The sequence below is a fragment of the Pectobacterium jejuense genome (genome assembly GCF_026800125.1).
GTDB classification, from domain to species: Bacteria; Pseudomonadota; Gammaproteobacteria; order Enterobacterales; family Enterobacteriaceae; genus Pectobacterium; species Pectobacterium jejuense.
In genome coordinates, this window is record NZ_JAPQKX010000002.1 from 403,700 (window position 1) to 461,370 (window position 57,671).

At 52.5% G+C, this 57,671-nt stretch carries 58 protein-coding genes and 1 pseudogene (1 of these 59 cut by a window edge); 37 read left to right on the forward strand and 22 right to left on the reverse strand.

Annotated elements, in window-relative coordinates; all coding sequences use genetic code 11:
• Nucleotides 1–69 precede the first annotated feature (69 nt).
• From NXT09_RS05280 to NXT09_RS05320, 9 genes are all read left to right on the forward strand, one after another.
• Nucleotides 70–1,410, forward strand: a complete 1,341-nt coding sequence (locus NXT09_RS05280) for a DNA cytosine methyltransferase (RefSeq protein WP_441844281.1) — start codon at nt 70–72, stop codon at nt 1,408–1,410.
• Between the two features lie 233 nt (nt 1,411–1,643).
• Complete coding sequence (locus NXT09_RS05285; RefSeq protein ID WP_039503349.1) at nt 1,644–2,441, forward strand: hypothetical protein; 798 nt, start codon at nt 1,644–1,646, stop codon at nt 2,439–2,441.
• Between the two features lie 148 nt (nt 2,442–2,589).
• Complete coding sequence (locus NXT09_RS05290; protein ID WP_039503351.1) at nt 2,590–2,955, forward strand: DUF3085 domain-containing protein; 366 nt, start codon at nt 2,590–2,592, stop codon at nt 2,953–2,955.
• Between the two features lie 470 nt (nt 2,956–3,425).
• Nucleotides 3,426–4,346: a DUF3577 domain-containing protein gene (locus NXT09_RS05295; RefSeq protein WP_039503352.1), complete on the forward strand. Its 921-nt coding sequence runs from the start codon at nt 3,426–3,428 to the stop codon at nt 4,344–4,346.
• An 82-nt stretch (nt 4,347–4,428) separates the two neighbouring features.
• The gene (locus NXT09_RS05300; RefSeq protein WP_039503354.1) at nt 4,429–5,103 is read left to right on the forward strand and encodes a DUF3275 family protein; all 675 of its coding nucleotides are present in this window, start codon (nt 4,429–4,431) and stop codon (nt 5,101–5,103) included.
• A gap of 93 nt (nt 5,104–5,196) precedes the next feature.
• Nucleotides 5,197–5,844, forward strand: a complete 648-nt coding sequence (locus NXT09_RS05305; protein WP_039503356.1) for a hypothetical protein — start codon at nt 5,197–5,199, stop codon at nt 5,842–5,844.
• Nucleotides 5,845–5,914: 70 nt separating this feature from the next.
• Nucleotides 5,915–7,024 (forward strand): DUF6094 domain-containing protein, encoded by a 1,110-nt coding sequence (locus NXT09_RS05310; protein ID WP_039503358.1) that lies wholly within the window; start codon nt 5,915–5,917, stop codon nt 7,022–7,024.
• A 139-nt stretch (nt 7,025–7,163) separates the two neighbouring features.
• The gene (locus tag NXT09_RS05315) at nt 7,164–7,475 is read left to right on the forward strand and encodes a hypothetical protein (protein ID WP_039503359.1); all 312 of its coding nucleotides are present in this window, start codon (nt 7,164–7,166) and stop codon (nt 7,473–7,475) included.
• Nucleotides 7,476–7,571: 96 nt separating this feature from the next.
• Entirely contained in the window at nt 7,572–9,851 is a 2,280-nt protein-coding gene (locus tag NXT09_RS05320) for a DEAD/DEAH box helicase family protein (RefSeq protein WP_039505878.1), read from the forward strand.
• 83 nt (nt 9,852–9,934) lie between these two features.
• Here NXT09_RS05320 and NXT09_RS05325 read toward each other — a convergent pair whose 3' ends face one another.
• Together NXT09_RS05325 and NXT09_RS05330 are read right to left on the reverse strand one after the other, a co-directional pair.
• The gene (locus NXT09_RS05325) at nt 9,935–11,755 is read right to left on the reverse strand and encodes an ATP-dependent helicase (protein ID WP_005966958.1); all 1,821 of its coding nucleotides are present in this window, start codon (nt 11,753–11,755) and stop codon (nt 9,935–9,937) included.
• A complete protein-coding gene (locus NXT09_RS05330) occupies nt 11,742–13,532 on the reverse strand; it encodes an ATP-dependent nuclease (protein WP_039503361.1) in 1,791 nt (596 codons plus the stop codon). The genes NXT09_RS05325 and NXT09_RS05330 overlap by 14 nt, the downstream gene beginning before the upstream one ends.
• A gap of 197 nt (nt 13,533–13,729) precedes the next feature.
• Here NXT09_RS05330 and pilL2 point away from each other — a divergent pair, with 197 nt between their 5' ends.
• Genes pilL2 through NXT09_RS05365 form a run of 7 tightly spaced genes read left to right on the forward strand, consistent with a single transcriptional unit; the run spans nt 13,730 to nt 19,692 of the window.
• Nucleotides 13,730–14,299 carry a PFGI-1 class ICE element type IV pilus protein PilL2 gene (gene pilL2 / locus NXT09_RS05335; protein ID WP_039498883.1) on the forward strand — a complete coding sequence of 190 codons (570 nt, stop codon included), beginning with the start codon at nt 13,730–13,732 and terminating at the stop codon, nt 14,297–14,299.
• Complete coding sequence (locus tag NXT09_RS05340; RefSeq protein ID WP_039498892.1) at nt 14,296–14,946, forward strand: hypothetical protein; 651 nt, start codon at nt 14,296–14,298, stop codon at nt 14,944–14,946. The genes pilL2 and NXT09_RS05340 overlap by 4 nt, the downstream gene beginning before the upstream one ends.
• Before the next feature lie 11 nt (nt 14,947–14,957).
• On the forward strand, nt 14,958–15,674 hold the full coding sequence (locus tag NXT09_RS05345) for a TIGR03759 family integrating conjugative element protein (RefSeq protein ID WP_039498894.1): 717 nt from the start codon (nt 14,958–14,960) through the stop codon (nt 15,672–15,674).
• Complete coding sequence (locus tag NXT09_RS05350; protein WP_039325579.1) at nt 15,656–16,246, forward strand: transglycosylase SLT domain-containing protein; 591 nt, start codon at nt 15,656–15,658, stop codon at nt 16,244–16,246. The genes NXT09_RS05345 and NXT09_RS05350 overlap by 19 nt, the downstream gene beginning before the upstream one ends.
• A complete protein-coding gene (locus tag NXT09_RS05355) occupies nt 16,243–16,782 on the forward strand; it encodes an integrating conjugative element protein (protein WP_039498896.1) in 540 nt (179 codons plus the stop codon). Before NXT09_RS05350 ends, NXT09_RS05355 begins: the two co-directional genes overlap by 4 nt.
• A 4-nt stretch (nt 16,783–16,786) precedes the next feature.
• The gene (gene traD, locus NXT09_RS05360; protein ID WP_039498897.1) at nt 16,787–18,946 is read left to right on the forward strand and encodes a type IV conjugative transfer system coupling protein TraD; all 2,160 of its coding nucleotides are present in this window, start codon (nt 16,787–16,789) and stop codon (nt 18,944–18,946) included.
• A complete protein-coding gene (locus NXT09_RS05365; protein ID WP_039498898.1) occupies nt 18,943–19,692 on the forward strand; it encodes a TIGR03747 family integrating conjugative element membrane protein in 750 nt (249 codons plus the stop codon). Before traD ends, NXT09_RS05365 begins: the two co-directional genes overlap by 4 nt.
• 126 nt (nt 19,693–19,818) lie before the next feature.
• Here the strand turns inward: NXT09_RS05365 and NXT09_RS05370 are convergent, their stop codons facing one another.
• Together NXT09_RS05370 and NXT09_RS05375 are read right to left on the reverse strand one after the other, a co-directional pair.
• Nucleotides 19,819–20,745, reverse strand: a complete 927-nt coding sequence (locus NXT09_RS05370) for an AEC family transporter (RefSeq protein ID WP_039498900.1) — start codon at nt 20,743–20,745, stop codon at nt 19,819–19,821.
• Between the two features lies 1 nt (nt 20,746).
• Nucleotides 20,747–21,607 carry a DMT family transporter gene (locus tag NXT09_RS05375; protein ID WP_239458450.1) on the reverse strand — a complete coding sequence of 287 codons (861 nt, stop codon included), beginning with the start codon at nt 21,605–21,607 and terminating at the stop codon, nt 20,747–20,749.
• 175 nt (nt 21,608–21,782) lie between these two features.
• Here NXT09_RS05375 and NXT09_RS05380 point away from each other — a divergent pair, with 175 nt between their 5' ends.
• The 10 genes from NXT09_RS05380 to NXT09_RS05425 all read left to right on the forward strand — a co-directional run bounded on the left by NXT09_RS05380 (nt 21,783) and on the right by NXT09_RS05425 (nt 30,876).
• On the forward strand, nt 21,783–22,661 hold the full coding sequence (locus tag NXT09_RS05380) for a LysR family transcriptional regulator (protein WP_039498902.1): 879 nt from the start codon (nt 21,783–21,785) through the stop codon (nt 22,659–22,661).
• Between the two features lie 579 nt (nt 22,662–23,240).
• Complete coding sequence (locus NXT09_RS05385; protein ID WP_039503362.1) at nt 23,241–23,618, forward strand: integrative conjugative element protein, RAQPRD family; 378 nt, start codon at nt 23,241–23,243, stop codon at nt 23,616–23,618.
• The gene (locus NXT09_RS05390) at nt 23,615–23,848 is read left to right on the forward strand and encodes a TIGR03758 family integrating conjugative element protein (protein ID WP_039503363.1); all 234 of its coding nucleotides are present in this window, start codon (nt 23,615–23,617) and stop codon (nt 23,846–23,848) included. Before NXT09_RS05385 ends, NXT09_RS05390 begins: the two co-directional genes overlap by 4 nt.
• A gap of 18 nt (nt 23,849–23,866) precedes the next feature.
• Nucleotides 23,867–24,226: a TIGR03745 family integrating conjugative element membrane protein gene (locus tag NXT09_RS05395; RefSeq protein WP_039503364.1), complete on the forward strand. Its 360-nt coding sequence runs from the start codon at nt 23,867–23,869 to the stop codon at nt 24,224–24,226.
• Between the two features lie 12 nt (nt 24,227–24,238).
• Nucleotides 24,239–24,637: a TIGR03750 family conjugal transfer protein gene (locus NXT09_RS05400; RefSeq protein ID WP_039503365.1), complete on the forward strand. Its 399-nt coding sequence runs from the start codon at nt 24,239–24,241 to the stop codon at nt 24,635–24,637.
• On the forward strand, nt 24,634–25,314 hold the full coding sequence (locus NXT09_RS05405; protein ID WP_039503367.1) for a PFL_4703 family integrating conjugative element protein: 681 nt from the start codon (nt 24,634–24,636) through the stop codon (nt 25,312–25,314). Before NXT09_RS05400 ends, NXT09_RS05405 begins: the two co-directional genes overlap by 4 nt.
• Nucleotides 25,311–26,213 (forward strand): TIGR03749 family integrating conjugative element protein, encoded by a 903-nt coding sequence (locus NXT09_RS05410; RefSeq protein ID WP_039503368.1) that lies wholly within the window; start codon nt 25,311–25,313, stop codon nt 26,211–26,213. The genes NXT09_RS05405 and NXT09_RS05410 overlap by 4 nt, the downstream gene beginning before the upstream one ends.
• The gene (locus NXT09_RS05415; protein WP_039503369.1) at nt 26,203–27,609 is read left to right on the forward strand and encodes a TIGR03752 family integrating conjugative element protein; all 1,407 of its coding nucleotides are present in this window, start codon (nt 26,203–26,205) and stop codon (nt 27,607–27,609) included. Before NXT09_RS05410 ends, NXT09_RS05415 begins: the two co-directional genes overlap by 11 nt.
• Entirely contained in the window at nt 27,590–28,027 is a 438-nt protein-coding gene (locus NXT09_RS05420; protein WP_039503370.1) for a TIGR03751 family conjugal transfer lipoprotein, read from the forward strand. The genes NXT09_RS05415 and NXT09_RS05420 overlap by 20 nt, the downstream gene beginning before the upstream one ends.
• Nucleotides 28,027–30,876 (forward strand): conjugative transfer ATPase, encoded by a 2,850-nt coding sequence (locus tag NXT09_RS05425; protein WP_039503372.1) that lies wholly within the window; start codon nt 28,027–28,029, stop codon nt 30,874–30,876. The genes NXT09_RS05420 and NXT09_RS05425 overlap by 1 nt, the downstream gene beginning before the upstream one ends.
• On the opposite strand, the gene NXT09_RS05430 is transcribed toward NXT09_RS05425, so the two are convergent.
• Together NXT09_RS05430 and NXT09_RS05435 are read right to left on the reverse strand one after the other, a co-directional pair.
• Nucleotides 30,877–31,896, reverse strand: coding sequence for a nucleotidyl transferase AbiEii/AbiGii toxin family protein (locus tag NXT09_RS05430; RefSeq protein WP_039503376.1), 1,020 nt, complete (start codon nt 31,894–31,896; stop codon nt 30,877–30,879). It lies immediately after the preceding gene.
• A complete protein-coding gene (locus NXT09_RS05435; RefSeq protein ID WP_039503377.1) occupies nt 31,889–32,500 on the reverse strand; it encodes a DUF6088 family protein in 612 nt (203 codons plus the stop codon). The genes NXT09_RS05430 and NXT09_RS05435 overlap by 8 nt, the downstream gene beginning before the upstream one ends.
• Before the next feature lie 196 nt (nt 32,501–32,696).
• Between NXT09_RS05435 and NXT09_RS05440 the strand changes: the two genes are divergently transcribed.
• From NXT09_RS05440 to NXT09_RS05465, 6 genes are all read left to right on the forward strand, one after another.
• The gene (locus tag NXT09_RS05440; RefSeq protein ID WP_039503378.1) at nt 32,697–33,437 is read left to right on the forward strand and encodes a DsbA family protein; all 741 of its coding nucleotides are present in this window, start codon (nt 32,697–32,699) and stop codon (nt 33,435–33,437) included.
• A gap of 139 nt (nt 33,438–33,576) precedes the next feature.
• The gene (locus NXT09_RS05445; RefSeq protein WP_039503380.1) at nt 33,577–34,011 is read left to right on the forward strand and encodes a TIGR03757 family integrating conjugative element protein; all 435 of its coding nucleotides are present in this window, start codon (nt 33,577–33,579) and stop codon (nt 34,009–34,011) included.
• Nucleotides 34,008–34,943 (forward strand): TIGR03756 family integrating conjugative element protein, encoded by a 936-nt coding sequence (locus NXT09_RS05450; RefSeq protein ID WP_039503383.1) that lies wholly within the window; start codon nt 34,008–34,010, stop codon nt 34,941–34,943. Before NXT09_RS05445 ends, NXT09_RS05450 begins: the two co-directional genes overlap by 4 nt.
• A gap of 4 nt (nt 34,944–34,947) precedes the next feature.
• Nucleotides 34,948–36,351, forward strand: a complete 1,404-nt coding sequence (locus NXT09_RS05455) for an integrating conjugative element protein (protein WP_426596372.1) — start codon at nt 34,948–34,950, stop codon at nt 36,349–36,351.
• Complete coding sequence (locus tag NXT09_RS05460; protein ID WP_039503385.1) at nt 36,348–36,698, forward strand: hypothetical protein; 351 nt, start codon at nt 36,348–36,350, stop codon at nt 36,696–36,698. Before NXT09_RS05455 ends, NXT09_RS05460 begins: the two co-directional genes overlap by 4 nt.
• Before the next feature lie 12 nt (nt 36,699–36,710).
• Complete coding sequence (locus tag NXT09_RS05465) at nt 36,711–38,228, forward strand: conjugal transfer protein TraG N-terminal domain-containing protein (protein ID WP_039503386.1); 1,518 nt, start codon at nt 36,711–36,713, stop codon at nt 38,226–38,228.
• A 13-nt stretch (nt 38,229–38,241) separates the two neighbouring features.
• On the opposite strand, the gene NXT09_RS05470 is transcribed toward NXT09_RS05465, so the two are convergent.
• Together NXT09_RS05470 and NXT09_RS05475 are read right to left on the reverse strand one after the other, a co-directional pair.
• Nucleotides 38,242–38,625, reverse strand: a complete 384-nt coding sequence (locus NXT09_RS05470) for a DUF3742 family protein (protein ID WP_426596370.1) — start codon at nt 38,623–38,625, stop codon at nt 38,242–38,244.
• Between the two features lie 198 nt (nt 38,626–38,823).
• Nucleotides 38,824–39,579, reverse strand: coding sequence for a hypothetical protein (locus NXT09_RS05475; protein ID WP_205532567.1), 756 nt, complete (start codon nt 39,577–39,579; stop codon nt 38,824–38,826).
• Between the two features lie 518 nt (nt 39,580–40,097).
• On the opposite strand from NXT09_RS05475, the gene mobH reads away from it, so the two are divergent.
• Nucleotides 40,098–41,888, forward strand: a complete 1,791-nt coding sequence (mobH, locus tag NXT09_RS05480) for a MobH family relaxase (protein WP_039503388.1) — start codon at nt 40,098–40,100, stop codon at nt 41,886–41,888.
• Nucleotides 41,889–42,152: 264 nt separating this feature from the next.
• On the opposite strand, the gene NXT09_RS05485 is transcribed toward mobH, so the two are convergent.
• The 3 genes from NXT09_RS05485 to NXT09_RS22550 all read right to left on the reverse strand — a co-directional run bounded on the left by NXT09_RS05485 (nt 42,153) and on the right by NXT09_RS22550 (nt 43,060).
• A complete protein-coding gene (locus NXT09_RS05485) occupies nt 42,153–42,500 on the reverse strand; it encodes a carboxymuconolactone decarboxylase family protein (RefSeq protein WP_005967016.1) in 348 nt (115 codons plus the stop codon).
• Between the two features lie 51 nt (nt 42,501–42,551).
• The gene (locus tag NXT09_RS05490; RefSeq protein WP_131526235.1) at nt 42,552–42,758 is read right to left on the reverse strand and encodes a hypothetical protein; all 207 of its coding nucleotides are present in this window, start codon (nt 42,756–42,758) and stop codon (nt 42,552–42,554) included.
• A 182-nt stretch (nt 42,759–42,940) separates the two neighbouring features.
• Complete coding sequence (locus NXT09_RS22550; RefSeq protein ID WP_080163598.1) at nt 42,941–43,060, reverse strand: TetR family transcriptional regulator; 120 nt, start codon at nt 43,058–43,060, stop codon at nt 42,941–42,943.
• A 208-nt stretch (nt 43,061–43,268) separates the two neighbouring features.
• On the opposite strand from NXT09_RS22550, the gene NXT09_RS05495 reads away from it, so the two are divergent.
• Nucleotides 43,269–43,451 carry a hypothetical protein gene (locus NXT09_RS05495; RefSeq protein WP_161546943.1) on the forward strand — a complete coding sequence of 61 codons (183 nt, stop codon included), beginning with the start codon at nt 43,269–43,271 and terminating at the stop codon, nt 43,449–43,451.
• Between the two features lie 455 nt (nt 43,452–43,906).
• On the opposite strand, the gene NXT09_RS05500 is transcribed toward NXT09_RS05495, so the two are convergent.
• The 4 genes from NXT09_RS05500 to NXT09_RS05515 form a co-directional block, all read right to left on the reverse strand.
• Complete coding sequence (locus tag NXT09_RS05500) at nt 43,907–44,455, reverse strand: cysteine hydrolase family protein (RefSeq protein WP_039503391.1); 549 nt, start codon at nt 44,453–44,455, stop codon at nt 43,907–43,909.
• Nucleotides 44,456–44,799: 344 nt separating this feature from the next.
• Nucleotides 44,800–45,117 (reverse strand): ArsR/SmtB family transcription factor, encoded by a 318-nt coding sequence (locus NXT09_RS05505; protein ID WP_425353149.1) that lies wholly within the window; start codon nt 45,115–45,117, stop codon nt 44,800–44,802.
• An 18-nt stretch (nt 45,118–45,135) separates the two neighbouring features.
• Entirely contained in the window at nt 45,136–46,116 is a 981-nt protein-coding gene (locus NXT09_RS05510) for a cation diffusion facilitator family transporter (RefSeq protein WP_039503394.1), read from the reverse strand.
• Nucleotides 46,117–46,347: 231 nt separating this feature from the next.
• A complete protein-coding gene (locus tag NXT09_RS05515; RefSeq protein ID WP_039503396.1) occupies nt 46,348–47,340 on the reverse strand; it encodes a GlxA family transcriptional regulator in 993 nt (330 codons plus the stop codon).
• Between the two features lie 102 nt (nt 47,341–47,442).
• Between NXT09_RS05515 and NXT09_RS05520 the strand changes: the two genes are divergently transcribed.
• The gene (locus NXT09_RS05520; protein ID WP_052234617.1) at nt 47,443–47,880 is read left to right on the forward strand and encodes an OsmC family protein; all 438 of its coding nucleotides are present in this window, start codon (nt 47,443–47,445) and stop codon (nt 47,878–47,880) included.
• A gap of 169 nt (nt 47,881–48,049) precedes the next feature.
• A complete protein-coding gene (locus tag NXT09_RS05525; RefSeq protein ID WP_039503400.1) occupies nt 48,050–49,006 on the forward strand; it encodes a hypothetical protein in 957 nt (318 codons plus the stop codon).
• Nucleotides 49,007–49,237: 231 nt separating this feature from the next.
• On the opposite strand, the gene NXT09_RS05530 is transcribed toward NXT09_RS05525, so the two are convergent.
• The 6 genes and pseudogenes from NXT09_RS05530 to NXT09_RS05555 form a co-directional block, all read right to left on the reverse strand.
• Nucleotides 49,238–49,579, reverse strand: coding sequence for a hypothetical protein (locus tag NXT09_RS05530; RefSeq protein ID WP_162274781.1), 342 nt, complete (start codon nt 49,577–49,579; stop codon nt 49,238–49,240).
• A gap of 3 nt (nt 49,580–49,582) precedes the next feature.
• A pseudogene (locus NXT09_RS05535) lies at nt 49,583–49,979 on the reverse strand (integrase); the annotation flags it as partial.
• An 803-nt stretch (nt 49,980–50,782) separates the two neighbouring features.
• Entirely contained in the window at nt 50,783–51,478 is a 696-nt protein-coding gene (locus NXT09_RS05540) for a DsbA family oxidoreductase (protein ID WP_039503403.1), read from the reverse strand.
• A 111-nt stretch (nt 51,479–51,589) separates the two neighbouring features.
• On the reverse strand, nt 51,590–52,438 hold the full coding sequence (locus NXT09_RS05545; protein ID WP_039503404.1) for a DMT family transporter: 849 nt from the start codon (nt 52,436–52,438) through the stop codon (nt 51,590–51,592).
• Nucleotides 52,439–52,890: 452 nt separating this feature from the next.
• A complete protein-coding gene (locus tag NXT09_RS05550; protein ID WP_039503406.1) occupies nt 52,891–53,475 on the reverse strand; it encodes a TetR/AcrR family transcriptional regulator in 585 nt (194 codons plus the stop codon).
• Between the two features lie 658 nt (nt 53,476–54,133).
• Nucleotides 54,134–54,541, reverse strand: coding sequence for a winged helix-turn-helix transcriptional regulator (locus NXT09_RS05555; RefSeq protein ID WP_039503408.1), 408 nt, complete (start codon nt 54,539–54,541; stop codon nt 54,134–54,136).
• A gap of 87 nt (nt 54,542–54,628) precedes the next feature.
• Here NXT09_RS05555 and NXT09_RS05560 point away from each other — a divergent pair, with 87 nt between their 5' ends.
• A complete protein-coding gene (locus NXT09_RS05560; RefSeq protein WP_039503410.1) occupies nt 54,629–55,471 on the forward strand; it encodes an SDR family oxidoreductase in 843 nt (280 codons plus the stop codon).
• A 639-nt stretch (nt 55,472–56,110) separates the two neighbouring features.
• On the opposite strand, the gene NXT09_RS05565 is transcribed toward NXT09_RS05560, so the two are convergent.
• A protein-coding gene (locus tag NXT09_RS05565) for a hypothetical protein (RefSeq protein WP_052234618.1) crosses the window boundary here: on the reverse strand, nt 56,111–57,671 show its 3' portion. It continues 470 nt past the right edge of the window; only the last 1,561 of its 2,031 coding nucleotides appear in the window; the start codon falls outside the window, past its right edge; the stop codon is at nt 56,111–56,113.

Here is a 57,671-nt window from a genome sequence, read left to right on the forward strand (position 1 = left end):
CATGTACTGCAATTCGGCAGCGTCTGCAGTGGCATCGAGGCAGTCAGCCTCGCCTGGGAACCACTTGGTATGAAAGCCGCCTGGTTTTCGGAAATCGACCCTTTCCCGTGTGCCGTGCTCGCACACCGCTACCCCCATGTGCCCAACCTCGGCGACATGACGCGCATCGCCAACCAGGTACACGCTGGCGAGGTCATCGCCCCAGATATTCTGGTTGGCGGGACACCTTGCCAGGCGTTCAGCATTGCCGGCGCACGACGGGGACTGAGCGACCCTCGTGGTGCCTTAACCCTCAGCTACGTGGAGCTTGCCAATGTCATCGACCAAATCCGTCTCAAAAATCATCAGTCCCCCACCACGATCGTCTGGGAAAACGTCCCTGGCGTGCTCAGTGACCGCTCCAACGCCTTTGGCTGCCTGCTGGGCGCACTGGCCGGAGAAAGCCATGCGCTCAACCCGCCAGGGGAAAAATGGGCGCACGCAGGTCACGTGTCTGGACCCCGCCGTCGCCTCGCGTGGCGGGTACTCGACGCCCAACACTTCGGTGTCGCCCAGCGCCGCAAGCGTGTGTTTCTTGTGGCAAGTGGTCGAGACGACCTCGATCCCTGCGAAGTACTTTTTGAGCGCGACAGCGTGCGCGGGCATTCTTATGCGAGCAGCTCGCCGTGGCAAGAAGCTGCCCGCGCTGCTGGAGCAGGCCCTGCGACAGCAAGCGATTATGCCGGACTGAGCCCCTATGACAAGGTGGTCACGACATTCAGTTTCGCTGGCGGTACAGGGCCAGTCAACGTGGCGGCCTGCCTGATGGCAGCCGGTTCCAAACATGACATCTGCACCGAGAACTTCCTGGTGCAGTCGATGGCAGGCCCCCTCAGCCATACACTGAACCCGGCAACGCATGGCAAAGACTACAGGGAAGATGGTGCCAACAAAGGTATCCCGATGATGGCCTTTACAGCTCAGGACTATGGCGCGGATGCCGTAAAAGACGTCACCCCGACATTGCGGACCAGGGCCTGGCCTGCCATCGCCTTTGCACAGAACGGGCGTGGCGAACTGCGCCTGGAATCGGGTCACGGCCAGATCGCTGGCACGCTGCTCGCCAGCGGCGGAAAGCCCGGTCAGGGCATGCCAACCGTGTTCAGCGTCACCCCGTCTGACGCGCACTTCCATTACACGCCGCTTGAGCATGATGGAGAAAACTGGCAGCAATGGAGGGTCAGGCGGCTAATGCCCGTCGAATGCGAACGCTTGCAGGGCATGCCGGATGGCTGGACGCTGGTGCCATATCGCGGCGGCAAACCTGCTGCTGATACCCCCCGCTACAAAGCGATCGGCAATTCTATGGCCGTACCATGCGTAGCCTGGCTGGGTCAGCGTCTGCTCCAGGCATTGCAGACACCTGGGTGACATCGCGCTAACCAATACGGGAACTTCCTGATGCGTGTTGTTCCACACACACGCACCGTTGCCACGTCATGCTGAATACATGTTCGCCGGTGTAGCTGGCAACATCCCAGGCAGTCAAGGCCATCAAGACTGCGACACGCCGACGGTGTGTTGGCTTTCGTTATTTTCTCATTCCACCCATAGGGGCTTTCCTCCCTTGTGGCTGGGGAGCTCCTTTTTTTGGAGACTTTCCCATGGATCATCAAACCATTCGCAATCAGATGCAGTCATTGGTGCGTGACCACGTTCCTTCCAATGCCCGCAGTTTCAGGTTCAACATTTTTGACGGCCAGCCCAAGGTTTCGACACTGGGCGTTCACATTGATCCCAAGCCTTTTGAAGGAAAGATCATCGCCAGAACGGAGGATGCCATTGTCGTCAAGACGGGTCGAATCGAGTTCGCCGTGCTTGACCGGACGCTCGTGACCGAAGATCCAGACGAAGGAGCCAAGGTGCAGGTCGAACCCTACGCACGGCATCGCTTCGACGGTCTTCGCGCAGACACTCCCGAAGAGCGCACCGAATACACCGCTGATGGCAAGCCCTACAAACTCCAGACGTATGTCCTCGGCTCCGCCCCCGCCAAGCTTCCGATCCCGCAACCCCGCTGCACGGAGTTACAGGAACTGATAAGGCAACTGGAGGAGCTGCCGGCACCGGATGGTTTTCGTCGGATTACGCACCTGCTGGTTGATGCGGGCGCGCGAGATTTCACCTGGGTCGATCCGCTGCCCAAGGACATCATCGCTACACCACCGGCTATCAGCTTCAACACCAACACGGCGAAATTCAATGGCCGCGTCACTGTGCAATACGAACGCGCCGATGACCTCTATGCCGTAGTGCTGAGCCACGATGGAGAGTTGGTTGAACGAGTTGACGGTGTGTTCTTCGATACCCTCGGAGACGTACTGCTCAGGCTGATCGACGATGGCAGTTGGCGTCGCATACGTGTGCGCACCATTCAAAAGCCGCTGCGGTGCAAGTCATGACACTACAGACAGCCCACCTACACGGCGGGTTAGCTGCTCAGCCTCGTTTACTTACCGTACCTCGACTGGGACGCGCGCCAATCTCCCGCCCCGGACAACGGTTCTTCACTGTGTTGCCCGGCATACCATCATCTCAGGAGTAACTTGTATGACTTTACGCTTCAAAGGAGCCGAATTGCGGCCCGTCATCGCCGAAGCTGTTGCCAATCAATGCCGCATTATCCTGGTCAAGGACCACGGTGTTTACTGGCTTGCCGAGCATGGTGAACGCCATCCTGATGGGCGTCAAAAGTTGATCGCCTATGCGGTTGGCTGCAACCCTGATGTTGCGCCCTTTGACGACTGGTGGGAGCGTTCACGCGCCGAGTTCGGTGGCGACGATTTTGGCGAATTCTTCGAGCCTAGCGACAGGGTGTTTACCGGCATCCTGGATGGTGCCGGCGATCTCGAAGTGTCCGCTACCGCAACACAAATTTTCCTGCAAGTTGTCGCGACAAGCCCTGATAGCAACTGACCTTCGTCTCCCAGCCCCTTTATGGGGCTTCTTCTTCTCCAGTCCACTATGTACCATCCTGCCAGCTATCACCTAAATATTCCCCTATTCCTCACATTTTCAGGAGCAACACCCGCAAGTATCAGCGGTTTCGATAACGACTACCTTGGCGCACATCAATAGCCCCATACAAGACTCCAGGAATGGGGAGTCCCCCAGTCCGCATTTCTTGTCGCCTCGCCATTGAGACACAGGCAGTCTGTCTGCATGTTTTGCTGACGTTGTCAGCGACATGCCACGCAACTTCGGCCCCAGGTTGCGGTGCGGCGAAAACCGCATAGCCGAGCCAGTTCGCCCAGCATCCTCACGCGAACTACCACCGGCTTATACCGGTCGTGGATGCATTCGCCTTATCAACCCATCGCGGGGTTACACACCCCCGCCATCGGGCCTAGTGTGTCTCCGCTTCATTTTTTAATGGAGATTTCATCATGGTTCATTCTACTTCAGGCGGAAAAGCCTATTTTGATCTGCACACCGAAGGCTACGGTCGCCTGCAGCGTGTGCGGGAAGTTCCCGTACGCGGTGGCCGACGTGCTCAGCCCTTTCTGGCTTGCACCATCGCCGCGTTGGTCGGCTCTGTCAAAGAACCGGTCACCCGCTATTTTGACGTCAAGGTCTCAGGTGCCGAGGCTAAAAAACTGGTCGAACACTACGTCGGCATGGATGATCCAAAGCAGCGCCCGATGGTCAAGTTCCGGCTGGGGGATCTGTGGAGTGATGCATTCATCCGCCCCAGCGGTGAACGCAAGGGTGAGCCAGCAGCCAGCCTCAAGGGGCGACTCCTGAAGGCTGAACTGATCGACCCTGCCACACTGGCGGCTATCGAACAGTACGAACTGATCACTCGGGGCATTGGCTACCTCAATCGACCCAAAGACGTTACACCGAAGGAGGGTGACCCATTCCTCGCGTGCACCATTGGTGCTCTGGCCGGGCCTGTTGAAGAGCCGGAATACCGGTACATCAACACCATCGTGACCGCGCCGGAGGCTCAACATCTGGTACGTCGTTGCGTGCAGGCCATCGAGGCTGAGCGCAAGGTATTGGTGGCCTTTCGTCTCAACGACATGAAAGCCGATCCGTACCTTCGCACGAAGGGCGAGCATGCCGGCGAGCCGGCTGCGAGTCTGGAGTCCAGATTGATCCATATTGGTCTGATCAAGATCGATGGCCAATTGGTCTATCCCACTGCCAACCAGCCCCCCTCTTCTGGGCACGCTACGGTGGCATCCACTGCGTCAGAAAGCCCTGATAACAGCGCGGATATGCCTTCTACGACGTCTGGTACAGCCGGGCCTGAAGCGCAATCCTCGGTAGAAGAAGAGCCCGCTCTCGTCACTTCACTCTAAGCCGATCGGCAAGACCTCACATTGGGGTCTTGTCTCTTTTTCCAAGGTTATCGGTAGTACAACGCATCCCAGGAGATTATCCATGGCTACAGCAGCCGTTCAATCCGCTCCCCCCATCATCGTTCGCGGCCAACTCGCAATCCGCACAATATCCGGTCGTAACGGCCGGTTCACAGTCGGTCGTCTCACCACCCACCTTGGGCTGTTCCATGTCAAAGATCCCGAACTGGAGCAGTATCCCGAGGGGAAGTATGAGGGTGAATTTGCGATTCGATATATTTATCCGAAAGCCTATCCTGTCGGCGACGGCATGCGATTCGAGATCCGGGCCAACCTGGATGGCATGACCTTGTCTGGTATCGACAAACTCAGCAAAGCAGAGGCTCGCGCCTTCGCCACGCAGGATGTCGATCCGCTTGATGAGGAATCGGGTACACAACCCGTTCCCACGCCAACCGCAATGCCCAAACCCAAGGCCAGGCCGACCCCAGTGCAAGCCTCCAAGGACCCACTGGTCGACACCACGCCATTCGGCGTCGATGCGCCTTCCGCTACGGTGACGGCCTCGGGCAATCCCGATAGTGACGACACCGCATTGTTCGGCATCCTCTGGCCGCTGGGTGAGTCGGTAAAGCTGGACTCGACCATTGACCGCCGCACCTTGCGCCTGCAAATCGGGCGGTTGAGCCAGTTGGGCTATGCGTTCGACGCTACGGCCCAGCAGTGGAACCGCCAGTCTGAATCTCTGGCGACCTGATTCATACAGCTACCGCTGCACGCTTTTCCAATCCTTCGGGGCAACTCTGCCCTTCGGGTGGTGTTGCCCCTCAATCTCATAGAGGACACCACCATGCCCAAATCTTCATTACCGCAACCGTTGTTCCGTATCGACGAATGCACTGACCTGATGGTCGATGCCTGCGTCTGCCGCGAGAATGGCGATCTGGTCTTTGTCTCAATCTGGGCGCGGGATACTGCCGTCCAGCAATTTATCGCCCGTCTCACACTGGGTCGCGATGAGGATGGATTGAACCAGTTTCACCTCATCACAGAACACGGCGGCTCCGTGCCAGTGTTCATCCCCTCGGTCGAGCGCCTTGAAAAACGCCTGACCCGCAACTATCGCCGCACGCTGTTTGGATCGCTCACCAATCTGTGGCTGTTCGACCAACGCTGCATCTGCCCTGACAAGAGCACATCCAGCGCACTGGCGCTACTACCGCGATCTGCTGCTGAACCCACAGTTCGCTTGTGGCAACTCGTCAAAGACACATGTCCGCTGCCACTGCTCGACCACTGGCAAATGCCGGTGCTGGCGTTGCTGCGCAGCCGTGACATGCTCCATGAGCTACCGGTCGCCCTCGGGCCGCTACGGGGCTTTCGCCTTGGACTGGACGTGCCAGCACTCACCGACGCGCTGGGTGGGCTTATTCGTAACGGCTCTCTCACGGCCTATCCTTATCCGTCACAGATCTGCACATCGCAAGCGGCGGTCTGACCATTCCACAGCAGGCGCACCTGACCAGGCACCTGCACTTTCTTTCATCACCGCCAGACAGGAGGTTCCTATGGCACTCATGTTTCCCCGGCTCGCCAGAAATTTTGCCAAAAATGGCTATTACCCTACCGATGAGTCCACGCTTGAACGGACACTCGCCGCACTGGCACCCAGCGATGAGCCCATGTGCATTATTGATCCTTGTGCCGGCGAAGGCGTTGCGATTGCCGAAGCCGCCCATGCCCTCGGGCTTGCTCACACCCGGTCGTACGCTGTCGAATACGATCAGGTGCGCGCCAGTCATGCACGGTTGTTGGTCGAACACTGTATCCATGCCGATTTGATGGACACCATCATTTCGCGTCAGGCATTCGGCTTGCTTTGGCTCAACCCACCGTACGGCGACTTATCCAGAGATGCCAACGGCAATATCGGCTACGACGGTAAAGGCCGGCCCCGACTGGAAAAGTTGTTCTACCAGCGGACGCTACCCCTGCTGCAGTACCACGGCATTCTCGTTTTCATCATTCCGTCCTATGTGCTCGACCAGGAAATGGTGGGCTGGCTTACGCGCCACTTCGCCGACCTGCGTGTCTTCCGTGCGGTAGATACACAGTTCAAACAAGTGGTGCTGTTTGGTCGTCGCGTTCGCCAGCGCGATCTGGCGAGTGAAGACGTGAAGTCCACCCGCACCCGATTGTTGCAAATTGGGCAGGGAGAACAGGAAGCAGCGGAATTGCCGTCCAAGTGGACATCATTGCCGTATGTCGTTCCAAGCGCCCAGGCTGAACCCGAGCATTTTTATCGCATCAGCATGGAGCCGATGCAGTTCGCCGAAGAGGTACAACGCCTGCGAGGTTTGTGGCCAGCGTTCGAGACTCACCTCGGTGCCGCGCAGCAGTCGCTGCGTGCGCCTGCTCGTGCGTTATCTGAATGGCACCTGGCATTAGCCCTGGCGGCGGGTGCTATCTCCGGTGTCGTGCAGTCCCCAAGCGGTCGCACGCTTGCAGTCAAGGGGGATACCTACAAGCAAAAAGCGACGAGCACCGAGTATTGCGAACGCGATGACGGCTCCATCGCCGAAACGCGCGTTCTCACCGATAAGTTCGTGCCCGTCATCAGAGCATGGGACCTGTCTCCTGACTCAGCCACGCTGGGACGGATTCTCACCATCCATTAATCCCCACTGGGGTAACTGCCCCCCGCGATCTTCTGGTCTCTGAACCCGAGTTCAACGCCAGTCCATTTCACTCACCCACCGGGGTCATGACACCCCACTGGGCATGCCATGACCCCTTGTTTATTCAAGGAGCTATCTCATGGCAATCGAGGCACTTTTTCTCAGCACTGTGACCAAACTGCGCTTTTCACCAGGGGCAATCATCATGACCTCCGGCATCGCCAATCTGGTCGAACAAGGGCATCTCAATCCAGCCGCTTATCTGAACCGCCATCTCTGCGGCGACTGGGGAGAACTGGAGGAGAATGACCGACGGCAGAATGACCACGCGCTCGCGTCAGGCGAAGACCGTTTATTTTCCTCGTATCAGGTCAACCCTAATCTGAAAATCTGGATCATTACTGAGTGGGATCGCAGCGTTACTACGCTGTTGTTACCCAGCGAATACTGACCTTCCAAAAGGCGGCGCTACGGCGTCCACTTTTCTTCCCCCAGGGGCATACATCGCCCCTGGGGTGGTGCATGCCCCATTCTTTGGAGCATCTCCATGACCATGCAAATCGAAGCGACATCTGCAGTCACTCACTCATCTGCAACAGACGATCTGTTCGACCCTGCGAACGACGAACTCTCCATCAGTCTGCAGGATTTTGTCAGCGAGTTCGGGGATGAATTGCTCGATTCTCTCAATCGGGCTAATCCACCGGTCTACAACGGCGTGCCACGTGCAAACCGACAACGTATTCTGGCCAATCTCAAGCGACAGTTGTTCCCCGCCCAGGCTGAGGTCGTGCATGCAGCGGCCGAGTTGCTCGTCAATCAGGGCGAGCGTGCGGCCATCGTCAATGGTGAGATGGGAACGGGAAAAACCACCGTCGGCATCGCGCTGGCGGCGGTGCTCAATGCGGAGGGCTATCGCCGCACTCTCGTCCTCAGCCCGCCACACCTGGTCTACAAATGGCGCAGGGAAATTCTCGAAACCGTCACAGGGGCCAAAGTCTGGGTGCTCAACGGCCCGGACACGCTGCTCAAACTGATCAAGCTGCGCGAGCAACTGAATGTGCCAGCCGATGGACAGGAATTTTTCATCATTGGCCGTGTGCGCATGCGCATGGGATTCCACTGGAAGCCCGCGTTCGTTCGCAAGCGCACCCGTCACGGCACAGTTGGGCTTTGTCCACACTGCGGCACCATGGTTCGCAATCTTGATGGCGAACCGGTCAACGCACTGGAACTCGACGCGGAGGAAGTACGTCGCAAGTGTAGTTTTTGCGAGAGTGCCCTCTGGACACTGATGCGACCACGTAGTTTGTCAGGCAGCGATCAATCCGCAGCGGTACTGCGGGCGCTGAAACGTATTCCAACCATAGGTGAAGCCACTGCGGCCAAACTGATGAAGACCTTCGGCGATTCATTCCTGGCATCGATGCTGGGGGATAACTTCCACCAGTTCATCAACCTGATGGACAACCGAGGGGAATTGGTCTTTTCAGACAGGCAGGCTCAGCGCATGGAACGCGCCATGTCGAGTATGGAGTTCGGCTTCGGTGAAGGCGGTTATCAACCCAGCGAATTTGTGAAGCGGTATCTGCCGCAAAGCACGTTCGATTTGCTCATCGCCGACGAAGCCCACGAGTACAAGACAGGCGGTTCCGCGCAAGGTCAGGCCATGGGTGTTATTGCGGCCAAAACCCGCAAAACGCTGCTGCTCACCGGCACGCTGATGGGAGGCTACGCTTCCGATTTGTTCTATCTGCTGTTCCGGGCGCTGCCCGGACGTATGATCGAAGACGGCTACCGACCAAGTGCCAGCGGCAGTATGAACGCTGCAGCCATGGCATTCATGCGGGAGCACGGCGTCCTCAAGGATATCTATTCCGAGAGCGATGGTCCGTCCCACAAGACCGCCAAAGGCTCGAAGGTTACCGTCAGGACAGTCAAAGCGCCGGGGTTCGGCCCCAAAGGTGTGCTTCGCTGCGTTCTGCCCTTCACGATTTTCCTCAAGCTCCGGGATATTGGTGGCGTACTGCCCCCGTATGACGAAGAGTTCAGGGAAGTCGAGATGGACGCTGAGCAAAGTGATACCTACAGCAAGCTCGCTGCCAGCCTGACGACTCAGCTCAAGGAAGCCCTGCGAAAGCGGGACACTACCCTGCTGGGCGTGGTGCTCAATGTGCTGCTGGCCTGGTCTGACTGCTGCTTTCGTACTGAAACCGTGCGCCATCCACGTACGCGAGAAGTACTGGCTTTCACCCCGGCCCAGTTCAATGAGCTGCAGGTGATGCCCAAGGAGCGGGAACTGATCAATATCTGCAAACAGGAGAAAGCAAAAGGTCGCAAGACTCTGATCTATTCCGTTTACACCGGTACGCGAGACACCACCAGCAGGCTGAAGATGTTGCTGGAGCAAGAGGGCTTCAAGGTGGCGGTACTGCGTGCGAGCGTAGATGCCAGCCGACGCGAAGACTGGATTGCCGAACAACTCGACAGAGGAATTGATGTCCTCATCACCAATCCCGAGCTGGTCAAGACGGGGCTGGATCTTCTGGAATTCCCAACGATTGTGTTCATGCAATCTGGGTACAACGTGTACACGCTGCAGCAGGCCGCACGTCGTTCCTGGCGTATCGGACAAAAGCAGCCTGTGAAGGTGATCTACCTGGGGTATACGGCCACGTCGCAGATGACCTGCCTGGCTCTGATGGCGAAGAAAATTCTGGTCTCTCAGAGCACGTCGGGAGACGTGCCTGAATCAGGACTGGATGTGCTTAATCAAGATGGTGACTCTATTGAAGTCGCTCTGGCCCGACAGCTTGTCGCGGCGTAGTTCACACGATAACGCCAGCATCCTCTTTGGATGTTGGCGTTTTTTTAACTGGTAGTAAACCATATTCGACATCTGTTCAATACCTACTGCCGTAAACCAGCCTCACGCATCCGCCCCTCCAGCTCATCCAGAAATGGGGAACGCCCCTGACGCATCGAGCCGTAGCGACCATCAACAAAACCAGAATACAGCATATGAACCTCATCCCGTGCTCGAGTTAGCCCCACATAGAAAAGGCGACGGCTCTCACGCAGCTTTTCTGGCGTCTCACCACGCCACGGCAGATTGCCCAGATCCAAGCCGACCATAATGACCACGTCGTATTCGCAGCCTTTGGCAGAGTGGAGCGTCAGCAGATTAAGGTGATCAGGTGAGCCATCACGCCCACCCAAACTCACAATATCCAACGCCGCCAACGCACCACCTTCGGCAAGCGCTGCAGACATGCGATTCAATTGCTCAGCCTGATCTGCAAGCACCAGCTCAGTGCCCAGCAACGAATCAACGATACCATTGCGCAGCGACGTGACAAAATCACGCGCAGGCTGTTGGTCGGCGCGTAGAGCCCAAAGCAGCGCGGTTAGCCTCTGCCCCTCACGTCGAGCTTGCGCATCATCCAATCTCGTCCGATGAAACGCGAGGTAGCGGTCTATTAGCCCACGCAATTGCGGACGACCAACACGCCAGCCACCGGCGCACCATGCGGCGCAATCTTCCACCCAGCTGGTCAAGGCAACCTTGCGATAAGGTGCTGCGTTATCCACACGGATATAATCAAAACCACCAGCGGTCACCGCATCAGCCACAATATCTCCGGCACGATAGTCTCTGTACAGAATGGCAATATCACCAAGCGTCCGTCCTGGTTTAGCAGCCAAAGCAGCAGGGATGATCTGTGCAATGGCATGAGTCGCTTGATCCGCCATCCCCTCAGGACACAACACAAACTCAATAGTCGTCTGACGGTTTGGATCATTCGCGCGATAACCACGAGCCTCACCCAGCGCCATCTCAGAAGCACTGACGATACCCGCACCTGAACGATAGTTTAATTGGAGCCTAACTGTTTCAACGCCTTCACTGCCTGCCAGCTCCATGAGCAACGCACCATTGGCCCCAGTAAAACCGTATATCGACTGGTCTGAATCACCCACAGCGAACAAGCGCACGCCCCCCTCAAAAACCAGACGCTTGACCATACGATGGAGCGCCACCCCCAAATCCTGATATTCATCCACCGCGAGGACCGGAAATTTCGCCTGAACTAAGGGCAAAACCCAATCATGCTCGACGATCAGACGCTGGCCGAATACCACCATGTCGTCGTAGTCGATTAGCCCATCCTGCCGTAATGCCGATTCGTAAGCCTCGGTCCAGGCAGCGAGTTCCTCCTCTGAACGCCAAGCAGTGCTGTTGCGGTCCAGCACTGAACGGCGATGCCGCCCGAGATCAATGGCCTTATGGGGATGACCTGAGCCAAAGAGCTGATCACCAGATTGTCGCAGTAACCGATCACTCACACGCTGAGAAGCCACCGACAGCGGAAATGAGATCGGCAGATCGGCCAATCGCCCATAAGGCATCAACAGATGACGCAAACAGAACCCATGAACGGTTCCGACAAAGAGATTCGGTGCCTCTCTGAGCCCCAGCGCTTCAAGACGACGTGTCAACTCACGCGCGCATTCCTGGCTATATGTGATGCATGCAGCACCACGCGGTGCCTGAACATCCTCGGCCAAGATACGGGCCAGTTTCAGTACAAGTGTCTTGGTCTTGCCACTTCCAGGCCCGGCAAGCACAACGCAATGCCCCAGGGAGTTATACGCGGCTAACTGACCAGGATTTCCAGCCAACTCGGAAGCCTGGGCTAGGTAGGCTGCACTTACACTACGCGACGGCATCGCGGATATGCTCCAGTGCTTCACGAATGTAATCTGGGCAAACATCCTCCGACACCGAGGAGGACAGCGCATGAGCGAACCGCCCTTTGCCAATTCGCTCAATTAGCTTCAACAACCGACCTTGATCGACTTCACCATCGTCCAGCCATTGCTGCAATGTATTTAGAGTCTCTTGCTTCAGTTGTGGAAGTTCCTGTCGGATTACATCTATCATCTCCTCAGCCAGTCCGCTTTCGAACAGTTCAGTTTCAAGGGTATTCTCATTAACGAAATACCCGTAATCGTTGGCAAGTCCGATCACATCTTCAGCATCCATATTTTCGTAGTCGCGGTAGTGCTCATATTCAACCAATTCAAGGAGACTGATGAACCGTCTGCGAACACGTGGATGCCTGCCGTTCACTGGATCACGGTCTGTCAGAATCACATGAGGAATATCAAGCCCTTGTGGCCCTAGGAGTTTCACATACGGGGTGAAATTAGTTCCACCGACCGAACACACAGTGATCCCAAGCATGTCGAGCGGGATACCCAGTGCATCAGCGAAAGCTGGGACAAGGAAACGCTCAGCATCGCCCTCAACAAGGACAACACCTCGCGAAAAAAATATTTCGCCACGAGTGACATCAATATAGCGCTGTAGATCATCCTCATCCCGCTGCGTGAATGGTGCATTTACCGTTGAAAGAGCAATTGTCTCCTCTTCCTCCGGGTCATGACGCAGCAGAACGATGGATCTGATTGGCGTAACGCTGGCGATATGTGGGGAATGGGTGGTCAGAATCGTTGTCAGCGGAGTACTTTCATCACGATTATCTCCATCAGTGCCCAAGAAGTAACGATAGACAAGGCGCTGCACATGCGGATGTAGGTGTGCTTCTGGCTCCTCGACGACGAAAAACGTATGGTCTCGTTCTCCGTCATCAACAAGACGATCAAGCTCGAGGCTTTTCAGGGCAAGGAAAATCAGATTGGCCGTCCCAAGGCTGGCATCACCAATGCCACGGATACCATTGTCGAGCAACAAGCGTAAGCTGCGTAGCAGAGCATCAACGCGAGCCGGAGCAAGCCCCAGCGATACTGGAACGGCATGTTGATCACCCGCGATAGCTACCAACCGTTCGCTAATTCGTTCAGCTGTCGCCACTACGTCATCATGACCAGCCAGCTCCCGTTGAGCCTCGTCGATCTGAGTCTGAATTTCCTCACGAGCATCATCATCTAGCGACGCGGTGAGCTCCTCAATAAGTGGTCTCAATGGTGAATTGCGCCAGCTTGAAAGATCCTTCTCAGCATCACGCAACGCGCCCTGAACATCTATGGGTAACATACGGCGAAGCGCTCCGCCAATATGCATATCGGGATCAGTACCACCGAAGATCACATACTCATAGTCTTTTAGCGATTCAGGGGCACGATTTAACTCGGTTTTTGGCTGAAAGCGATAGGTAAGACGAGCCACCATGGGTGGTCCTGGATTAACAACACAATCATTCAGATGAGCCATCAATCGGGGATCGTCAGTAAAATCAGTAAGATCCACTGAAATTTCAATCGTCTCCCCCAATTTTTCTTCGCCTAATCCATCCCAAAAATGTTCAAAGCCCAGTTGCCGATCGCGCTCGGACAACCCAGGGTCAAGAATCAACTGCAAGCCGCGAATAAAATTGCTCTTACCTACTTTGTTCTCACCGACAATAACAATGCTTTCACCCGTTTCAACATCAACGTTGGAGAAGTTGGCGAAATTAATTAACCGGACTCGAGAAATCCGCATTGCTACCTCCCTATCTTTTTATTTATCTTCCAAAAAATAATAGTAGCACTCAAACTGTAAGATACTGCCTGGCGCTACCAAATCTGCGAAGTAGATACGGTTGAGATCAAAACGGCTCATGCTCATTGCGCATTCTTTGCTGATCAACCCCACGCCTCAGACGAAGGTAACAGCTCATCGCTATAGAGAGCTGAACCATGTCACCAACACATTCAATCCGGCGGCTGTTTGTCAGTCACCTGCTGATCATTGCAGCCTTGAGCAGCGGATGCACAACAACCACTGCCCAGCTCCCCTCTCCGCCCATCAAAGCGGTCACCTCGGTTCCCGACGCTACGCCGGACTTCATTCCCGTTGTACGTTACGGACGCTATACCCTGGTCGAACTGGCTCCCGATGCGGCGCAGCGTGATCTGTTGCTGCAGGTGATCGACGTATCCATACCCGAGCATTCCCGCGCTACCGTGGGTGATGGCTTGCGGCACGCCCTCAAGCGAAGTGGCTACCAGCTCTGCGAAACGGCCCAGTCTGTTATTGAACTCTATTCACTGCCACTGCCCGCTGCGCATCTGCACCTCGGCCCGATGACCTTGCGGGAGGCATTGCTTACATTGGCCGGGCCGTTCTGGGCGCTGTATGTCGATAACCGTACGCGACAAGTGTGCTTCAAACGCACCGATATCGACGCAGGCACTGGCACAGCAAATGGCGACACTCAGGTCGCCGAAGCAGTTAAGCCCCTCCCTCCTACCGGAGGGCAACCATGAACAACACCGCCATCACGTTGAGACACACCTCAACCATGATCATCCGACTCCTGGTCTGGGTGTGGCTGGGTGTACTGACTGCTCTTGCCGTCCTGAACTATCGCGCAACAGCCAATTTGGTCAAACGCGAGCAGGTGGATGCCAGCCTGCAACAGATTCAGGTACTGGAAGGTCGGCTGACAGAGCTGGCCGACAACATACAGGCTCTTGAAGCACGCCCGGTCCCTGCCAGTGCAACAGCCTTACGAAGCATGCAACAAAGTCTGGAAACGCGTATTGCTCAGATGGAGCAAAAGCAAGAAAACTACGCCTCCACACAAGTCGTGCAAACGCTTCGTGATGAGCTGGTGCAACTCAAGTCTCAACAGAAAGCAGCCATTCAAAGCGCCCCAACCACCAGCCGCACCACCAATCCTGCTGCTACCGCGCCCAGGAAAATGCCATTCCCGTTTCGCATCCTGGGTCTGGAGCTGCGCGCAGGACAACGCATGGTATCGATTGCACCGGCCAGTGGAGAACCCGCACCTGAGCAAATCCAGCTTGTATTACCCGATGAAACCGTGAGCCAGTGGCGACTGGAAACCATCGATGGCGACACCGCAATTTTCAGCCGTGCCGGGCAGACACGACGCCTGGCGATCCCCTGATGGAGAAGACCATGAAACGTCTGATGACGATCCTCCTCACTGCCACACTGGCCACTCTGACAATGTCCGCGATGGCACAGCCCTCCACCACGATGCAATCCCGTATCGTACCGACCCAGGTCGAACAGCACCGGGACGAACGTCTGGCGCAGGATTGGGGCTTGAACACTGACGAATGGTTGCGCTATCGCGAACTCATGGAGGGGCCCCTCGGCACCTACTCACCCAACCTCGACCCACTATCAGCATTGGGCATCGAGGCCCGCAGTGACGACGAGCGACAACGCTATGCCGAACTACAAGTACAGGCAGAAGCACGTCGTGTTGAAAAACTGCTGGCCTATCAGCGAGCGTACGACGAAGCCTGGCAAAGACAGAATCCCGACATGCTGCGGGTAAATTTGCCTGATGCCGGACTCAACAAAAACACGGTAACCGGAAACGGACGCACGGCGGTGTTCGTCAAGGAGAATTGCCAGCCATGCGCCCAACTTGTGCAGCGCTTACAGACCTCCGGCACGCCCTTCGACCTGTATATGGTCGGTTCACGCCAGGACGATGTACGCATCCGGGATTGGGCCAGACGCGCACAGATTGACCCAGAGCAGGTACGCAATAGCACCATCACACTGAACCACGACGCAGGTCGCTGGTTGTCTCTTGGGCTGTCCGGAGACCTGCCCGCCAGTGTCAGACAGGTAAATGGTCAATGGCAGCGTCAGCCCTGACATCCATGCAACGAAGGTGGACGTTGCTGGTAAGCATACTGATGGCTGGCCTGGCTCAGGCCCAGGAGATCCCCCCACCGGCCTACCAGTTGGCAGCTCAACGCGCGGGTGTTCCCTCTGTCGTCCTTTATGCAGTGGCGTTGCAGGAAAGTGGTGTGCGCCGTGCAGAACGTATCGTGCCGTGGCCGTGGTCGCTGAATGTGGCAGGCCAGTCTCGCCGATACACCAGCCAGGCTCAGGCCTGTGCAGGAGTACACCAGGCCCTGCAAGACGTACCACTTACCCGCATTGACGTGGGCCTGGGACAGATCAATCTCGGTTGGCAAAAGCACCGCTACCGCCAGCCCTGCGACTTACTCGATCCGTACAACAACCTGACGATCGCGGCACAGATCCTCAAGGAGCAGCATATCCCCGGCGAAGACTGGCTGCTGGCAATGGGTCGCTACCACCGACCTGCTGGCGGTGCGCCTGCGGCACGCTACCGGCGCAGTGTGTCGCAACACCTTCAACGTGTATTGGGGCCGCAGCAAACTGTCCCCACCACTCTCAGCAAGGAAACCACCCCATGACGATCCACATCAAGACGGCATACGGCCTGTTCCTAACACTGACCACCGTACCGCCGTTGATTCACGCAGCCCAGCCGCCGATTGTGGTGGAAAACCACGGCGGGGCCTCTGCTCTGCCGTACTACGAGGCGCTCAACCTTCAGGTACGCTCACCCGATACTCCACGCCCTCCCATTGTCATGCCGCCGATACAGGTAAACCCAGCAACCGAAGCAGACATGCTGCCAGTACGCAGCCCGAAGCTCTCCCCTGGCACCGTAGCACGCCGGGTCATCGATGCACCGGGCCTGCAACCGTTCTTTCTGGTCGGCGACGATGAGGCATCCCATGCGTGGCTGCAGCGCCAAAGCGTATTACTTCACGAACGAGGTGCCATCGGCCTGGTGGTCAACGTCGAGACCGAAGACGGCCTGGCACGCCTGCGTGCTATCGCACCAGGTCTGCAGTTTGCGCCAGTGGCGGCCGATGACCTGGCTGAGCGACTTGGCCTGCGGCATTACCCCGCGCTCATCACCAGCACGGGCATTGAGCAATAACACAATGGCACAGTCTCAGCCGGTCGAGGTACTGCTGCGTCCCCCCGTAGAACTCTATACCGTTGCGGTTTGTGCCGGAGCTGCATTGCTGTGCCTGACTGCTCCATGGTCTCTCGCGCTGAGTCCGGACATAGGCATCGGCAGCGCACTGGCCTTCGGAGTTTTTGGCACACTGCGCTGGCGCGATGCACAGGTGATCCTGCGCTACCGACGCAGTATCCGTCGCCTGCCGCGTTACGTGATGACCAGCCGCGACGTGCCAGTCAGCCAACAACGCTTGTTCATTGGCAAAGGGTTTCGTTGGGAGCAGAAACACACTCACCGGTTGATGCAAACCTACCGGCCTGAGTTCAGGCGTTATGTAGAGCCAACATCCACCTACCAGTTGGCCCGACGTCTGGAGGAGCGGCTGGAGCTCGCACCATTCCCATTATCGCAACTGCCCCGTCTTACGACCTGGGATATACCGCTCAATCCGGTACGGCCATTACCGCCCGTTGGCGGCTTACCGCGTCTGCATGGTATTGAGCCTGACGAGGTGGACGTCAGCCTGCCCTTGGGTGAGCGTGTCGGCCACTCCCTGGTACTGGGCACCACGCGCGTAGGCAAAACGCGGCTGGCTGAATTATTCATCACCCAGGATATTCGTCGAAAGAATCACCTGGGCGAGCACGAAGTGGTCATTGTTTTCGACCCTAAAGGCGATGCGGATCTGCTCAAAAGAATGTTCGTCGAGGCCAGACGTGCAGGCAGAGAGAATGCGTTCTACGTGTTTCATCTGGGGTGGCCGGAGATCAGTGCCCGTTACAACGCGGTGGGGCGTTTTGGTCGTATCAGCGAAGTCGCGACCCGCATCGCAGGGCAGCTTTCCGGAGAGGGTAACTCTGCTGCATTCAGAGAATTTGCCTGGAGATTCGTCAATGTGATTGCACGCGCATTGATCGAACTGGGGCAACGACCTGACTACCTGCTGATTCAGCGCCATGTCATCAATATCGATGCGTTGTTCATCGAGTACGCCCAACACTACTTCGCCCGCACAGAACCGAAAGCCTGGGAGGTCATCGTCCAGATTGAAGCCAAGCTCAACGAGAAGAACATTCCCAGGAACATGATCGGCCGCGAAAAGCGCGTGGTCGCCCTTGAACAATATCTTAGCCAGGCCCGTAACTACGACCCAGTACTGGACGGACTGAAATCAGCGGTTCGCTACGACAAAACCTATTTCGACAAGATCGTCGCCAGCCTGCTACCTCTGCTTGAAAAACTCACCAGTGGCAAAATCGCCCAGTTGCTGGCACCGAACTACTCGGATCTGAGTGACCCCAGGCCGATTTTCGACTGGATGCAGATCATCAGGAAACGCGCAGTCGTCTACGTCGGACTCGATGCGCTCTCCGATGCCGAAGTCGCCGCTGCGGTGGGCAACTCGATGTTCAGCGATATGGTCTCTGTGGCCGGACACATCTATAAATTCGGCATCGACGATGGCCTGCCCGGTGCATCGGCTGACACCAAAGTACCAATCAATGTTCATGCCGATGAATTCAATGAACTCATGGGAGACGAATTCATCCCGATGATCAACAAAGGCGGCGGTGCTGGCATCCAGGTCACCGCTTACACTCAAACACTGAGCGATATTGAAGCCCGCATCGGCAATCGCGCCAAAGCCGGTCAAGTCGTCGGCAATTTCAACAACCTGTTCATGCTGCGCGTGCGCGAGACAGCCACCTCCGAGCTGCTCACAAAACAGTTGCCCAAGGTGGAGGTCTACACGACGACCGTGGTCAGCGGCGCGACAGACAGCTCCGACATCCACGCCAAAACCGACTTCACCAGCAACACACAGGATCGCATCAGCATGTCGAGCATGCCGATGATTGAACCGTCCCATGTGGTTCAACTTCCGAAGGGACAGTGCTTCGCGCTGCTTCAAGGCGGAAACCTGTGGAAAGTCCGCATGCCCCTGCCTGCCCCCGATCCAGATGAAATCATGCCGACGGATCTTCAGCAATTGGCAGGCTACATGCGTCAAAGCTACACCGATACGGGTCAATGGTGGCAGAACCAGGGATCGCCCACGCTGCAGGAGCACGCTCTACCGCCTGAATTGCTCGATGAAGATGTCGACAGTCTTACCGACCAGAGTAAAGCGCCATGAGCGATCCAGCGGCTACGGCGCAACATCAGCAAACACGCCGACAAAGCCTGCTGGCGAGTGTCATTACCTTGCCATTCAGGTTAGTGGGAGTGCTGATTGGCTCATTGCTGATTTCAATCATCGTGGAATGCGCAGGTATGCATCTTTTCTGGAAAGACCAGGGCTGGCAACACTCGCAGGCGATGCTGCAGTACGAATTGGGACACCTGTCGAATAGCTTTACCCGCAGCGTCATCGTGCAGGAGCCGGGCCGCACGGCACACCAGATCGTCGATACCGGCTATAGATGGATGTTCGTTAAGACCGGACTGCTTGAGCGCATGCAGCAGACCGCCGAGCGTGCGCGTGCTCCCAGCCAGACATTCACACGTGACTTCAGCTACTTCATGAGCCAAGTCTATGTGTGGTCAGAAAATTATCTGATCGCCGCAGCTTTCACCGTACTGACGTTCATGGTGCGCTTGCTGGTACTGGTACTGACATTGCCGCTCGTTGTCATGGCTGTGTTTGTGGGCCTGGTTGATGGCCTGGTGCGGCGCGATGTACGCAAGTTTGGAGCGGGTCGGGAATCAGGCTTTATTTATCACAGGGCAAAGGCCGCGTTACTGCCGCTGGCTTTGCTGCCCTGGGTAACCTATCTGGCGCTGCCGATATCAGTGCATCCACTGATGATTCTGCTGCCCGGAGTTGCATTGTTGGGCGTCGCGGTGGCTCTGACGGCGAGTAGCTTTAAGAAATATTTGTGAGGACGGCAAAAGAACCAGTGCAGGTGCTATCGCAACGAAAAATACCTTATTCGTCTTAAATTAAGACTACTCGATCAACCCTCGTTGCGAACGTGTAATACGTCCTGCCCCTCAATAGACAAGCCCCTACGTCCAACCGGACAAACACGACACAGCAAACGGCAGAGCCAAGCCAGCCAAAAGGGTTTGGCTGGCAATTATTCCGGCCATAAGTGGGGCATCCCCTCCAAGTTGGCGCGCCATGATGTATGACGAAGAGGCAGTGGGTAGCGCCTGAAAGAGCAAGGCAGCCACAGCGGCCGGTCCTTGCAGGTCCAAAGCATAGCAAGCTCCCAGAGTTGCCAGTGGCATGAGAACAAACTTTGCCAGGGATGAAAGCAACACTGGACGCACCCATTTTCGAACCGAGGAGAAGTCCAAGGCTGCCCCGACGCACAGCAAGCCCAGAGGCAGGGAAGCCTGCCCCAATGCTTTAAGAACAGGTTCAATGCCACTCGGCAGCCCCCAGCCTGTTACCTGCAGGATGATACCAATGAGGCACGCTGCCACCAGGGGATTGCTCATGAGTTGCTGTATTATGCTTTTCACAGAAAAGAAACCACGATTGCAGTAGCGCGCAAAAACGAGCACACACAGAATATTGACCGTTGGCACAATCGCCGCATTGGCGACCGCTGCCAGCGCGATCCCCTGGGATCCGAACAGCCCTGCTGCGACCGATACGCCCACATAGTTATTGAATCGCACTCCTCCTTGGAACACGGAAGTGAAAGCGGGGTCAGTCACTGGCAGCCACCGGCGAAAAATCACTATAAGACTTGCCACGGCCACGGTCGACAGCACCAGGGAGCCCACCATTGTCAGCACAGGCAATCCAGACAGGTCCGCCGTCGCCAATCCATGAAGAAAGAGTGAGGGTAATAAGATGTAGTAACCCAGTCGCTCTGCCTGCGGCCAAAACGTTTCCGCGATGAATTCATACCGCCGAACTCCTGCCCCAAGAGTAATCAGTAGGGCAATCGGTACCAAAGCCAGCAACATGGAGGCAATCATTTCATTTCCGATTCGTCAAGGAAACGCCCACTGCGGACAATGCGCCACCGATCAGCATGGAAATGAGAATTGGCTCCTGAAGCAATCCAGCCGATAACAACACGCCGAAGGCAGGAACGAGATTGGTGAATACTGCAGCCCTTGATGGGCCTACCGCCTTGATTCCCTGGTAATACCAAATAAACGCGACCACCGTTCCCACTGCACCGAGGTAAAAGATAGAGGCCCAAACAGACCAACCTAGGGAAAGCCATTGAATCGAGCTCATTTCTTTTACTGAGGCCATAAGAAGGAAAAATAACCCCCACAAGGTGGCATAGGTTGTTGCGGCAACGGGCGAAAGAGACTCCATCGCCTTTCGTGAAATTAATGTATAGGCAGCCCAGCTTAGTACGGCACATGACATGAGCATTTCCCCGATCCCAAATGACTGACTGATGTCGTGTAAAGCGCCTAGAAAGTCGCCCCGCGTAATCACTATCATTGCCCCAGCCAAAGCTATACCGATACCAAGCCATCTCTTCGCCCCAAGACGCTCTCTGAATATAAAACTGGCAGCAATAGCAGTCACAATTGGATTTAGGCTAACAAACAATGCGGTTCGCCCAGCGGGAATCTGTGCCAAGGCACCAAAGAAAAAAACGCTGTATAGAAATATTCCTGTCAACCCCAGCGCCGCTGTCGTAAGCATTTGGGAACGATTCAGGCGGGGCAATCCACCTTCTAACTTTAATGACAGCAGAAGCAGCAGCACAGCGGCAACAAGGAAACGACAGAAAGCCGCTGTCATAAGAGGCATAGACAGGGCCAGCACCCGACCCGCTATGAAAGTCCCCCCCCAGAAAAATGCAACCAAGGTCAACTTGGCCCCCAACATGGGACTTAAGGAGGGCCGCTCTGCAGTCGGCGAAGTAGTGGCTGTTGAAGTAGTCATAGGAGAATCCGTAGTTTATTGTCTTGTCGCTGGTCTCAAATTCTATTACTCATTTAATATAATAGTAAAATGAGTAATAACTCATGACAAAATAGGATTATTAATGACCTTCACTCAACTGGAAATATTTGCCCTTGTGGCGAAACTTGGCAGTTTCACGGCAGCCGCAGGGGAACTGGGTATCAGTCAGTCGGCGGTTTCCCATGCTATCAAAAATTTGGAAAAAGAATGGGGTCTGACATTGCTTACACGAGGACAGGCAACTATCGAAGTCACCACCGTAGGCCAAGGTATTCTAGTCAGAGCACGGGAGATTCTTAGTATTTCAGAAGCCATGCACCAAGAGATATCCGCTATTCGAGGAGTCAATCAGGGCATACTAAGAATCGGCTCACTTGGCATATCATCATCATTGCAGTTGCTTCCTAAAATTCTCCAAAAATTCAATGAAATTTACCCAGGAATTGACGTTCTGGTAGAAGAAGGAACAGATAGCGAAGTTAATCAATGGATAACCGAGCGGCATGTGGACATAGGTTTTGTTGTTCTGCCCAGTGACCACTTTGATACTATTTCACTGGTGGAGGATCAGTTTGTGGCGTTGGTACCTACTGATCATACGCTGGCTAAGCGCCAGGCCATTCACTTATCAGACCTATGCAAAATACCATTTATCATGACCCTTGCTGGCAGTGGGAGATATGTCGAGGAAATTTTCTCCGCAGGAAACTTTCACCCAATGATCAAGCACAAATACTCCCAAATAATCACTATTGTAAAAATGGTGGAAAGTGGCGCGGGTGTTTCAATCGTTGCAGACCTTGCCGTTCCAGCTCAGATTATGGCCTTATGCCCTGGAGTAGTAAAACGTCCGCTAACCCCTAAAGCAAGAAGGTTCATTGGCTTGGCTGTTCCCAACAAAAATCAGGCAAGCCCGGCAACAAATGCCTTTTTGAAAGTAGCAAAATCTATTTTGAGATAATAAAAAAGAAACCCAGAACTTCTACCCCCTATTTACTAAGGAAGTTAATGCTGGCCGCAGGAGCTACTCAATTGAGACGCTACACTACATTTCTGTTTATCAAGAAAATCTACCACTGCATTAGTTATGCTCCCACTCGTGAGCATGGCAGAAACCTGCAGATCCCCCACAATGGCAGTCCAACAAAGAACGTCGAACCATCATACATGTCTCTCCTGCTGGTTGCCCCCTGACTTGACCCAACCTTATTAAATCACTAGTGATAATCGACACGTCACAAGCGACAGGTTACTAGCACGGCGATATACCTATCAACTGCGTGCCTGAGAATAGTTCATCATCGTCTCTGATATAACACTCTCTCTGGTCATTAACGTTCAAAAAATACGTACATGTTACAGCCAGGGACGTCTACATGAGATAGACGAAATATCTACCTAAAGATCAAAACTTGTGAGATCTGGATTGTTACTGCTTTTTCCATCAATCTGGATACTATCCAGTTCCCATTGTTTGCAGACCTGCTCCCCTTACATCGCCACGATCACCCCATTGTTGATCTAACGAGGATATCGCGCGATGGCACTACTAACCCGTCTCTGCGCGGTGCGTTTCGGCGCACCGTTGCTACTCACTGCCCTATTAGTGAACCTCCCACTGACAGCCCATGCAGACACACCAACACAACGCCAGGATCTGGTTGCTGCACTAAGGCAACTCGACGCACTGGAACGCCTCGTCGTGCAGAGTGTATCCAGAACATCCGCAGAACCAAGAGAACGCTATCACTTCGACTACCCAAGGCTACGCGCTGATCTTACTCGCATACGCATCGGTATCCAGGCTCATCTCACGCCATCCCGTGCCCAGCCGCGCGATCCTACAGAGCTGAACGGTAACTACCGCCAGGAATCGACAGCAAAACACAGTGGCACCTTCCCGAAGGACCAGCCATGACTGCCGCACAGATCAGCGCCTTCCAGGCAAACAGCAGTGTTACACCTGCAGCCATGTCCACTGTCCTCGTCGGCATCGTATTCGCGGTGCTGCTGCTATGGGGAGCGTGGGCCATCCGCACCGCCTACGTAGGCTGGGCCGAGAACCAGCTCAACCAGCGTCAGTTTCTCGGTGTCATCGTGCGCTTTCTCGCGATGTACCTCGTACTGACGTTTTCCCTCCTCTCGTAACCAGAAAGGATCAACCCCATGAAATACCACCACTCTCCCACTCGCCTCGTTCAGCGCGCAGCTCTCGCTTTGAGCCTGACCACCCTGCCTACACTGTCATTCGCACAGGGATTGCCGCAACTGGAAAACCCGTCTCGTGGCACAGGTGGCGGCATCATGGAAACCATCCGCAACTATGGCTACGACATCGTGCTGCTGGTGGCGCTTCTGGTGGTTGCCAGCATGTTCATCGGCGTGTGCTATCACGCGTACGGCACCTACGCCGAGATCCACAACGGCAAAAAAACCTGGGGCCAGTTCGGCCTGACGGTTGCGGTTGGGGCGGTGCTGCTCGTGATCGGTATCTGGCTGCTCACCGAAGCCACCGGCATTTTGTAAGAGGGGCTGGACATGTCAGCACATCCTCATATCCGAGCAGACGGCACCGTCACGTTCCTGCCGCATCGGCTCAATCGGCATCCGGTGGTGGTGCGCGGCCTGACGGCCGATGAATTGTGGATCTGTTGTGGCCTGTCCGGTAGCGCCGGGTTGCTCATCGGCATCCCGCTGTCCTGGCTATTTTCGACCATCGCTCTGGCACCAACCTGCATTATGCTGGGCATCGCCTGCGGCGTATTCGTCGGTGGCGGCTTCCTGCGACGACAGAAACGCGGTCGACCCGACACCTGGTTGTACCGCCAGTTGCAATGGCACATCACGACCCGCTATCCGCTGCTCACTGACTGGGTCGGTGGGCACCGACTCATCACACACTCGGGTTTTTGGTCAAACCGGAGGGCGATACGATGAGCCGATTCAAGAACGAAGTCACGCATCTACAAGCGCACATCAAGACCCTTCGCATCGGTGCCAGCGCATTACTGCTAGTGACACTGGTCATGGGGGCCGGTTGGTGGAGCGCACCGCGCGATCTGACGATCCATGTCCCCCCTGATCTGCGTTCGGGAAGTTCCCGGGCCTGGTGGGAAGTGCCCCCCGAATCGGTCTACGCCTTCACCTTCTATGTGTTCCAGCAACTCAACCGCTGGCCGACTAACGGAGAAGAGGACTACACGCGCAACCTCCATGCGTTATCACCGTATTTCACCCCGGCATGCCGTGCCTTTTTGCAGGCAGATTACGACTATCGCCGCAGCACGGGCGAACTGCGGCAACGTGTACGCGGCGTCTACGAAATTCCCGGTCGCGGCTATGGCGATAACCCTACAGCACGGGTACGCGTGATCTCTGACCGCGATTGGGTCGTCACACTCGACCTCAGCGCCGACGAGTACCACGGCCCGGAGCAGGTCAAACGCGCTCTGGTGCGCTATCCAGTGAAAGTCACGCGTGCAGATATCGATCCAGCCCGTAACCCGTTCGGCCTCATGCTGGACTGCTATGACGGTGCCCCGCAGCGCATCGCAGCCCCGGCACAGGAAGCCCCCAGTCGTGGCGGCCTGGGCATACAAGGAGAAACCCCATGAAACATCGTCGTCTCTGTCTCATCTGGCTGGGGTTGATGGCCTTGGTACAGGCTCCTGCGCTCCATGCCGTGGAAATCCTGCGCTGGGAGCGGCTGCCACTTGCCGTGCCACTTTATGTTGGGCAGGAACGCATTGTGTTCGTAGATCGCAATGTCCGTGTCGGCGTCCCGGCCAGCATCGGCGACCGTCTGCGTGTACAGAGCGCAGGTGGAGCCATCTACCTGCGTGCCAGCGAGCCTATCGAACCCACCCGATTGCAGTTGCAGGACGCAGACAGCGGTGCACTGATCCTGCTCGACATTGCGGCCACTACTGCCAAAGACGGCGAGTCAGTACTTGAGCCGATACGCATCGTTGAGGGTAATGCCACCCCACCCCGCTATGGTCAGCCGCCAGACAACGCAACCCCCGCCCCCACGGCAGACCAGGCCAGGCCGGCGCAACGTGAAACACCTGTGGCCGTGGTACTCACACGTTACGCCGCACAAAGCCTGTACGCACCATTACGCACCCTAGAGCCTGTACCCGGCATAATGCGTATCAGCCTGCGCCGCGACCTGCCACTGGATACGCTGCTGCCGACACTGCCTGTACAGGCAAAAGCGCTGGCCTCATGGCGATTGGAAGATCAGTGGGTCACTGCCGTGCGACTCACACATACAGGCAATGGCTGGATTGAACTCGATCCCCGCGAACTGCAAGGTGATTTCCTCACCGCCACTTTCCAGCATACGGCACTCGGCCCACGCGGCTCCCCCGAAGACACCACGGTGCTGTATCTGGTTACCCGTAAGCACGGACTGCCGCAGTCGCTACTGCCCGCCATCCAACGCTTTGATCCTGCCATGCACGTGCCTGCCACCACACCCCCGACAACGGAGGTACATCATGCGCAGTAATGGTCTGTTGAAATGGCTGATGATCCCCGTCGCACTGCTGGTCCTGTTCGTTGGCATCCGCCTGTTCTCTGGTGGCGGCACACAGTCCTCTGCCACGGCAGAGACGGGCAGCCAGCTCACCCCGGAGGAAATGAAGGCGCTGGGCATCGAAGGGGACACACCACGCGATACTGTCGCGACGCTGGTGGCCCAGGTTCGGCAACTGCGCACTGAGCTACAAACCGCCACCACCGACAACCGGGCACAACGAGAAGAAAACCAGCGTCTGCGTCAACGTGAAAGTGCCATTGACCAGCGTATCAGTACCACACTGGAATCCGAGCGGGCCAGCCTTCGCCGCGACCAGGAGCAACTCAACAACGAGCGCCAACAAACTGAGGGTCTGCTGGCAGATTTGCAACGGCGGCAGGACAGTATCGGCAACGCCGGTCACGGCGACCTGCCAGTCGGCCTTGGCCTGCGAGACGGGGATGCTGAAGGATTCAGCGACGAGGCCACGATCCGCTGGGTAGAGCCTGATGATGCCAGACAGACTGATGGCCGTCATGGCAACGCTGCGCTGAACTTTCCGACACGTTTCGGGCCCGCCCAGAAGACGCTGGACACCACGGTCGAAAGCGTCACCAGTACCCGCACAAACGCGACCAGAGCCAACCCCGCCAGGGCCGTTTACACCGTCCCAACCAATTCAACACTGATGGGTTCAGTCGCGATGACAGCCTTGATTGGCCGCGTACCGATCGACGGCACCGTCAATGACCCTTACCCTTTCAAAGTCTTGGTCGGCCCCGACAATCTGACGGCCAACGGCATCGATATCCCTGATGTGGCTGGCGCTGTGTTCAGTGGCACCGCGTCCGGCGACTGGACGCTCTCGTGCGTCAGGGGACAGGTACGCTCAATCACCTTCGTTTTCCACGACGGCACCATCCGCACCATTCCGCAAGACAGCGAACGCAGTAATCAGCAAAGCAATGACCAGAACGGTCTCGGGTGGATCAGTGATCCCTACGGTATCCCGTGCGTGTCCGGCGAGCGCCGCAGCAATGCCCAGCAGTATCTCGGTACACAGGCTTTGATCACCGCAGCAGGCGCAGGCGCGGCATCCCTCATCGATTCGGACAGCGGTCAGATGTCCTACGCCGGTGCCGACGGCTCCATCGGCACCGTGGGCATCAGCAGCAACGAGGCTGTGGGCCGCATTCTTGCCGGCGGCGTACGTGACATGTCTGACTGGGTCAACAAACTCTATGGCCAGGCCTTCGCAGCAGTCTATGTGAAGCCAGGCGCACACGTCGCCGTTCACCTCGAAAAACCGCTCGCCATTGACTACGACACCGAAGGCCGCAAGGTCGACCATCGTACTGGAGAAAGCCATGCGTTCGAACTGGACTAAACCGCTGGCAATCATGCTATCCGTGAGCGTATTGACCGGCTGCGCCACGAGCAAGGAAGACGTGTTACCCCATGGGGGTCGAACCATGCAGGACATCTGGCAGCAAGAGAGCGGCAATGGAGGTCGAGTGGGACAGATGGCCTATCGCCAACTGCTCGATGCCCGTCAGAGCTTGCGCCGTCCACTCAGCCATGCGGATAGGCAAGCTGCTCCTGCAGAACAGGCACACTACACGCGTACCGCCGCCAATGAAGTACGCAGCCAGTTCCAGCGACTGCCCAACCCCGACCTGCTGATGTACGTGTTCCCGCATCTGGCGGGGACAGACCCGGTTCCTGTACCGGGTTACACCACCATCTTCCCCCTCTACCAGCGTGTGCAATACGCGATGCCGGGCGAACGTACGGAGGACTACTGATGGTCTGGTCGTTTCCCTGGCGCAAACCCACAGTGCCGACCAAAGGCGAACAGCCGGACGGCTGGCAGCGCCACATCGATACACTACAGCAGGCAGGCATTCCCGAACCCGGTGCCAGCGTAAGGGGGAGCCGTCCCGCCACCCAGGCCGATGAGCAGGCCTTGTACGAGGTGGCCCCGTCGTTTGTCGCGTTGCTGCCCTGGGTTGAATATTTGCCCGAATCACAAAGTATGCTGCTGGAGGATGGTGTCTCAGTCGCCGCCTTCTTTGAACTGACCCCGCTGGGTACAGAAGGCCGTGAGCCGGTCTGGCTGGCCCAGGCACGGGATGCGCTGGAAAACGCGCTGCAGGACAGCTTCGACGAGCTCGACGACAATCCCTGGGTACTGCAACTCTACGCTCAGGACGAGACCAACTTTGATCAGTATCTGCAGACCCTCAAGGGCTACATCCAGCCGCGTGCGCAGCGCTCACGCTTTACCGAATTCTATCTGCATTCGATGGCCCATCACCTGCGCGCAGTAGCAAAGCAGGGAGGCCTGTTCGAGGATACGACGGTCACGCGCCTGCCCTGGCGAGGGCAAACTCGACGGGTACGCATGGTCGTCTATCGCCGCACCGCAGGCAGCACGACGCGACGTGGTCTGATGCCCGAACAGGCTTTGAATGTGGTTTGTGATCGCCTGAACGGTGGTCTGGCCAACGCAGGCATCCGCGCACAGCGTCTGGATGCATCGCACATCCACAACTGGCTGCTGCGCTGGTTCAACCCACATCCCACGCTGCTGGGCCCCAGCGCCGAAGACCGCGAACGCTTCTACCAATTGACCGCCTACCCGGACACCCACGACCTCGACGAAATCGAGCTGGCCTCCGGGTGCGATTTCAGCCAGAGGCTGTTCTTCGGCCAGCCACGTTCAGATACGGCCCGGGGCGAGTGGCACTTTGACGGCATGCCGCATCGGGTGATGACGACCGACCGCCTGCGCACACCGCCCAGTGTGGGTCATATGACAGGCGAGAATCGCAAAGGCGACGCCATCAACACCTTATTCGACCAGATGCCGGAAGACACGATGATGTGCCTGACACTGGTTGCCACACCACAGGACGTACTCGAAACACACCTGAATCATCTGGCAAAGAAAGCCGTTGGCGAAACGCTGGCCTCCGAACAAACCCTGGCGGATGTGCAAGAGGCACGCTCACTGATCGGCAGCGCCCACAAACTATACCGTGCCAGCCTGGCCTTTTACCTTCGTGGCAAGGATGAAGAAGAACTCGACAGCCGGGGACTGCAACTGGCCAACGTGATGCTGGGCGCAGGCCTGCAGCCGGTACGCGAAGAGGACGAGGTCGCGCCGCTCAACACCTATCTGCGCTGGCTGCCGTGTATGTACAACCCAGCCCAGGACCGCAAACAGTGGTACACACAACTGATGTTCGCCCAGCATGTGGCCAACCTCTCACCGACCTGGGGACGTAGCCGGGGTACAGGTCACCCGGGGATCACTGTCTTCAATCGTGGAGGCGGCCTGATCACGTTTGACCCCTTCAACCGCCTGGATCGGCAGATGAATGCGCACCTTTTCCTGTTCGGCCCTACGGGGTCGGGCAAGAGCGCCACCCTCAACAACCTGCTCAATCAGGTCACCGCCATCTATCGTCCACGGATCTTCATTGTGGAGGCTGGCAATTCCTTCGGACTGTTCTGCGAGTTCGCCCGGCGTTTAGGGCTGACTGTCAACCGTGTCAAGCTCGCTCCAGGTGCTGGCGTCAGTCTCGCACCGTTCGCCGATGCCCGCAGACTCATCGAAACCCCCAGTGATGTACAAACACTCGATGCCGATGAACTCGATGACGAGCCACAGAGCAAGGAAACCGAGGCCGACGAACAGCGTGATGTGCTGGGCGAGCTGGAGATCACCGCACGTTTAATGATCACGGGGGGTGAAGACAAGGAAGAAGCCCGCATGACCCGCGCCGATCGCTCGTTGATCCGCCAATGCATTCTGGACGCCGCTCAGCGCTGCGTCGCTGCCAACCGTACCGTGCTGACCCGTGACGTGCGCGATGCGCTACGTGAACGGGGTCATGACACCACGTTGCCAGAAATCCGGCGTGCCCGTTTGCTGGAGATGGCCGACGCCATGGATATGTTCTGCCAGGGCAGCGATGGTGAAATGTTCGACCGCGACGGCACCCCCTGGCCCGAGGCCGACATCACCCTGGTCGACCTGGCAACCTATGCACGCGAAGGCTACAACGCACAACTGTCGATCGCCTATATCTCGCTGATCAATACCGTCAACAACATCGCCGAGCGCGATCAGTTCCTGGGCCGCCCTATCCTCAACGTGACAGACGAAGGCCATATCATCACCAAAAACCCCTTGCTCTCGCCCTACGTCGTGAAGGTCACGAAAATGTGGCGCAAACTTGGGGCATGGTTCTGGCTCGCAACGCAGAACATCGACGATCTGCCAAAGGCCGCAGAACCGATGCTCAACATGATCGAGTGGTGGATTTGCCTGTCGATGCCGCCCGACGAAGTCGAGAAAATCGCACGATTCAGGGAACTGACACCCGCGCAGAAAGCGCTGATGCTGTCCGCACGCAAAGAATCCGGCAAATTCACCGAAGGCGTCATCCTCTCTAAGAACCTGGAAGTGCTCTTCCGTGCCGTACCGCCCAGTCTCTATCTCGCCCTGGCGCAGACCGAGCCCGAGGAAAAAGCCGAACGCTACCAACTGATGCAGCAGTTCGGGATTGGGGAGTTGGATGCGGCGTTCAAAGTGGCCGAAATGATTGATCATGCGCGTGGTATCACGCCCATGGCGCAAAGGTAATCAGCGGGGCTGATTGATCTGCCGCTCCAGGCGGGTCAACCGTTCAACAATGTCATCAAACGACAGGATCTCACCATAGAACATCCGGGCGTTCAGCATCGCCTGATAATCCTGTCTCAACGCATCAAGCAGCGCCACATCTGGGATCAGCCTCAGTTCTCCTGTCAGACAGCGATCGTAATGGCTGAAACTGCTGCGAAAGAAGGTTTCTTTGATGTTCAGCACATCCTGCAACAGCGGGATATCATCCAAAGCCTGACGACCGATATCATGGTCAGCAAGCCGCGCCAGATCGTACCAATGCCGCGACAGCCGTTCAGCACTGCCACGCAGTTCCGGGCGGTTGCATTCAACATGAATGAGCGTGGCCTTCTCCCAAAAGGTACGCATCGGCGACAGTACGGCAACTTGCGCCGTTGGAAATACCAAGCCCGGCACATAGGCGGCAACGTCCGGCACGATGGTCAGCACATCCCGGGGAAAGGTCGCATTTCTGCCGCCGAACTCGATCAACACACTGGGCCGCAGATAGGGATCGGTGTTCTCCACCGCACTGGGGTAATAGAGCCTGAGCTCTTCTGCATTATCACTGATTTCAATCGTGATTTCGTGATTTGGAAGGCTCTGTCGCAATGCCGCACGCAGTGCTGGCACCAGTTCCCCGTTGACATGCGCAGCCAAGGTATCCCTGAGCGTGTCAGACAGTTTGCGACGCTTGTTTCCGGACAGTGTGGCCAGCTCGGGCACATCCGACACCAGACTTTGATAATCAATGGTGACATCAATATCTTCGGAGAAACGCTCGATAGCCTGATACACCTTCGACAGAGACGTCCCTCCTTTGAAGGCCATCGGCTTGCAGCAGGGTAACGCAAAGAGTACGCCCAGTATCTGGCACAACCAGATGTCTTTTTCCAGAATTTCAGCGCGACGCCCCAGTCCCGGAGCCAGACCATTCAATAGCTCGGCCTGCTCAACGGGCGTCAAATCAAAATAGGATACAACTGACGTATCAGACATACTTTTCCTCGCTGCGTTCATAGCCACTCAATGCGTCCAGCATCCATGCAGGCATCGACGCCTTGGCAGAACACAGGGCCTGAAATTCAGCAGGTGCCAACTTTTGTGCGATCCGTCGAAAGGTACCAGACGTGACCTGATGACGCCCCAGATACCAGAGCGCCGACAGCGCCTGACCTGCGGGTCGACCGGCCAATACCAGTTTGCGTGAGGCGACATGTTGCAATCGGACCGTCATTTTTCCTAGCCGGACTGCCCGGGACGAACCACTGGTATAGAACACCGCCTGCGCAGGCATCTGCGTAGAGAAGCCAAAACGCCGTGCGGCCTCGGCACCATGGATCTCAATCGTCGCCCCTTCCGCATCAGCCAGTGTATGTGCTATCTGCTCAGGTGCGGGCAACGTCTTGATGCCAAAGCGACCCACTTTGGGTACGACATACAAACCATGGCCGAGGCGCTCAATACTGCCAGCCTTGTTAAGCCGCATCAGCGCCTGATCAATAGCCGCACGCGACCCCAACCCGGCAAAAAGAGCAGGCGTGAAAGGCTCGCCTGCCAACTGGGCAGCGATACGTTCTCGAATGGCTTGGGATGTATTCATGACAGCCTCCTTTTGTTAGATATTCTATAAAAAAATCTAACACGTCGCAATGCTGCAAAGCTCCCCTAAAAAGACGCCATCATCCATGGCGGGAAAGCGTGTTCGCAGATACCGGATTGTTGCTCTACACCACCATCCAATCATGTTCGACTCAGCTATCGGCGCTGTCCCTATCCATCCCGGAGCTACCGTAAAAATGACCACCATTTTTCAGATCAAAACACTTCGCCGTCTGGCATGGCCCACGACCATAGTGATACTCACCATCCTGATACTGCTGATCTGGCGTCTCTATGCTCCATTGCCTCAGGGACCTTCGCATCCGATAAGTGGCCATGTAAACTCGCCACCCGCCCCATCCGTTTCTCATTGGCATCAAGGCGCAGCGAATGCCCGTTTCACCCTGATCCTGTACGCGGATCTGGAGTGCCCCTACTGCAAGGATTACTACCCTGAGTTGACACACTGGATCGCGCAGCAACACGATATTCGTTTGCAATGGCATCACCTGATCCTGAGTTCGCATGAACCTGCAGCATCGCACCTGGCCAGCATGGCAGAGTGCGCCGGCAAAAGCGGTGGTCACGATGCCTACTGGCAGATGATTACCTGGATCTACCAGCACACCCGAGGCAACGGCGAGGGACTGCCACCGAATACCACGCCCCCCGGATTGAATCAGGCGATGCGGTCCTGCATGGATAGCGAATGGCCCCACCACTTGATCCGCCGTCAGGTCGAACAGGCACACCAGGAAGGCGTACAGGCTACGCCATCGCTGCGACTGATCGACCAGCAGACCAACCGCGCCATGTTACTGACAGGTCCAGTACAGGGGGATGCTTTGCTATCGGCGCTGGATCTGCTCTCCGCCCCACAAGCCTCGGATGAGGAGCCCAAATTGCCTGCTGACATCATTGACCACACGCCCAGGTAGTCTGTGGCCTTCAGAGCAGAGGGATTCGATACTTTTTTACGCTCTCTAAAACAGGGGATCACCATGTCCTGATTGTTTGTCGCTTCCTGAGGCCAGTTGGAGTGGACTACCACCATGATCAATTTCATGGTGCTCCACTATGCTGGCTCTCGCTTCAACCTCTTCATTCTGGTGGCATACGCTTGCCATCGTCATGCTGACTGCCCTGTTGAGCCCGCTGGCGCAGGCCGCAGATGTAGTTGTCGTCACCGACACACGACACCCGGTTCAGAACCTGGGTAATACCCGGCTCATCGAACTGGACGGCCCCTCACGCATTGAGGCCGAACTGGCTGCCAGCCTCCCCCAAGACCCGGCACGCGCCGCCATCATCGTGCAACAACGCCTGAGAGAAGGCGGCACAGCGCTGCAGCAACGCATCAACGAGGCCTATCAGGATGTTGTCGATGCCTGGAGCCTGGGCATTACCACCCTTCCAGCCGTCATCGTCGATCAACGCTATGTGGTTTATGGCGAACCTGACGTCGCCAAAGCAGTGGCGCGTATCAACACATACAGGAGGGCTCAGCCATGAGACTCCCCCGCCGCCTGCGCGTCAGTCTTGCCACCGTTTTGCTCACGGCAGCCAGTTCCTCGTTTGCCCTCAACACCGCTGCCATCATCTCCTCATCATTATCCCCTGATTGCCTGGAATACCGGGTCACCGGGATCTGCTACTGGCTGCTTTGCACCAAGTTAGGATGTACGGTTCGAACCTCCGTCAAAGTCAGACACTACGTCCCCGACGCCGTAGTGTCGAGCTACGCTAACACCGGGGAAAATCCATGGCTTGAAGTACGCGCCATGAGCCAAACCAACACCACGGCCCGGAGCGGTGGTGACGGCACCAGTAACCATGGCAACGAGAACAATCTCTCCAGTTTCCGTAACGCAGACGTGATCGGCCACCCCGGCGGCCAGGTGTTCAGTCAGTTTGCCGCATCATCAGGCACCATCTGCGACGGTGCTGGTACCGCCTTCATGCCGTACCTGCTGAGCACACTCGATACCATCGCGTGGCGCTACAACATTCCCGAAACGGTGTACCCCGAGGCACTGATCCCCGGTATGCGCGAGATCGGCGCACGCACCGCACTGAACCTGTGGGGCAACGTCTATCCACGCGGCGGTTTCCTGCACCAGGTGGACAGCTACAAGGCCAGCGCCGTGGTCGCCCAGCGGGCGGGCGATATCGTGACCCGCCGAGGGCAACTGCACGTATACCAACCCCTGCTCGCCAACGCACGCGACGGTTACTGGCCGGCAGGCGCACTGATGGAAAGCGATGCTGCCACCGGCAAATGGCAAGAATTGGCCCCTCGTCCCACCTCTTCCTGCACGGTCTTCCCACACAACGGAACACACACTCAGGCACAGCAAGACAACTACGCCTGGGCACTCTGGCGACCTTATAGCTGCTGCCAGCGACGCGGCCAGACCTTTCTTGGCAGCGTAGATTTCAACTGAGGACATGATGATGAAACGTCTCGACCCGAAAGCGTTTTCAATTCTTGTGCCGCGCCTGTGGCAACCCACGCTATGGGTTGCTGCACTGACGCTAAGCAGTGGTCTGGCTCTGGCACAGGACGGAGGCTTCCAGAACAGCGGAGCCGTCATTGGTGATGAAGTGATGTACTCCATCGGCGGCGGTAACGCCGTATCAATGAGCGGTGCGGCCAGCATGCGCTCGATTGGTGTCGGTGTAGGCTGGAACAGCAACCTGATCTGCGGTGACATGAACATCAGTACCACCATCCAGAATCAGCTCAATGGGCTGACCACCGGCTTTCAGAACATCATGGGCAACGTGATCCAGAACGCCACCAGCGCGGTCGCCTCGTTGCCCGCACTGATCATCCAGCGGGCCGATCCGGGCCTCTATAACCTGCTGACCAATGGCGTTTTGCAAGCCCGACTCGACTTTGATCGCTCGAAACTCACCTGCCGAGCGATGGCTGAAAAAATGGCAGACACCGCAGGCGGCCAGCTCGGCTGGAGCCAGATCGCCGAAGGCATGGCGCTGCGTCAGGCGGTCGGCAGCAGAGACGCCGTGTCAGCCATTGAACAGGCCGAAAAAAACCGGGGTAACGACGGCGTACCGTGGGTGGGTGGCAGCAATGCCGGTGGTGCAGGTCAGCGCTCAATCAAGGTCGTCGGTGACGTGACCCGTGCAGGCTACAACCTGGTCAATGGCCGTGGGGTAACCGACACCGCCCCCATCGACCCGGCAAATTGCCAAAGCCTGTCCTGCCAGACGTGGGCATCCCCCCAACAAGCCATCGACTTTGCCACGCGTGTGCTGGGCGAACAGGAACAACGCACCTGCGAAGGCTGCACCAAGACTGAGACCTTGCCTGGCGTCGGATTGACCCCGGTCATCCAGGACGAATACGACACCAAACTGGAAGCGCTGCAAGAGCTGGTCAGCGGAGCACGCCACACCACGTTCGAGAACCTTCGCAAGGCTGGCAGTACCTCACTGCCCATCACCCGTGGCGTGATCGAGGCACTGCGTGACGAACCTGATCAAGACATCCTGGCCCGACGTCTGGCCTCCGAAGTCGCGCTGGCATCGGTACTGGAAAAAGCCCTGCTGCTGCAACGTACGCTACTGACCGGCCAGAAAGAACCGAATGTTGCAGCGAACCAGTTGGCAGTCGCTGCCGTCGCTCAGGAAAGCAACACGCTTGACCGCGAGATCCTCAATCTCAAAACCGAGCTTGAACTGCGCCGCGAGCTTGCCAACAACTCACCGATGGCCATCATCCAGCGCCACAGCGCACGCGCAGCCGGCTCACGCGGCATTTATGAAGGCGATCCCGTACCTAACCGTCTTGACCAGTTGCAGCGTCCCAGCCCCAGAGGCACGCCATGAGTCTTGCCAGGTTGCGATCACACCGTCTGTTCCGTTGGCGTACCGTCAGAGTCCTCCTGTGGACGGTGGCGTTGCTGAGCATCACCGTCACAGCCAACGTCCTGGGCATCTACTTTGCTGGCAGCATCGCTGGCTGGGAACACTGGCTGGCCGATGCGGCCAGCTATTTTCTGTTGTGGCGTCTGTGCCTGTACGGGGCCACCATTTATGGCTGGCTGTGGATGCGCCGCCGCCTGCTCCTGCGCGATACCCGCTCCGACGCCCGGTGCAGGCTCATTCGTGCCGAGATTTCCGGTATCGCCGCATTACTGGTGCTGGAATTCAGCCTGTTGGTACAGGACGAATAGGGGAGTATGCCCATGACACTTTTCACTACCGATTATCTGGAGTATTACCTGACCCTGGTGAGCTGGGTCGTCCACAACGGCATTTGGGCTGTACTGGTTTCCAGCGGCGTGTTCGTCCTCCCCTTCGTGGCCATCATCATCGACGAGTGGTTGAGATCCCGTACTGAAGGTGCCGACGAAGGCAACAAGGGCGTACTGTCTTCAATGCGTATTGAAAACCGGGTATGGGTGGCAATCGTGGTGGTGATGTTCGCGGGTATTCCGTTCATTGATGTTGACCTCGACACGATCAGGTACGATCAGGCGCGTTCGGCACAGTGCCAGATCAGCGTGCCCCAGCCCGAAGACACGGGCTGGTCGCAATCATTCAGCACCCTCAACAACCAGAGTGCAAAAGTGCCAGTCTGGTGGGCCTTCATGCATACGCTCTCACGCGCGATCACGGGTGCCTCGGTGGCGGCTATCCCATGCGGCACCGACCTGCGACAAATGCGGATGGAGATCAATGCCACCCGGATTGACAATCCCCTACTGGCTCAGGAAGTCGCAGACTTTACCCACGACTGCTACGGCCCTGCACGCGCCAAACTGTTCATGAGCCGTCCTGATCTTGATGAAGCACAAATGCACGACGTGACCTGGATCGGCTCGACCTATTTTGTCAGCACCGGCGGCTTCTATGACACCTACCGCGCCAAGACACCACGTGAGGGCTGGGCTTACGACAGCAATCGTGACGCTGGACTGGCTCAGGTGCCAAGCGGTGCGGGCTACCCAAGTTGCCGCCAGTGGTGGAGCGATGGTGGCAACGGCTTGCGCGCACGCCTGCTGGCAGAGGTCGATCCCAGCCTACTCAGCCGTATTGCCAACTGGGCGGGATTCATCAGCCGTGCAGAGGTAGATGACTCCGTCATCAGAGCGCTTGCATCCCCCCGCCAGCAAAAACTCAACCAAGGCAGCGTCTACACCGATTATGGCGGTCAAATCGACAAAACCTTACCGAATATCGTCACACGTGCTGCAGGCGACATCGGCATGACCATTGGAGGGATCGCCGCATTCCCGGCATTGGACGTCGTACGCCAGGCACTGCCGATGGTGCTTGCACTCTTGAAGATGGCACTGGTGATCTGTATCCCTCTGGTGCTCCTGGTCGGCACATACGACCTGAAGACCGTTGTCACGCTCAGCATCGTGCAATTTGCGCTGTTCTTTGTGGATTTCTGGTTCCAGCTTGCACGCTGGCTCGACAGTACGATCCTCGATGCGCTTTACGGATGGGGATGGGGCTGGAATCGGCCACACAACAATGTTGATCCGCTTGTAGGCATGCACAATACCTTCGGAGACATGTTGCTGAACTTCGTTATGGGCTCGATGTTCATTGTGCTCCCGGCATTCTGGGTCGGTGCGCTTGCCTGGGCGGGCATTCGGGCGGGGACAATCGCAAATAGTTTTTCAGCGGGCACAAAGGATGCTGGTAATGCTGGCGGAAAGGGGGCGGGTACGGTCTCCAAAAAACTCAGGTAGGATTTAAGCCGGATCAATCACCATCGTGATACATCTCGTGAGATGTATCGTTGTGCAGATTAGGATCGTACCCTGACATTTCGCGAAGCTCATCCAACGTAGCAGGGAAGCCTAATTCGAAATCATCTTCTGGCGTGCTTTGTCCGACAGCCCAACCAGTAACAACAGCAAACACAATCAACAATGCCAACCAAAAGACGAAATACGCCAGTACGCCAAGCACAATCAGTTTGATTGCCCACAAAAACACGAAGGCAACAAACTGTGGCACATCCTTGGATACCAACCAGTTCGACACTTTGCGCTCACAACGCACATAGCCACGCCAGCCTTTGCCAAGCCAACGGCCAAAGCGTTCCGCAATACTGTTATGGCTCGTGCTATTCATGGTCATCATTTATCTGCGTTACCCGTTTGTACCGAAAGTTCACCTTGCAGCAATTGATACGCGATGTTGTTACGGAAATCATCTTATCTACTTAGCTTAGAGCAAAAATACCATACATCAAGTACCTAACAAGCGAAGACAATCCATCATTCTTGTTGCACTAAAAAATTAACAAGATTTTGAAATATCAGACACAGCGTATGCCAATCACCATCTTTCCGGCAACGTTTGCACCAGTCGGTAGTCGCATCGCATCCGCACAAATTCCTTGGGAACATTCACCGAGGCTTCAAAGAACGTGGCAAAGTCAAAGTCTTCCAGTTGATATGGAGCCACCAGTACTGCGTCCTGAGCATTCCCAAGAAAAACCACTGGCCGATCCACTGGAATATTGGCACATTGATGCGATTTATTAAAATCCAGCGCATGAGCCAACAGATAGACTTTTTCAGATACCCGATTATCGCTTAATTGAGCACTGGACCATAACCATCCATGATAAAGAAGGACGGATGAAACAAACACGCAAAGAGCGGGGTAAAGAAATGGCAAATCTGAATCTCCGCCATTAAACTTATTTTTGACCCAAGCCCCCAGAAGTAAAAAATTAAACAAAAACATAGCTATAGCCGCAACAATTATAAACGGCAAAAGCAATTTGAATACCATAAGGCCGGTTGTAAACAACAGGGTAATAGGTAAAGCCGACGCATCAACATGAAACACATCATTGACATAGATACCTGCCTGACCACGTGCATAGATCACCAGCCCCGACAGTACAATTGATAGCAACACCTTCGTGACAGTAAAACGCCACAGAGAACTCACCAGAGACAACCGTTCCAGAGATACACCAACAAAAATGGCGCACAAGGCAACGCCCCATAACCGGAATGACAGGGTATGTTCTCGAACCCAATCGATATCACTTCCCGCTGAGCGAATGATCGCCAGCAACACTCCAATCAAACCAATTAAGTAAAGAGCAATACTAAGGTTGTATTGTGATGCTTCCCGCTCATCTTTGCATGTAGACTTCCATATGGTTAAGTCTTTATGAATACCCGCACATAATATTTCAAAGAGCGATTTGTTTGCCGTGACAGATCCAATTCTGAACCCGTCAATTCCTGCCTGATACTACTGATATCGCGTTCAATTTCCTTCGTCATTTTTATTTCCAGTTAACTATTCCAAATCGTTCTTAGTCTGAAGAAAATTACGTTTTGGCTTCAGACCGAAAGAATTGCATAGTGATATTCTCCCCTGCAACACCAAGCCTTAATAGCGTTATCCATTTCCCAACACAAAAAGGACTCCCCCCTGTCGCATTGATACTCGATGGCACAGACAAACAGCGCTATATCAAAAGGCTCCAACAAGGGTAAAACCGATAAAAGGCAATGGAATGGGGTCAAGGGGAAAGGCTCTACCCGAAAAAGGAAAAGGCCCGTTGACTCCGCACTTGAGGCATCACAATGTTTACTCTGTTCCAGCGAAAAAAGCCCACGCCACCCCAGCCTGACCCTGTCATGCCAGAAAAAGGGCTACTCCAGCCAGAACCCGCTGCGGAATTGCTGGACACGCCTCGTCGGCAAAAGCTGCTGGAGCATATCTGGCAACGCACCTCACTCTCTCGCAAGCAATTCATCACACTTTACCGCAGGCCTCTGGAGCGCTACGCAGAGCTGGTACAGTTGTTTCCCGCCTCGGAAACGCATCATCATGCTTACCATGGCGGCATGCTCGATCACGGACTTGAGATCGTCGCCTTTGCACTGAAACTGCGGCAGTCCCACCTATTACCAGCAGGCGCACCTCCCGAAGATCAAGCCGCGCAATCAGAAGCCTGGACAGCGGCCATCGCTTATGCAGCACTGCTCCACGACATCGGCAAGATTGCCGTTGATCTGCACATCGAGCACGAAGACGGTAACCTCTGGCACCCCTGGTACGGGCCGCTGAAACAGCCCTACCGCTTTCGCTACCGGGATGACCGTGAATACCGCCTGCACGGAGCTGCCACTGGCTTGATCTACCGGCAAATACTCGATAACCACATCCTCGACTGGCTCAGCAGCTACCAAGTTCTCTGGACTTCACTGCTGTATGTGCTCGCAGGCCAATACGAACACGCTGGCATGCTGGGCGAACTCGTTATCCAGGCCGATCGGGCTTCGGTAGCTCAAGAGCTGGGAGGAAATCCCAGCCGTGTCATCCTGGCGGCTCCCAAGCAGGCGCTACAGCGCAAGTTACTCGACGGGTTGCGTTACCTGCTCAAGGAAGAATTGAAAATCAACCAGCCCCAGGCTTCGGATGGCTGGCTGACCGAGGATACGCTTTGGTTGGTCAGCAAGACCGTCTCTGACAAACTGCGAGCTCATCTGCTGGCACAGGGGATCGAAGGTATTCCATCCAATAACACGGCTGTGTTCAACGTGTTGCAGGAGCATGGCGTACTGCAGCCTACACTGGATGGCAAGGCCATCTGGAAAGCCACCATCAGCAGCGCATCCGGCTGGTCACACAGTTTCACGCTGTTGAAGCTCTCTCCAGCGCTGATTTGGGAAGCATCCGTGCGCCCGGCTCCCTTCACAGGAAAGGTGACTGTAGACATCAGCCCCGCCGATAGTAACGACTCAATACCTGACACCACTGAACCGGCAGTATCTGCCTCGTCCACCACACTAGGCATTGCAGCATCGCAGGCAGGCACAGCGCAACACGATGTCATGGAAGACGTACTTGCCATGCTGATCCCAGCAGAAGCACCTCGCATCGCACCTCCAGACAGCAACGCATCAGATGCTGATGAGCCAGCCTTGACACAGCCCTCGAATACACAATTCAATCCTGAGCCTACCAAACAACCTTCCGCCGATCATTTCATGACCTGGCTGCGAAAAGGGGTTCAATCCCGTAAGATCATCATCAATGATGCAAAGGCTCTGATACATAGCGTGGACGATACGGCTTTTCTAGTCAGCCCTGGCGTTTTCCAGCGCTATGCGCAAGAACACCTGCAAGTCGGGGCGTTTGCAAAACAGGAGAAGATTCAGGACTGGCAGTGGATACAGAAACGCTTTGAACATCTGCAAATCCATCGTAAACAAACCAACGGCCTGAACATCTGGGCCTGCACAATCAGTGGACCACGCAAATCACACCGACTGAACGGCTACCTGTTATCCGATCCCGAGTTGATTTTTGACGAAGCGCTGCCAAATAACCCGTATCTCTCGCTTATATCACCAGCATCAGGCTCGTGATTTGATCGCGAACTACTCCCTTTGTTCGGTGCCGGCGTAAAGTAGCATTTTCAGTCTTTCTTCTGCGTCAAAAAGGTTCGTGCACTTGAAAGTGGTGATATGAAAATAAGGAATTTAGCACCTAAAGATAAATGCAATGACTTTGCAACTGATTTATATTAACTGCAATTTAAAATCTACTAAAAAGCAGAGACAGACAAGATATTTCCGTCCCTGCTTTGGAATAAAAACCAAAAAATATTACTAAAATAATCCTAAAGCATATCAACTATTTTTTATTTGCTTGACTGCATCCAGAACTTTAGTCGAATAAGTTAAAGCAGCACCAGCATTCATATTGATCGCCACGCCTAAAGCCTCAGCTATTTCTCCTTCAGACGCGCCTGCTTTAACCGCACTTTCTGAATGAACAGCGATACATCCTTCGCAGCGGGTGGTCACCGCACAAGCGATCGCAATAAGTTCTCGCGTCTTCTCATCAAGGTGCCCTGTTTTTGCACCAGCGCCAGCCAACGTCATTACTCCTTTTAGCGTATCTGGTGAGAGTTTTCCAAGGTCTCCAACTCGCTCAAGTAACCCAGCGCGCATATCTTTCCAATCAGTTACAGCCATATTTAACTCCTAATTGTCGTCAGTGGATTTATTAGTTTCAAGAGAATATGATCATATCTTCTTGAGATTATCCTGATATATAGAGGTGCTTCTTAGTACTCGCGACACAATACTTCCGCCTTCAAATGTACCAATTATTAGCCAAGCAGCTTTAAGTGGTAAAATAGTTGGTGCAAGTTCGCCAGTTCGCTTTGCTGCAAGTAAAATTTTATTCAACCAATTGAGTTGAATATTAAAATAATCTGCGGTTAGTTCCACAATATTTTCTGGCAGATTTCAAGTTCAGAAGAAAGTGCACAACATAAAGAAAGCTGACCGGAACTCTGCCCTTCCCCAAAAATTGCCATATATGCCTTAATTCTTTGTGTGAGACTACATTATTCCCTGAAAATGGACTTGAGACCAAGAGCCAACATTTGTAGCGATTGCCCCATAACCTCTTACCCCAGCATTTCTTCAGAGGGAAAGTGATGATGTATGCAGGCCTTACTTATTCCGATTTTTGTTACAAGATCAGCATAACTAAAGGAGGAGTGTCCTTTCCTCCTAATCAAGATCATCGCTTCTTTTACTAAGGCCTGTTTTGTCAAATTTTTTCAGAAACAACAAAGCTATCTACTAGTAGGTAGACTTTACAACCTTAAAGAATTAATCGCAATGCCTTTTTAAAATATTACCGCAGGCTATCAAATCTTGATTTCATGAAGCCATTGTTCAACAGTTCTTGGTGAAAGACCAAGAAGGGACTGAGCGCTTGTGTGCGTGTCGATGGCTGAATCACGAGTTTTGGCTTTGGCTTTGGCTTTGGCTTTGGCTTTGGCTTTGGCTTTGGCTTTGGCTTTGGCTTTGGCTTTGGCTTTGGCTTCACAAGCATCAGCGACTTCCCTGCCATTGCGAAATCCAGCAGTGAAAGAGGAATCGGTGCAGAGCCATGTTTTGATCCAAAAATAGAATGATTCAAGAGTAACAATTCCTCAAAATTAACTAAGGGCCACATCAATATCGCAGTAATGGTGCCCATTTCATTGGTTAATTTTGAAGCTATAGTATAGGAGCGGTAGCCAGAGTGTCATAGCCCGTTGCTGTTATTATGGTGGAATCAGGAAATCTCGCCGTAAGGCAAAAGGTCAGTTTTCGATGAAATCGGGTCATTTATCGATAAAATGTAGATAAATTTCATCACGGATAGGACTACGATCTCATTATGAGAATTCACCGTAAAGGGCAGCACTCACCTAAAATCGGTAAATACGGTTACCGGTTTGACACATGTCGTGAAGAAAACCAGAAATAAGCATAACTAAAACGGCATTGCCTATTCTGACAACGCCGGGAAACAACTGGCGACGCTCCTGTGATAGAGCGAACACCAGCAGGCTGGATGGTATGGAAGGATATAACGCTTGTCAGACGGAAAGGTATGCTTCTGTTGACTTCACGGAACCATATCCAAACTCAAATGCAGCCATCATCGCCGCATGCACATGAGCAGCGGGAACCGTTACGCCGCCGAAGGTGAGGTCAAGCGTGGCACAAGCGTCATGCAATACCGTAACTGGGTAGCCCATATCAGCAGATGCCCGTACACACGCATCTACACACATATGGCTCATCGCACCAACAATGACCACTTCCTCAACCCCATGCGTATCGAGTTGCTGTTTGAGATCTGTTTCACGAAATGCATTAATGTAATTTTTGACAATGACTGGCTCTCCAGCCACCGGAGCCACAGCAGGCTGAATCTCTACCCCTTCAGTGCCCGGCACAAACACAGGAACCTCTCCATTAGCAAATTCATGACGAATATGGAAAACAGGCATCCCCTTCTGCCGTGCATCGGCAATCACTCTTGCTGCATTTTCTGCGGCGGCCTCAATCCCTGAAAGAGGCAGTTTGCCGTCCGGTAGATACTCATTCTGAAGATCAATAACGATTAAACCACGTTGTTTCATGATGTTTTCCTGTTTGCGCTTTTAATGAACACTATTATGGCAATAGGGTAACAACCAAAACAGTGGCACTGTCGACATTAAAAGCGCCAAAAACGACAAAACGACAAAACGACAAAACGACAAAACGACAAAACGAATTTTCTCAAGGCTTTTGTTGAAACGGTAATACTGCAGGTTGCTTATTAATGACTGTTAGTTACACACCAGTTTCTGTGTAATACAAATCTGCTGATCAACAACACTTAAATAACGACTAACCCCTTAGAAGGGCATATGACCACTCATCGCTTAATGAGAAATCCGCGGAGAGATCGTAAGTACCACAACGGCGGGCATAAATTCGCTTATTCTTCACCAGAAGGGCACTCATCGATGTGGCTTTCCATATTAACCAGAATACCCCTGACATGATCATCATCAATTTCGTAAAAAATCTGTTTTGCCTTTCGTTCACCTCTGACCAGTCTTGCCCCTCTGAGCAATCGCAGATGATGGCTGACTAGTGCCTGAGAAATATCAAGCCCCTCGGCAATGTCCCCTACCGCTCTGGGACCTGACAGACAAAAGAAAAGAATCCTTAGTCGAGTGGTATCACCTAGCAGACGGAACGTCTCTGCCAGGATGGTAATATCATGTAATAACATAGATTTATGACGGTTCAAAACTGCCTCTTGTTTTCTTCAGTGCTGGTGTTGCCCATGGTGGTGATGTTCGTGGTGACCACTGACAGAAGCAGGTATCTGGCTAAGACTGCACGATGAGACCTCATCAGTCCAGTCAACAGCAACCGTGACATGCTCAATATTGAATCGAGATTTGAGTGCATCTTCAACCAGTTGCGTCACTTCTGGAATGCTCGCATTCTGTTGTGGTCGGATATGCAGGGTTGCCGCCCTGCGACCAGAGGTGATCACCCAGACATGAATATGGCTAACGGAGGAGATCCCCGCAACAGAATCAGAGATAAATTTATCTATCGCTGCTGGAGTCACATCTTCTGGGGTCCCCTCAAGAAGAATATGCAATGATTTCGTCAACAGTCTCCACGCACTACGTAAAACCAATAATGATACAAGCACAGACAGAATGGGGTCTATTGGCGCCCACCCCGTGAAATGGATAATAATTGCCGCCAGCACCGCCCCTACCGAACCCAGCAGATCCCCCATAACATGGAGCGATGCCCCTTTAATATTAACGTGTTCACTGTCGCCACGAGTCAGGATCCAGAACACAAGCACATTCACGATCAGCCCTGCAATGGCGACCCATAGCATGGGGCCAGCAAGAATTTCCTGAGGATCCTGAAAACGCCTCAAAGCTTCATAACAAATCCAAGCGACAATAAAAAACATAATTATGGCATTAAAGAATCCGGCAATAACTTCAATTCGCAGGAACCCATATGTTCGCTTTGGATCAGCCATACGCCGTCCAAAACGGAATGCGGTATAAGACAGCGCAAGCGCTGCGGCATCGGTCAGCATATGTCCCGCATCAGCAATCAATGCTAGTGAGCCGGACATAACACCACCAATAACCTCAAAAATCATGAAAGAAAAAGTAAAGAAGAAAGACAATAGTACCTTTCGCTCATTTGCACTACTGACAGTGGGTACATGCGAATGGTCGTGGTGCTCATTGGAATGAGAATGTGACATAAAAACCTCCAGCATTTGACATAAACATATAAATACATGTTTATATGTTTATGTCAAATGCTGGACCGTTTCTTTTCTTAAAAGGTTTATCTCATCAAGCGACATGTATAGATAATGCTAAAACAAGAACGGAACACTCGTGAACACTGACTAATAGGACTGTCATCCATCAATAAGATAAGCACGGGCAAACTTCCGTCTGATGTGTTGATGCCTTTCTTTCCTTTGTATTCAAAAGGTTTCTCTAGAACCTGCGCTGAAACGACGCCGATATTCGCCGGGTGAAAGCCCCACAATCCGAGTAAATACCTTACGGAAAGCCCCAGGGTCGAGATAACCGACGTCCCATGAAACGCGCTCAATAGATGCAGTCTCAAACTGCAACAATTCCCTAGCCCTACCGACCCGAAGGCGCTGACAATATTCCGTACTCGTCATCCCAGTCGCTTTCTGGAAGCGACGCAGAAATGTTCTCTCTTCAAGACCAGCATGTGCAGCGAGTATAGAGAGTCTGATATCTTTAGCCTGAGTCGCCTGCAACCAATGCTGCACTTTGAGAACAGCAGAATCACCGTGAGTCAGTATTGGAGAAAAAACACTGTAATACCGTTGCTCGCGGCCCGGAGGATCAACTAACAGCATCCGTGCAGTTTCGACCATAATCGTTGGTCCCAGAAGACGGTCAACGAGCCTAAGTCCCATGTCTGTCCACGACATCAGCCCACCCGCAGTGATGATATCCCCATCGTCAATGATCAGTTGATCTGCATCGACAAGCACTGATGGGACACGTTGTTTTAAGAGATCTGCATATACCCAGTGCGTGGTCATTCGGCGGCCGGCCATAAGGCCCGTTGCGGCCAGTAAAAATGCGCCTGCACACACAGACCCCAGAACCACTCCCTGGGCATGTTGGCTACGAAGCCAATTTGTCATTTCGTCAGCTACATCAACATTTACGGGATCAGTAAGTGTCGGTGGAATGACCATTGCAGAAATCACCGAGGTAGCTTCCTCGGAACCAGTATCAAAAACACGCACCGGTTCAGAGGAGATTTCTTTCTGTTGCCAGTGCGATACCCGCAAAATTTTCCCACTATTCTTCTTGCAGGTAGACGAAAACTGGTTTGCAACACAAAACAGATCCGTCAGACCAAGTACTGCCGCCTGCTGAACTCCAGGATAAAGCAACACCCCAATCTCTTCAGTGAACACATCACCCATTGTCGTTATTACCTGTAATTATGTCGATAATGACACTTGTCACCTTAGCATTTCAAGCAGAAGCTAGGTAGTGAAAACTATCACTGTATGAAAGAGGGAATTATGACAACGTTGACACTCGACTGGACGGGTTTAACTCAAGGTTCAGGTATTATCGAATCTGAGGAAATGAAACTTCCCGTAGCTATTCCACAGCACTTTGGCGGCACCGGAAAGGGAGCCAATCCTAAGGATCTGCTGGTGGCATCCGCTGCATCATGTTATTTAATGACTCTTGCAGCCATGTTACAGGGCCACAACATTCCAGCATCCGGTATCACACTTCGTTCAGAATTAACTGGCACACAAAAAACGAACATGAAAATCGTGCATAATGTGGAAATTGCACTCAATGAAGAAACCACACAGGCGCAATTAAAAAGTGCGCAGGTACTGGTGGAGGATGCAGACAAATCATGCATGATTGGGAATCTACTGAAAGATGCTGGGGTACACATTGCAGTATCCGGTGACGCAGCAGTACCCATCTATAAAACCTAACCAAATGAATTCAATAGATATAAATATTATTACTTTAAATTGGTCTACCAGTGGCTACATTTATTATTTTAGCATACAAACTTTCCTGTTCAATAAATCAGAGGATTATGCTATATTAATCCAGTAAATGATTTATTCCTTCCCTCTTTCCATAAAAGGATTTAGAAAAATGAGTCATTCCCAAGAAGGTAGTAGCATAAACAATAAAGAAATTTCTCACCTCAAGAATGAATATATTAAATTCACCGAGTTTCTTTGCTCTGTAATTGGAGAAGATAAATTTAAAAAAAGTAAATTTTGGTTCTTCCAGAAACAACTTTCCAAGTTACATGAACTTGATTTAACGGACCAAAAAAAATTGCTATCCATTATTAATAAGTATGGAAGGATACTTCCAATTTTCGAAGGTGATATAGATTATTTGAAAAGTAACCTATTAAAAATAGTAGCAGGAAGTCATACATATTCTAATTTAAGTGAATCACATAATGATTTTTATTTTGAATTTGATATGGCTTTAAGATACCTTTTAGGGAAAGGTAAAAGAAAGATTAATATAACAAGCGATTGTGATATAATCATTGACGATGATATAGCCATCGAGTGTAAGTTTTTACACGGTGAAAATGGATTTGAACATAATATAAGAAAAGCAGAAAAACAGATAGTAAACAGGATCGAAAGTGGTTTAGCTAAAAGGGGTTTCATCTCTATTGATTTATCACAATTGGTATCAGGCAAGGATATACAAAATTTCATAGATACAATATTCTTAGAGTTTCTCAATCAAAACAAGGTTCTTGGACTAAATACAAGAGACTCTCATTCACAAATACCCCACAATAAAAACTTCCAAAAAATAATAGCTGGCTATATTAATCAAAACATTGAATATTATTACTATAAAGCAAAAAAAACTTATAAACACTTCAAACTTGACCCAAGAGTTTGCGGTGTTTTTTTCCAATATGAAGACACATTTTTATTAGATTCTGAAGAACTCGCAACAGGATTACCTATTAGAATAGGTTGCTATGATATAAACAAGAGATATATAGCTGAAAACCAATTTATAGATGAAGAGGCACTAAAAAAAGAATTTCATTCCCTTGCTAATGGCATTTAATTTTTGAAGGTGTATCTCGGTTACTCTCTATGAGATACACCATAATTAAAACATAAATGGATTTATAGATAATGATAAAATAAAACATTCCATAATAAATATTATAAATGGAAAATTAGATAAAAACTTTGTTTCATTCTTAAAAATATCATTCTAAATGATATATTCCACATACTTAATTGTGATAGTTAATGATTACAAAGGAATACCAATTCCAGCATATTTTGGATTCTATTTAATTCTTACCTCATCTGCTATAGTAATAACAAAGCAATACAGAAGAAGAGGGGAATAGTAAAAACTATAAATGATACAATTCTTTTTCTGGCTGCCGCCTTTGCTTCTATGAAAATGCTTGACATTATAAGTCCAATGTTCCGCTGCCGTTCTTGCTCTCGAAGCAATCTCGTCAAATTTACGAAGAATTTCATTACCAGTAAGATCTTTAACTCGCAAACCAGCCCAATCTTTCAGACGGTTCTCTGCTTTATCAAGCACTGCAAGTGTGTTTGGTTTCGCTGGTTTAGATCTACCCATTAAATGATTTCTGTATTGGGCAAAGATTTCGCTCATTGTGAGTTCTGCTGAATCTAACTCTCTCTTGATTTGATTGGGATTTCTTTTGGTGGCGAGATCATTGTCTGAATCAACTGCCGGGCCGCTTCACGAGCTTGATCGATATTCGGAAAATCAGAAACATTGCCAACTTTTACTTTCAGCACAGAACTTGGTTTCTTAGCCCCAGTCACGGTACGATTACCGGAAGACACTCTTCGCTGGATTACATAGGTTTTTTCGTCAAACTCACCTTAACACCAAACCCCACAGGGGCTTCTCTGTGATCGTCGAAAACAATGTATGATTTCTGTTGTGGGTTAGGTTCGAAAACAACTTTTCCTGTATCACTAAGAACAGGCTTCACACTGATGCTTAACTTATTGATAATAAAAGCTTGATTGAGAGTTGTTTTCAAAGCACCACCACCATTTGTAGCCCAAGAAGGATTGAAAGTAACCTATCACGCGCTGAGCTACAAGTGAGCTACAAATTTGCGGGTTCATGTGAGTTTAACAGGGGTTTAAATGGGACCACATGAGTACTTGAAAGATTATAAAAACGATTAAAATCAATATGAATGAAGACATAGATAAGGATTTATCTAGCCATACTCCCATGATGCAGCAATATTCGGGTAACATGTAAGTAATACCGCACCATCTGAAATTTTACGATATGGTCTTTTTTCTAATAAGGGGTAATATTTACAGTCATTGCCCCTTGAAAACTGGTTCACAGCAATATAGTTAGAAGAGCACCTCGGTCTGAACACCTACAGTGAACTGATCTTTCTTTCTGTCGGGGAAAGTAAAGCGATCAATATCGTTATCAAGAACATGTAGCCAAGTACCGTAAAGGCGTATCTCTGCCCTAGAGTTCAGCATGCTCGTCCCCACTTTGAAGAATACTGCTGTTCATTACTGCCTTTCTTCTGAGTATCTGTTTTATTAGGCGCAAGATACTTACCCGAAAAACTTAATGTTACGCTATCTCCAAGGGATACATAATCAGCATATCTGAAGTTCTAAAAAATTAACTGGTCCGTTTAAGCTGGATGCTCACAACATGAACTCCTTGGGTTGGTTTGATTTCAAATCAGTCTGGAATGAGCCTCCATATTCTTTAAACGAAAAATAGGCATTTCCATCTCTGAAAATGCCTATTGAACAAACGAGGTAAAATGTGAAAAACGGCGGAGATTTGCCGTTATATTTACTGTCAGATTTTGCAGCCGCCCATATCACATGATGAGCCTTCATCCAGTTCGACCATATTTTCCTTCCACACCTGCCGTAGGGCCCCCAAGAAGTGCTCAGTTGGTTGTGCGCCGCTGATAGCGTATTTATTGTTGAAAACATACAATGGTACGCCGTTTGCCCCCATGGCATTTGCAGCTTTCTCATCAGTAGCAATGCTCGCTCGCAGAGTAATATCGCTCAGTGCTGCACTAGCCATCTCTGCAGACATGCCAACTTCAGTCGCGAGCTCAATAAGCGTTTTATAGTCAAAAATAGATCGGCCTTCTTCAACACTTGCCTGAAAAAATCGTTCGATCATTTCATCTCCCAGACCGTCACGGCGTGCGGCGGCAACTAGCGTCAGTGCATCTTCTGTATCACCAAAAAGCATAGAGTCAAAAAGATAGTTCAGGCCTTCCAATTTACCCGCTTCCGAAACCTGAGACATCATGATTTCCGCCTGCTGAAGACTACCAAGCTTACGCTTTAGTGCTTCTTTGTAAGGTAGAGGTACCTTGTTGTCTGCAATCCGAAAGCTGTGATGGCGGACAATAATTTTGTCTTTGTGCTCAAATGCTGTCAGTCCCTTTTCAAAACGTTTTTTAGCGATCCAGCACCATGGACAGACAAGATCGGACCAGACATCAATTTCAATAATAGGGTGCAGCTCTTTCATAAATACCTCTGATTAATTGGTAGTACATTGACTGAAAATTTCTTCTGTATTAACAGGAACAGAAAGTTTTAGAGATCACAAACCAGCTAATGGAATAACCAAGAGTCAGTATTATTTGTTATCTGTACATACAGGCCGTATAACCAGCCCTATTCCAGAAAGTACAGCGATCATGGCTATGCTCATTCTCCAAGTAAGTGTCTCTCCCAGAAATAGAACACCTCCGAGCACGGCGATACAGGGCACACTCAGTTGAACAGTACTGGCAGTAACTGACTCTATTCGTGGCAACAGTGCATACCAGAGGGCATAGGCTCCGGCAGATGCAACAGCTCCAGACAAAATAGCCAGACCAGCGCCAGTAAGGTCGGCACGGACAGAAACGCCAAGAAAATAGGCAATAAGAAGAGAAAACGGCACTGCAAGCACAAAGTTTTTGGCAGTGGCCTGTACTGGGGAAACTGTTGAACGGCCCCTGATTGAATAGGCTGCCCAGGCAAGGCCCGATACTCCCATTAAAACGGCGCTGGCAAGTGGCGGAGCACTTGCTCCGGGGAGTAAAAGCAGAGCCATACCGACAAGCGCTAGTGTCAACCCTGCTGCCCTCGCAATAGTGAATTTCTCTCCCCGCAGGAGACCGTAAATCACCATGGTTAACTGCACCACACCAAAAAGCAGGAGGGCACCGGTTCCTGTATCCAACTGAATATAGGCAACGGAAAAAAAGACGGCATATATCATCAACAGAAAGCTGTTAATCACATTCAAACGAGAATGAACATGACCTACTTTGCGCCGCAAGAAAGGAAGTAGCACAAGAGCGCCGCTAATGAGACGAAGATTACTGAAGCTGACAGGATCAATATGGCCTCCTTTCAGGGCAAGACGACATAATACTGAGTTGGCAGCAAACGCCGTCATGACAATTATCACCTGAAAAACCATTGAACGACTGGGCATTGAGCTAACTCCGCATTGAAACACAAATCAAATATACCTACTAGATGGTAGCCAATCAATATAACAACGAAAATCGATAGCCCCACCTTTTATGATTCAGTAAGAGTGTGATTAAATTCGAATAGAAAAAATACAACGAAGATAATTTCCGTGAGGTTGACTGGAAAGTGGAAAGAAAGCGTAGACGTCGCTCGTTTTCATGCCCTAAATACGCACCATTCGCGCCAGCGCGTGCATATTTAAGGAGTTTAGGCCGGTCTGGATGAGACTCTTAGCACCAAATACATCAGTACTGGTATATATCACCAGAGCTTTCAATTCGTTATGAAACCGGGGTATGCCAACCCGCATCATGAATCCTGACGGGAACGTACTTAAAAAAATTAATGCTGTGACAGGTTTTTCAGACTACCGTAATGCGTTTGAACAGGTCACTACGATACTTATTCCGGTCAAGCAGTATAGGCTCCATTAGCTGTTAATATAAAAAGGATTTGCTCTAGGCTGTCCTCGAAAATATTCGCTTTGTGCGTAGCCCGAGCCACGACACTGGCCCCTTCACAGATATTCAGTATGATGAGTGCCGTTCTATCGGGATCAAGTGATTGTGATACTTCACCGGAGGCGATCCCCACAGAAATAATCCGAGTCAGCCAGTTAATCTGGAAATCGAAGTAGGAAGTCGCCTGTAACTTGATATTGTCAGGCAGATTAGCCAGATCGGCCGAGAGTGCGCAGCACAGTGGTAACAGGTGCGTGCGATAGCCTTCAGCAAAAATTTCCACATAGTCTGTCAGACGATCACGAACCGACGCAGATTTGCTCTCAATACTCGAAAACACCACGCTACTTTCTTCAATAGCCCTAGCTACCACAGCTTCACCAAGGATATCCTTGGTCGCGAAATGATGATGGATACTCGCTTTGGTAATACCGATTTTTTTGGACAAGTCGGCGTAACTAAAAGCCGAATAGCCACGCATACGCATCAGCAGGTTGGCCTCGTTCAGAAGCCTGTCACGAGTCAACAGGGACATTTCAAAACCTCAATATCTATAAGTATGATAAATTTTACATTCCTACATCTCTCCCTACAAGCATTCTTAAAACATCGTCCAGAACGCATACATCCAGGTAGAAAATGTAGTGGTTAATAAAACTGGCCATGGTTTTAGCGTTCTTCCAGAACAATTGTTCTGATTCATTCGGCGTCAGTCTGCCATTATCCTGATGGGGACGGAGCTGACTGTAATAATCATTATTGAATTAATAACTATCAACACTAGGCATTGCTATTAACTAAGTAGTAATCTGAAGTCACAGTTAAATTCGATTAATCGCGAAGATGAAGCCAAATAGCAAAGAAAAACCATTATCATGATTATGGTAGACATAAGGTGAATGGTATTGATAATACATAGACCAACGTCATCCTAGGCATGCTTATACATAACGCTCACAGGCGAACTAAATCAATGATAAAAAAGCTGACCCAGAATGAAAAGCGAAGGTGATTATGGGCGTTAGAGCACATCAGGAAATAAATCGCTCAGGTTCGCCAGAATAGACAAGTCTATAGCCCTCCCCCCTAACAATGATGTTACTTGTCAGCTCAAAAAAACAAATACATTTATTTTATACGGGAAAATGTAAATTTCGCATAATTTTAAAATGTAAATGGTGTGATTAAATCATCTAATCAAGAACTTTCTGCTTTTTAAATGGGCATACGTCTGTCAATTTTTTCTCCGCTATAGAGCCAGAGATATCGGGAAATTGCGATAAGTTTTCATCAGGAACCGAGTCTCCCCACTCTTTCATGGCTTCCAGAACAGTGTTCAATTTTTTTCCCATGTCAGTAAGCTCGTATATTACTCTTGGTGGTGTTTCAGCAAAAGCAGTGCGCGTAACTAGGCAATGCTTTTCAAATTTTTTTAAGCGATTGGTTAGTGTATGGGCACTGATACCGGGGAGTGCGTCACGTAGCTGGGTAAACCTCTTGGGCCCAGTAAGGAGCTCACGAACGATGAGTGTTGCCCAAGGGCCGTCCAGCAATTCTAAAAAACGAGCAACACCACAGCATGGTTTTTTTTGATTTCCCACTTAAAAATCTCCATTAGTGCATTTGACGTAACTGATGCAATCATAGCACTATCATAAATTCCAAACACTACTGATAAGGTATGATTTATGAAATTTATCATTCATGGCGCAACAGGTGCTCAAGGTGCTCCATTATATAATATGTTGATTGCAGAAGGGAAAAATGCGGTTGCTGCTGTACGTAACCCTGCAGATATCGCAAACGGGCAAGCGGTAGCAGTAGATATGTCATCCGTAGATTCTCTTGTTAAGGCGTACACAGGTGCTGATGGTGTGTTCGTTCATTTACCATTAGGGTCAGAAGACCAGCGTCTTCATTATGCACACACTATCGCCGAAGCTGTTGGTAAGGCGCGACCAAAACGAGTGGTTATTTCCACAAGTGGCTGGAAACTGGAAAGCAGCAGCGATAATAGGGCTTTGCCTGCATTGGTGAGTGGGATTGAAAATACTGGCATTTCTTTAGCTATCGTTGCCCCCGTTCAATACCTTGAAAACTTATTGCTGCCGATTGTCACTGAAGCAGTAAAACAGGAACATAAACTACCTTACCCACTCAGGGATGACTTTCCTGTTTCATGGTGTTCCCATCTGGATATAGCAGATGTTGCAGCAGCCTTGCTGACTAATTTTTCATTAACAGGTGTTATCAGTGTAGGTATATTGCCAGCCGTCACTGGTACAGAATTAGCTTTGGCTTTTTCCAATCACTATGGTTATGAAGTTAAATATGAAAGCCAGACACCGGAAGAATTCGGTAAAAAGCTATCAGTATTATTTGGAGAAGCAGCTGCTGCTGAAGTCGCCGCTGCTTATGAGGCAAAAGCTAAAACAAAAAATGCTGCAATTGATCAAAAAACAAGTTCACAGGAACGACTAGGCTTACCAATTCGAACTGTTGAAAAATGGTTGAATGATATTGGAGCATAGACTATTAATGATAGTATCCTTATAAAAACCGAATGTATATTTATACTTATATGGCATATTCTTCAGAAAAAATATGTTATATAAAGAGGTATTGATTTAGTAGTGATATTTCTTATGATAGTATCACTACTTATTCATACAATTTCTATTAATAAAATACGTCTTATGTCTTAACACACCATAAAATGCACCTTTCAAGGGACTCAATGAAAATCGCTTCAGCCAATCCGATCTCACGCGATTTGGTGTAACACTGCGCGAAAACGGCGACGAAAAACTCGGTTTCAGCTTAATACGCAGCCCATCACCTTATCATTTATCACCGTTCATGATGCTTGTTGCCAGCGATCATCACTACACGCAATGGGATGAGATGATGATAAATTTGGCTATATGTCTCCTGAGATACCTTGACGATCCGAAACTCCTTATTAGTTTCGCAAAAGGAGGGACTCAATTACACCCTTACTTCAGAAACATAATTCCCGAAAAAATTGCTTCGTATGCATAGGCTTAGCCGATCAGCGTAGTCGGGCTGACGACTTTGCTTGCTAGGAAGCCTAAAGAGGGAATCAGAAAAGAGTTAAGGCAGGTCATTCCTGCCCTTAGAGAAATATCAGATGAGTGTAAGGAGCGTTTTCAGTAATACTGGAGCAGTTGATTTGGGAATACACGCTTAACGTGGCTTAAGTACTGATCCCAGTCCGAACAGATTAATTCAATGTCAAGTGTAACGATCTCCTCACAGCCTTCCCCCATGTTACTCGAACGATTTACAGACTCAATGCATAGAGCATCGTAGAGCTTTATCAGGGTTGGGCAGGCAACGTAATCATTGAACCGGGCCTGTGCTTCTTCGAGTGTATGCCACAATGGGATGCCGTACTGATGCCTTGTATATGGTGGTGCAGATCCGAAACGGCTTTCCCCGTCCCGAAGATAGTGCGACAGCAACGCCAAATCAAGGACTGGCACCCCGTTAAACGGATATCCCGCGTGAAACTGCCCGTTGATTATCACTATCGGGATCACATCGATGCCATCTTCGTTTACAAGGTGTGGATAATAATCTCGGCAAAAACGCTTGAGATTACGCTGCACAAATGCAGCTTTGCGGGTAGCCTGCTCCGCTTTATGTTTCAGCCCGTTCTTATCATAAACCTCATTGTGATAATCCAGAGGAGTGATAGATTTTCTGCTGCTGCGCGCCTCGACCACTACCAGCAGTTTCCCAAACGTGAAAGTCAGATCTATTTCTTCTTTACCTTCTTCATACTCAATTTCTACAGATTCCGTAAAGCGCAGTTGCTCCTTCATCACGGGATTTTCATCCCGGCATTCTTTAAGCACCTGCACCAGATGCATCTCAAACAGCTTTCCGCGGCGTGTATCACTGGGGTCGATTTTACTCAGCCAGCAATCAACGTTCCGGGGCAGACTGGCCGTCAGAAGCGCGCTCAGCGGAAATACATATTTATTTTCGAGAGGTATCAGCGGCTGCACCCATAGATCCTCTTGCAGTTTACTCCCCTGCCAGGTCAGTAGACCTAAGGCTACTACAATCTCTTCAAGGCTGTTACCGGTGCAAACGCAGAGCATCTCTCTAAGGTTAGCGCTGTCGAACTCGGGTGCAAGAGCGATTAACGCATCCCAGTTCCTGATGTACTTATCTGTATGCAGGGATTGATCTAGTTGTACTGCCAGCACTGACAGATGCAGCCAGACGTCCAGTACACTCTGCAGAGTACGCTCTAAGCCCGGCTCCTGCTTTTGCTTCAGCAGCGGCTTAAGATGGTCTTCAATCTGGTAGTAAATGGAATGAGGCTGAAACTTCGCGAACGACTTGGCTTTCTCAGATAGCAAATGCCAAGGCATTGACCTCAGAGGCTTTCCCTGTTCATAAAAGAGATATGTCGCCCACCGGGGTTCAGTTGATATCACATCCTGTATAAAGCGAGCCTCATGCATGGATGTGACAATGTAATGTTCAGTTCGAAAGTCAGCGACAGTCTTCATTCGGTGATAGTCAGTTCGCTGATAAAAGAACACGCATCCCGGCTGGTGGTTAAACAGCGCGTGTCCGTAAAGTAGCTCCTGCCAGAGCGAAGAAAAATTATGATAGAACTGAGACAGCGTCATTTCACGGAGGAATACATCCAAGCGGGATAAGCTTTCCGGGTTACCATCAGGAAAGAGTTTG

Coding starts and splice junctions, on each gene's coding strand:
- NXT09_RS05460 (WP_039503385.1), top strand. CDS start 36,348: ATGAGTCTTGCCAGGTTGCGATCACACCGTCTGTTCCGTTGGCGTACC.
- NXT09_RS05435 (WP_039503377.1), bottom strand. CDS start 32,500: ATGAATACATCCCAAGCCATTCGAGAACGTATCGCTGCCCAGTTGGCA.
- NXT09_RS05380 (WP_039498902.1), top strand. CDS start 21,783: ATGACCTTCACTCAACTGGAAATATTTGCCCTTGTGGCGAAACTTGGC.
- NXT09_RS05315 (WP_039503359.1), top strand. CDS start 7,164: ATGGCAATCGAGGCACTTTTTCTCAGCACTGTGACCAAACTGCGCTTT.
- NXT09_RS05440 (WP_039503378.1), top strand. CDS start 32,697: ATGACCACCATTTTTCAGATCAAAACACTTCGCCGTCTGGCATGGCCC.
- NXT09_RS05350 (WP_039325579.1), top strand. CDS start 15,656: ATGGCAGCGTCAGCCCTGACATCCATGCAACGAAGGTGGACGTTGCTG.
- NXT09_RS05400 (WP_039503365.1), top strand. CDS start 24,239: ATGTCAGCACATCCTCATATCCGAGCAGACGGCACCGTCACGTTCCTG.
- NXT09_RS05300 (WP_039503354.1), top strand. CDS start 4,429: ATGGCTACAGCAGCCGTTCAATCCGCTCCCCCCATCATCGTTCGCGGC.
- NXT09_RS22550 (WP_080163598.1), bottom strand. CDS start 43,060: ATGATCTTGATTAGGAGGAAAGGACACTCCTCCTTTAGTTATGCTGAT.
- NXT09_RS05545 (WP_039503404.1), bottom strand. CDS start 52,438: ATGCCCAGTCGTTCAATGGTTTTTCAGGTGATAATTGTCATGACGGCG.
- NXT09_RS05485 (WP_005967016.1), bottom strand. CDS start 42,500: ATGGCTGTAACTGATTGGAAAGATATGCGCGCTGGGTTACTTGAGCGA.
- NXT09_RS05540 (WP_039503403.1), bottom strand. CDS start 51,478: ATGAAAGAGCTGCACCCTATTATTGAAATTGATGTCTGGTCCGATCTT.
- NXT09_RS05530 (WP_162274781.1), bottom strand. CDS start 49,579: ATGAGCGAAATCTTTGCCCAATACAGAAATCATTTAATGGGTAGATCT.
- traD (WP_039498897.1), top strand. CDS start 16,787: ATGGCACAGTCTCAGCCGGTCGAGGTACTGCTGCGTCCCCCCGTAGAA.
- NXT09_RS05340 (WP_039498892.1), top strand. CDS start 14,296: ATGAACAACACCGCCATCACGTTGAGACACACCTCAACCATGATCATC.
- NXT09_RS05330 (WP_039503361.1), bottom strand. CDS start 13,532: ATGCGGATTTCTCGAGTCCGGTTAATTAATTTCGCCAACTTCTCCAAC.
- NXT09_RS05560 (WP_039503410.1), top strand. CDS start 54,629: ATGAAATTTATCATTCATGGCGCAACAGGTGCTCAAGGTGCTCCATTA.
- NXT09_RS05290 (WP_039503351.1), top strand. CDS start 2,590: ATGACTTTACGCTTCAAAGGAGCCGAATTGCGGCCCGTCATCGCCGAA.
- NXT09_RS05320 (WP_039505878.1), top strand. CDS start 7,572: ATGACCATGCAAATCGAAGCGACATCTGCAGTCACTCACTCATCTGCA.
- NXT09_RS05410 (WP_039503368.1), top strand. CDS start 25,311: ATGAAACATCGTCGTCTCTGTCTCATCTGGCTGGGGTTGATGGCCTTG.
- NXT09_RS05415 (WP_039503369.1), top strand. CDS start 26,203: ATGCGCAGTAATGGTCTGTTGAAATGGCTGATGATCCCCGTCGCACTG.
- NXT09_RS05445 (WP_039503380.1), top strand. CDS start 33,577: ATGCTGGCTCTCGCTTCAACCTCTTCATTCTGGTGGCATACGCTTGCC.
- NXT09_RS05500 (WP_039503391.1), bottom strand. CDS start 44,455: ATGAAACAACGTGGTTTAATCGTTATTGATCTTCAGAATGAGTATCTA.
- NXT09_RS05470 (WP_426596370.1), bottom strand. CDS start 38,625: ATGATGACCATGAATAGCACGAGCCATAACAGTATTGCGGAACGCTTT.
- NXT09_RS05420 (WP_039503370.1), top strand. CDS start 27,590: ATGCGTTCGAACTGGACTAAACCGCTGGCAATCATGCTATCCGTGAGC.
- NXT09_RS05390 (WP_039503363.1), top strand. CDS start 23,615: ATGACTGCCGCACAGATCAGCGCCTTCCAGGCAAACAGCAGTGTTACA.
- NXT09_RS05310 (WP_039503358.1), top strand. CDS start 5,915: ATGGCACTCATGTTTCCCCGGCTCGCCAGAAATTTTGCCAAAAATGGC.
- NXT09_RS05455 (WP_426596372.1), top strand. CDS start 34,948: ATGATGATGAAACGTCTCGACCCGAAAGCGTTTTCAATTCTTGTGCCG.
- NXT09_RS05345 (WP_039498894.1), top strand. CDS start 14,958: ATGAAACGTCTGATGACGATCCTCCTCACTGCCACACTGGCCACTCTG.
- NXT09_RS05520 (WP_052234617.1), top strand. CDS start 47,443: ATGACAACGTTGACACTCGACTGGACGGGTTTAACTCAAGGTTCAGGT.
- NXT09_RS05425 (WP_039503372.1), top strand. CDS start 28,027: ATGGTCTGGTCGTTTCCCTGGCGCAAACCCACAGTGCCGACCAAAGGC.
- NXT09_RS05365 (WP_039498898.1), top strand. CDS start 18,943: ATGAGCGATCCAGCGGCTACGGCGCAACATCAGCAAACACGCCGACAA.
- pilL2 (WP_039498883.1), top strand. CDS start 13,730: ATGTCACCAACACATTCAATCCGGCGGCTGTTTGTCAGTCACCTGCTG.
- NXT09_RS05295 (WP_039503352.1), top strand. CDS start 3,426: ATGGTTCATTCTACTTCAGGCGGAAAAGCCTATTTTGATCTGCACACC.
- NXT09_RS05430 (WP_039503376.1), bottom strand. CDS start 31,896: ATGTCTGATACGTCAGTTGTATCCTATTTTGATTTGACGCCCGTTGAG.
- NXT09_RS05305 (WP_039503356.1), top strand. CDS start 5,197: ATGCCCAAATCTTCATTACCGCAACCGTTGTTCCGTATCGACGAATGC.
- NXT09_RS05355 (WP_039498896.1), top strand. CDS start 16,243: ATGACGATCCACATCAAGACGGCATACGGCCTGTTCCTAACACTGACC.
- mobH (WP_039503388.1), top strand. CDS start 40,098: ATGTTTACTCTGTTCCAGCGAAAAAAGCCCACGCCACCCCAGCCTGAC.
- NXT09_RS05280 (WP_441844281.1), top strand. CDS start 70: ATGAAAGCCGCCTGGTTTTCGGAAATCGACCCTTTCCCGTGTGCCGTG.
- NXT09_RS05370 (WP_039498900.1), bottom strand. CDS start 20,745: ATGATTGCCTCCATGTTGCTGGCTTTGGTACCGATTGCCCTACTGATT.
- NXT09_RS05550 (WP_039503406.1), bottom strand. CDS start 53,475: ATGTCCCTGTTGACTCGTGACAGGCTTCTGAACGAGGCCAACCTGCTG.
- NXT09_RS05450 (WP_039503383.1), top strand. CDS start 34,008: ATGAGACTCCCCCGCCGCCTGCGCGTCAGTCTTGCCACCGTTTTGCTC.
- NXT09_RS05465 (WP_039503386.1), top strand. CDS start 36,711: ATGACACTTTTCACTACCGATTATCTGGAGTATTACCTGACCCTGGTG.
- NXT09_RS05515 (WP_039503396.1), bottom strand. CDS start 47,340: ATGGGTGATGTGTTCACTGAAGAGATTGGGGTGTTGCTTTATCCTGGA.
- NXT09_RS05325 (WP_005966958.1), bottom strand. CDS start 11,755: ATGCCGTCGCGTAGTGTAAGTGCAGCCTACCTAGCCCAGGCTTCCGAG.
- NXT09_RS05495 (WP_161546943.1), top strand. CDS start 43,269: ATGGCTGAATCACGAGTTTTGGCTTTGGCTTTGGCTTTGGCTTTGGCT.
- NXT09_RS05395 (WP_039503364.1), top strand. CDS start 23,867: ATGAAATACCACCACTCTCCCACTCGCCTCGTTCAGCGCGCAGCTCTC.
- NXT09_RS05510 (WP_039503394.1), bottom strand. CDS start 46,116: ATGTCACATTCTCATTCCAATGAGCACCACGACCATTCGCATGTACCC.
- NXT09_RS05525 (WP_039503400.1), top strand. CDS start 48,050: ATGAGTCATTCCCAAGAAGGTAGTAGCATAAACAATAAAGAAATTTCT.
- NXT09_RS05405 (WP_039503367.1), top strand. CDS start 24,634: ATGAGCCGATTCAAGAACGAAGTCACGCATCTACAAGCGCACATCAAG.
- NXT09_RS05385 (WP_039503362.1), top strand. CDS start 23,241: ATGGCACTACTAACCCGTCTCTGCGCGGTGCGTTTCGGCGCACCGTTG.
- NXT09_RS05285 (WP_039503349.1), top strand. CDS start 1,644: ATGGATCATCAAACCATTCGCAATCAGATGCAGTCATTGGTGCGTGAC.